Here is a 55,760-nt window from a genome sequence, read left to right on the forward strand (position 1 = left end):
CGAGACCAGGACGTTGATAGGTCAGGTGTGTAAGCGCAGTAATGCGTTCAGCTAACTGATACTAATTGCCCGTAAGGCTTGATCCTATAACAAGTCTGCCTTGTAGATCGGCGCCGTGTGAAAGCACCGGCCGCAAGATCCAGAGCGACAAGTTGGATTCTCGTGTGTGATACACACAACCTAAATTACTGCTTCTTCCAAGATTGGTTGTGCTGCGAAGCCAGCGCAACAACCCTCTTTGCCTGATGACCATAGCGAGTCGGTCCCACCCCTTCCCATCCCGAACAGGACCGTGAAACGACTCTACGCCGATGATAGTGCGGATTCCCGTGTGAAAGTAGGTAATCGTCAGGCTCCCTAAGCCAGAAACCCCCGCCCGACCAGGCGGGGGTTTTTGCATTGGCGCGGCGGAAATGCGTGAGTGATCGGGATCGGTGGCATGGCTGCTGCTCGAGCTGGGGCCGGGGTGCCGATTCTCCAGGATTGCCTTTGCGAGACTGACGCAGATCAGACCGATCGGGTTGGCCTTGCACCGCTCGCTGGCGCCGACCAAGACCCGCCATCCAAACATCCATCCACTTGCTGTTCACGAAGACGACGATCGGATCGAGTCGCGACTCCACCGCATTTCTGACCACGTCTCGTCATGGCCAGGAGTGGCATGGCCAGTTGCACGAATACCCGTTATTGTGCGCAGTTTCTCTGCGTATTGAGCACTTCTCCGCCCAAAACCACCGTTGCCGTATCCGAGGGGCACGCCTGGCGGTTCCCGTTGCGCCATGAGCCATCAGTGTGACCTGGGCAGCGAGTGGCGAAAATCCGCCGTTCGGCGTCCTTATATGCCGAAAGCTCCAGGCGACTACTGCCAATCGAGCGCACGAAGTCAGGTTTTGTCCAGGACGGCATCTTGTAGCGATCTAGGCTTGTTTGTTTCTCAACTCGTCGCATCTTCTCTCAAATCGATCCTTGCAAAGAAGATGGGGCGCTTTCGGCGTGCCACATGGAAGTCGTTGATACATAGCGCGAACCGGACGTACGCGAGTTCCTCAACCAGATGGCATCAAAAATTCGCGCCGTTTCTTTTGATGGGCGCAGGCCGGCCGTCTTGAAACACGCAGACTTCTTCGATGAGCGAATAGCCGGTGCCGCGAAAGCAGTCCCGACTTTCGCCTATCGACGCGAAGGGCGTGCCCCCGCATCGACGCCAGTAGATCGCGCCCTGCCTGGGGTATCCAGATCGCAGAGTGCGGAGCCATTGCCTGGCGCGAACCGGCGCGTCGTATTCAGGCCTTGATCCCCGGTCCGCGCGCGCAAAGTCGGGCAGCTCGCAGCGGTCGAGCGGAAGTTGCAGGCCTGCTTTCTCGCGTCTTCGGATCGATGCCGTGCGGAAAACGCGCAGGCGTCGAATCTTGCACAAGTATCTGCGTTCAGCTGCTCGAGGCGGGCGTCGTACGGGCATGGGGGATGTCTTGTATATGCGGCGGAATCGCCTCGATAGGTCGGCCAGACGCTGATGTTGGTCGGCTTGCGCGGGGGCGAAGTGCAGTCGCCCACGCGCTAAAGAACGTGCGCCGAGATTGCCGCGGCAAACCTGCGCGGCAGCTCCCGGCACGGCCGTATGTCGTCGCTGTCGATGAAGGTTGGGCAGCAGGATTCGTCTGTCGACGCGTCATCACCGGCGCCGGCGGCAATGAAGTACATGGCGGCATCGTTGATCAGCATGCATAGGCGACCGCATCCTGACTCCACGAGGGTGCCTTGGTCGCCCCGGCGTGTACCGAACCGGCGCCCTTGGCATTGCGCGTGAGCTTCAATCTTTCATATGCGACGGCGCGGCTGCTACCGGGCGTCCCGGGGCGTGGCTATCAGCCAGCGCCTCCTGACGGGTCCAGGCGATCGTGCTTGGGCGGCACTGGCGTCTGTCGGCCGGGCGGCGTGTGCGGTCAAAACCATGAAGGACGGAAAAAGATCACGCAGACGCATGAGGATCCGAACCAGGGCGGGCAGGTGGCTCGGGATAGTACGGTTCCCCTGTCTCTGAAGCCGGCAAAGCCCAGCGCCGCCATCGCGATTTCTCGTTGGCAGCGTTGCTCAAACTCATGATGCGATTGCTGGAAAGCGTTCGAAAGTCGTGTCACGTCAATCGCTGGCGGGTCGGGCCAGACAACCCTAGAAACCAGCAATGGACTCCCGGGAGGCATCTAAAAACAGATCATGGCAGCCGCCCGGCACGAAATTTGCGGAAATTTTGCATCTACCCGCTTGGCAGAGTGCTCAAGAGATCGTATGATGGCGGTCTTTCGTTTTCAGCGCAGATGCAGATCGACGCTGAAAGCGGAGTCTGACGAAGATGTGACACTGATCAGTAGCACCCATGCTTGCCTTAGCCGGGCAAGGGCGGGAGATCGGTGGTCAGGCAGGTATCAGGAAGGGGATGAAAATAATCTTCCGGATGTGCTTGACAGGGGTGCGATGTACCCCCATAATCGTCAGTTCTCTACGGAGGGGTGCCCGAGTGGCTAAAGGGGGCAGACTGTAAATCTGTTGGCTTACGCCTACGTTGGTTCGAATCCAACCTCCTCCACCAAGATATCAGCGCAGTGAGCGGTAAGGAATCGTTTGTGGCCCGTGCGGGTGTAGCTCAATGGTAGAGCAGAAGCCTTCCAAGCTTACGACGAGGGTTCGATTCCCTTCACCCGCTCCAGACCGCGAAGTTGAAGCGTAAAGCGCCCATGTGGCTCAGTGGTAGAGCACTCCCTTGGTAAGGGAGAGGTCGGCAGTTCGATCCTGCCCATGGGCACCAGCAGTAAAAAGTCAGTGTCTTGTTGTTTGCGCGCGGCGCAACCTGTGAAATTCCTTTTGGGAGTTGAAAATGGCCAAGGAAAAGTTTGAGCGGACCAAGCCGCACGTGAACGTTGGTACGATTGGTCACGTTGACCACGGCAAGACGACGCTGACGGCAGCGATCACGACGGTTCTGACGAAGAAGTTCGGCGGCGAAGCGAAGGCGTACGACCAGATCGACGCGGCACCGGAAGAAAAGGCACGCGGCATCACGATCAACACGGCACACGTCGAGTACGAAACGGCTAACCGCCACTACGCACACGTCGACTGCCCGGGCCACGCTGACTATGTGAAGAACATGATCACGGGCGCAGCGCAGATGGACGGCGCGATCCTGGTTTGCTCGGCAGCAGACGGCCCGATGCCGCAAACGCGTGAGCACATCCTGCTGGCGCGTCAGGTTGGCGTTCCGTACATCATCGTGTTCCTGAACAAGTGCGACATGGTGGACGACGCTGAACTGCTCGAGCTGGTCGAGATGGAAGTTCGCGAACTCCTGTCGAAGTACGACTTCCCGGGCGACGACACGCCGATCGTGAAGGGTTCGGCCAAGCTGGCGCTGGAAGGCGACACGGGCGAGCTGGGCGAAGTGGCGATCATGAGCCTGGCAGATGCGCTGGACACGTACATCCCGACGCCGGAGCGTGCAGTTGACGGCGCGTTCCTGATGCCGGTGGAAGACGTGTTCTCGATCTCGGGCCGTGGTACGGTGGTGACGGGTCGTGTCGAGCGCGGCATCGTGAAGGTCGGCGAGGAAATCGAAATCGTCGGTATCAAGCCGACGGTGAAGACGACCTGCACGGGCGTTGAAATGTTCCGCAAGCTGCTGGACCAAGGTCAGGCAGGCGACAACGTCGGTATCCTGCTGCGCGGTACGAAGCGTGAAGACGTGGAGCGTGGCCAGGTTCTGGCGAAGCCGGGTTCGATCACGCCGCACACGCACTTCACGGCTGAAGTGTACGTGCTGAGCAAGGACGAAGGCGGCCGTCACACGCCGTTCTTCAACAACTACCGTCCGCAGTTCTACTTCCGTACGACGGACGTGACGGGCTCGATCGAGCTGCCGAAGGACAAGGAAATGGTGATGCCGGGCGACAACGTGTCGATCACGGTGAAGCTGATTGCTCCGATCGCGATGGAAGAAGGTCTGCGCTTCGCAATCCGTGAAGGCGGCCGTACGGTCGGCGCTGGCGTCGTCGCCAAGATCATCGAGTAAGCCAGTTATTCGTTGATCGACAGTTTTGGGGCTGGCAACAGCCAGCCCCAGTATGGTTTAGGGGTATAGCTCAACTGGCAGAGCGTCGGTCTCCAAAACCGAAGGTTGGGGGTTCGATTCCCTCTGCCCCTGCCAAAAAATAGCCACGTGTCCTACGTGGCATTTGTTTTAAGGTGTTATGGCGAATCCATCCGTCGAAACTGTAAATACCTCCGGCGATAAGCTGATGCTGGCCCTGGGCGTATTGCTGGTCTTGGCCGGATTCGTGGGCTTCTTCTGGCTGGCCAATCAGCAGTGGTATGTCCGCGGTGCCGCGTTGGCGGTAGGGATCATCGCCGGCGTGGCCGTCGGGCTGATGTCCGCCCCTGGCAAGAGCCTCATCGCCTTTGCCAAGGATTCGTACAAGGAAGTCCGGAAGGTCGTTTGGCCCACCCGCAAAGAAGCAACGCAAACCACACTCGTCGTGTTCGGTTTCGTGCTCGTGATGGCGATTTTCCTCTGGTTGAGTGACAAATCGATCGAATGGGTGATTTTCTCGGCGATTCTGGGTTGGAAATGATATGAGCGATACTCCGGCATCCCCGAGCGGAAAGCGTTGGTACGTCGTGCACGCCTACTCCGGTATGGAGAAGAGCGTGCAACGTGCGCTTCAGGAGCGCATCGAACGTGCTGGCATGCAGGACAAATTCGGTCAGATCCTGGTTCCGACCGAAGAAGTGGTCGAAGTCAAAGGCGGCCACAAGGCAGTGACCGAGCGTCGATTCTTCCCCGGCTACGTGCTGGTGGAGATGGAAATGACGGACGAAACGTGGCACCTCGTGAAGAACACCGCGAAGGTTACCGGTTTCGTCGGCGGTGCACGTAACCGCCCGACCCCGATTTCCCCGAAGGAAGTCGAGAAGATCATGTCGCAGATGCAGGAAGGCGTCGAGAAGCCGCGCCCGAAGACCCTGTTCGAGGTCGGCGAGATGGTGCGTGTGAAGGAAGGCCCGTTCACGGACTTCAACGGCACCGTCGAAGAAGTCAACTACGAAAAATCGCGCGTGCGTGTGTCGGTCACCATCTTTGGCCGATCCACCCCGGTCGAACTCGAGTTCGGCCAGGTCGAAAAAGTTTGATCCCGATTCGGTGGGCAGCCTCGGCTGCCCACCTTCGCGCTTACGGCCCGCGTCATGGCCGTTGAGGAGCGTCAGTAGCCAGAGGCGAAAGCGCGTTATCACTCACCGAACGCCCTTCCGGCGTTCCAATGAGGTTCACAAATGGCAAAGAAGATTATCGGCTTTATCAAGCTGCAGATCCCTGCAGGTAAAGCCAACCCGTCGCCGCCGGTCGGTCCGGCACTGGGCCAGCGCGGCCTGAACATCATGGAGTTCTGCAAGGCGTTCAACGCGCAGACTCAAGGCATGGAGCCGGGTCTGCCGGTGCCGGTGGTCATCACGGCATTCGCTGACAAGAGCTTCACGTTCGTGATGAAGACGCCGCCGGCGACCGTCCTGATCAAGAAGGCGGCGAAGGTGGACAAGGGCTCGAGCAAGCCGCACACCGACAAGGTCGGTTCGATCACGCGCGCTCAAGCCGAAGAAATCGCGAAGACCAAGATGCCGGACCTTACGGCAGCTGATCTGGACGCAGCCGTTCGCACCATCGCTGGTAGCGCACGCTCGATGGGCATCACTGTGGAGGGCGTGTAAATGGCTAAGATCTCCAAGCGCCGTCAGGCATTTGCCGCCAAGGTCGATCGTCAGAAGCTGTACGCGATCGAAGACGCACTGAGCCTCGTGAAGGAATGCGCGAGCGCGAAGTTCGATGAGTCGATCGACGTCGCAGTCCAGCTCGGCATCGATGCGAAGAAGTCGGACCAGGTCGTTCGTGGTTCGGTCGTTCTGCCGGCAGGTACGGGCAAGTCGGTTCGCGTTGCCGTGTTCGCGCAAGGCGAGAAGGCTGAGCAAGCGCGTGCAGCAGGCGCGGAAATCGTCGGTATGGAAGACCTGGCCGAGCAGATCAAGGCTGGCCAGATGGACTTCGACATCGTGATCGCTTCGCCGGACACGATGCGTATCGTCGGTACGCTGGGTCAGATCCTCGGCCCGCGCGGCCTGATGCCGAACCCGAAGGTCGGTACGGTCACGCCGGACGTCGCAACCGCCGTCAAGAACGCGAAGGCTGGTCAGGTGCAATTCCGTGTCGACAAGGCCGGTATCATCCACGCGACCATCGGCCGTGCATCGTTCGAGCCGACCGCACTGCGTTCGAACCTGTCGGCGCTGATCGAAGCGCTGCAGAAGGCAAAGCCGGCAACGAGCAAGGGCGTCTACCTGCGCAAGATCGCACTGTCGAGCACGATGGGCGTCGGCGTGCGTGTCGACCAGGCTACGCTGGCAGCACAGTAAGCAAGATTTCGGGCCGCTTCGTTCGCGAAGCGGCCTACATGGGCTTTGGGCGGTTGTTCGCGCAGCAGGGCGGGCAACCGGTTATCAAAGACCGTTGGTGGGGCGCAGCAGTCAGGTGATCCCTTAATTCAAGCCAACGCAGATGGCGAACCCGAAAAAGTTTTGCAGTGGTGAAGCCGCAGGCCGTGAAGCGATTCGCGGCATGAGGTGGAAATACTCCTAACGAGGTCGGACGCCGTTGTTGAACGAGGTACGTGAGGTTTCGGCCATGCCGGCCACGCCGAACGTATCGTTTCTGGAGGCTAACCGTGCCGCTTAATAGAGAAGACAAGCAAGCCGTCGTCGCTGAGGTTTCCGCGCAAGTCGCGAAGGCCCAGACCGTTGTGCTGGCTGAGTATCGTGGAATTGCGGTTGGCGATCTGACCAAGCTGCGCGCGAAAGCGCGCGAGCAACAGGTTTACCTGCGCGTGTTGAAGAACACGCTGGCGCGCCGCGCCGTTGAAGGTACGCCGTTTGCTCCGCTGGCAGAGCAGATGACTGGCCCGTTGATCTACGGCATCTCGGAAGATGCAATTGCTGCTGCTAAGGTCGTCAACGACTTCAGCAAGAGCAATGACAAGTTGGTCATCAAGGCTGGTTCGTTCGATGGCAAGGTGATGGACAAGGCTGGCGTGCAAGCGCTGGCAAGCATCCCGAGCCGCGAAGAACTGCTCTCGAAGCTGCTGTTCGTTATGCAATCGCCTGTTTCGGGCTTCGCGCGTGCCCTGGCCGCGCTGGCAGAGAAGAAGCAAGCGGAAGCTGCGTAATCGAACGTGCATCAGCGTCATTGATCGCTGGCTGTATCCGAATTCAATTTAGGAGTATTTCAAATGGCAATCGCAAAAGAAGACATCCTGGCAGCAGTCGAAGGGATGACCGTTCTGGAACTGAACGAACTGGTCAAGGCGTTCGAAGAGAAGTTTGGCGTGTCGGCAGCTGCAGTGGCAGTCGCTGGCCCGGCAGGCGGCGGCGCTGCTGCTGCTGCAGAAGAGAAGACCGAATTCACGGTCGTTCTGGCTGAAGCAGGCAGCAACAAGGTTGCAGTCATCAAGGCAGTTCGCGAACTGACGGGCCTGGGCCTGAAGGAAGCGAAGGACGTCGTTGACGGCGCACCGAAGGCTGTCAAGGAAGGCGTCGACAAGGCTGCTGCTGAAGAAGCCAAGAAGAAGCTGGAAGAAGCAGGCGCGAAGGTCGAAGTCAAGTAAGTTTCGGCGCGCTGTGCGAAGGCTGGCGGTATTTTCACCGCCGGCCTTTTTGTGCTTTGTGGGGACGTTATTCTGGCACTCATTCGGGAGCCCGAATAATCGGCCCCAGAAGCCAAAGAAAACCGCCTGATCGTTGTGATTGGTCACGAATGGCGGTTCTCTTTGTCTTCTGAAGCGACTGCAGAAGGCAAGTTTGGTCGGGTAGCGGGCAACACAGGCATCCGCTGCCGTCAGCCAGCGGTTGGTAGCGGCCAACCACCAAGCTTCTCGGCTCGTTCAAGCCGTCGGACGGCCATCGGGTCTCAGTCGGTGAACACTCGGGTTTGAAACGTCCAGGTATTCCGCCTCGATAGCACCCGCCGTGATTCGGAGATCGTATGCAATATTCCTTCACCGAGAAGAAGCGCATTCGCAAGAGTTTCGCGAAGCGCCCCATCGTTCACCAAGTTCCTTTCTTGCTGGCTACCCAGCTTGAATCATTCAGCACGTTTCTGCAAGCCGATGTGCCGGCCACGCAACGCAAGCCTGAAGGTTTGCAGGCCGCGTTCACATCGGTATTTCCCATTGTTTCGCACAACGGCTTTGCGCGCCTCGAGTTCGTGAGCTACGCGTTGTCCGCGCCGGCATTCAACATCAAGGAATGCCAGCAGCGCGGCCTGACGTACTGCTCCGCGCTGCGCGCGAAGGTCCGCCTTGTCATCCTCGACAAGGAATCGCCGAACAAGCCGGTCGTCAAGGAAGTGAAAGAGCAGGAAGTGTACATGGGCGAAATTCCGCTCATGACGCCGACGGGCTCGTTCGTCATCAACGGCACCGAGCGTGTCATCGTCTCGCAGCTGCACCGTTCGCCGGGCGTGTTCTTCGAACACGACAAGGGCAAGACGCACAGCTCGGGCAAGCTGCTGTTCTCGGCACGGATCATTCCGTACCGCGGCTCGTGGCTCGACTTCGAATTCGATCCGAAGGACATCCTGTACTTCCGCGTCGACCGTCGCCGCAAGATGCCGGTCACGATCCTGCTGAAGGCCATCGGCCTGACGCCGGAACAGATCCTCGCGAACTTCTTCGTGTTCGACAACTTCACGCTGATGGACGAAGGCGCACAACTCGAGTTCGTGCCCGAGCGCCTGCGTGGTGAAGTCGCGCGTTTCGACATCACGGATCGTGATGGCAAGGTCATCGTCCAGAAGGACAAGCGGATCAACGCGAAGCACATTCGCGATCTCGAAGCCGCGAAGACCAAGTTCATCTCGGTGCCGGAAGACTATCTGCTCGGCCGCGTGCTGGCGAAGAACGTCGTCGACGGCGACACCGGCGAAGTGATCGCGAGCGCGAACGACGAAGTCACGGAAAGCGTGCTCGAGAAGCTGCGCGAAGCGGGCATCAAGGACATCCAGACGCTCTACACGAACGACCTGGACCAGGGCCCGTACATCTCGTCGACGCTGCGTGTCGACGAAACGACCGACAAGACGGCCGCGCGCATCGCGATCTACCGCATGATGCGTCCGGGCGAGCCGCCGACCGAAGAAGCGGTCGAGGCGCTGTTCAACCGTCTGTTCTACAGCGAAGAAGCGTACGACCTGTCGAAGGTCGGCCGCATGAAGTTCAACCGCCGCGTCAGCCGTGACGAGATCACCGGCCCGATGACGCTGCAGGACGACGACATCCTCGCGACGATCAAGATCCTCGTCGAGCTGCGCAACGGCAAGGGCGAAGTGGACGACATCGACCACCTCGGCAACCGTCGCGTGCGTTGCGTCGGCGAACTGGCGGAAAACCAGTTCCGCGCCGGTCTCGTGCGTGTCGAGCGCGCGGTCAAGGAACGCCTCGGCCAGGCCGAAAGCGAAAACCTGATGCCGCACGACCTGATCAACTCGAAGCCGATTTCGTCGGCGATCCGCGAGTTCTTCGGTTCGTCGCAGCTGTCGCAGTTCATGGACCAGACCAACCCGCTGTCGGAAATCACGCACAAGCGCCGTGTTTCCGCACTGGGCCCGGGCGGTCTGACGCGCGAACGCGCAGGCTTCGAAGTTCGTGACGTGCACCCGACCCACTATGGCCGCGTGTGCCCGATCGAAACGCCGGAAGGTCCGAACATCGGCCTGATCAACTCGCTCGCACTGTACGCGCACCTGAACGAGTACGGCTTCCTCGAGACGCCGTACCGCAAGGTTGTGGACAGCAAGGTGACCGACCAGATCGACTACCTGTCGGCGATCGAGGAAGGCCGTTACATGATCGCTCAGGCGAACGCCGCGATCGACGAGAACGGCACGCTGATCGACGAACTCGTGTCGTCGCGTGAAGCCGGCGAAACGATGATGGTCACGCCGGACCGTATCCAGTACATGGACGTCGCGCCGTCGCAGATCGTGTCGGTTGCAGCCTCGCTGATTCCGTTCCTCGAGCACGACGATGCGAACCGTGCACTGATGGGTTCGAACATGCAGCGTCAGGCCGTGCCGTGTCTGCGTCCGGAAAAGCCGGTCGTCGGGACGGGCATCGAGCGCACCTGCGCGGTCGACTCGGGTACGACGGTTCAGGCGTTCCGCGGCGGTGTGGTCGACTACGTCGACGCAGGCCGTATCGTGATTCGCGTGAACGACGACGAAGCGGTCGCGGGTGAAGTCGGTGTCGACATCTACAACCTGATCAAGTACACGCGTTCGAACCAGAACACGAACATCAACCAGCGTCCGATCGTGAAGATGGGCGACAAGGTCTCGCGCGGCGACGTGCTGGCCGACGGCGCCTCGACGGACCTGGGCGAGCTCGCGCTCGGCCAGAACATGCTGATCGCGTTCATGCCGTGGAACGGCTACAACTTCGAAGACTCGATCCTGATCTCGGAGAAGGTGGTTGCGGACGATCGCTACACGTCGATCCACATCGAAGAGCTGAACGTCGTTGCACGCGACACGAAGCTCGGGCCGGAAGAAATCACGCGCGACATCTCGAACCTGGCGGAAGTCCAGCTCGGCCGTCTCGACGAATCGGGCATCGTGTACATCGGTGCTGAAGTCGAAGCAGGCGACGTGCTGGTCGGCAAGGTCACGCCGAAGGGCGAGACCCAGCTGACGCCGGAAGAGAAGCTGCTGCGCGCGATCTTCGGCGAGAAGGCTTCGGACGTGAAGGACACGTCGCTGCGCGTGCCGTCGGGCATGAGCGGTACCGTGATCGACGTCCAGGTGTTCACGCGTGAAGGCATCCAGCGCGACAAGCGTGCGCAACAGATCATCGACGACGAACTGAAGCGCTACCGTCTCGACCTGAACGACCAGCTGCGCATCGTGGAAGGCGACGCGTTCCAGCGTCTCGCGCGCATGCTCGTGGGCAAGGTCGCGAACGGCGGTCCGAAGAAGCTCGCGAAGGGCACGAAGATCGACCAGGCTTACCTGGAAGACCTCGACCACTACCACTGGTTCGACATCCGCCTCGCGGACGACGAAGCAGCGGCATCGCTCGAAGCGATCAAGAACTCGATCGAAGAGAAGCGTCACCAGTTCGACCTCGCGTTCGAAGAGAAGCGCAAGAAGCTCACGCAAGGCGACGAACTGCCGCCGGGCGTGCTGAAGATGGTCAAGGTGTACCTCGCGGTGAAGCGCCGTCTGCAGCCTGGCGACAAGATGGCAGGCCGTCACGGTAACAAGGGTGTCGTGTCGAAGATCGTCCCGATCGAAGACATGCCGTACATGGCCGACGGCCGTCCGGCAGACGTCGTGCTGAACCCGCTGGGCGTTCCGTCGCGGATGAACGTGGGTCAGGTTCTGGAAGTGCACCTCGGCTGGGCTGCGAAGGGCCTCGGCTGGCGTATCGGCGAAATGCTGCAGCGTCAGGCGAAGATCGAGGAACTGCGCGTGTTCCTGACGAAGATCTACAACGAGTCGGGCCGCCAGGAAGACCTGGAAAGCTTCACCGACGACGAGATCCTCGAACTCGCGAAGAACCTGCGCGAAGGCGTGCCGTTCGCGACGCCGGTGTTCGACGGTGCGACCGAGGAAGAAATGGGCAAGATGCTCGACCTCGCGTTCCCGGACGACATCGCCGAACAGCTCGGCATGAACCCGTCGAAGAACCAGGTCCGTCTGTACGACGGCCGCACGGGTGAAATGTTCGAGCGTCGCGTGACGCTGGGCTACATGCACTACCTGAAGCTGCACCACTTGGTCGACGACAAGATGCACGCGCGTTCGACCGGCCCGTACTCGCTCGTCACGCAGCAGCCGCTGGGTGGTAAGGCGCAGTTCGGTGGCCAGCGTTTCGGTGAAATGGAAGTGTGGGCACTCGAAGCGTACGGCGCGTCCTACGTGCTGCAGGAAATGCTGACGGTGAAGTCGGATGACGTGACCGGCCGGACGAAGGTGTACGAAAACCTCGTCAAGGGCGACCACGTGATCGATGCAGGCATGCCGGAATCCTTCAACGTGCTCGTGAAGGAAATCCGCTCGCTCGGTATCGACATCGATCTCGACCGCAATTAATCGGACTACGGAGAGAAAGCAATGAAAGCTCTGCTCGATCTATTCAAGCAAGTCCAACAGGAAGAAGTTTTCGACGCGATCAAGATCGGTCTGGCTTCGCCTGACAAGATCCGTTCGTGGTCGTTCGGCGAAGTGAAGAAGCCGGAGACCATCAACTACCGTACGTTCAAGCCGGAACGCGATGGTCTCTTCTGCGCGAAGATCTTCGGGCCGATCAAGGACTACGAGTGCCTGTGCGGCAAGTACAAGCGCCTGAAGCACCGCGGCGTGATCTGTGAGAAGTGCGGCGTCGAAGTGACGCTGGCGAAGGTGCGTCGCGAACGGATGGGCCACATCGAACTGGCCTCGCCGGTCGCGCACATCTGGTTCCTGAAGTCGCTGCCGTCGCGTCTGGGCATGGTGCTCGACATGACGCTGCGCGACATCGAACGCGTGCTGTACTTCGAAGCATACGTGGTGATCGAACCGGGCATGACGCCGCTGAAGGCGCGGCAGATCATGACCGAAGAGGATTACTACAACAAGGTCGAGGAATACGGCGACGAATTCCGTGCCGAAATGGGCGCGGAAGGCGTGCGTGAACTGCTGCGCGCGATCAACATCGACGAGCAGGTCGAGACGCTGCGCACCGAGCTGAAGAACACCGGCTCGGAAGCGAAGATCAAGAAGTACGCGAAGCGCCTGAAGGTCCTCGAGGCATTCCAGCGCTCGGGCATCAAGCCCGAGTGGATGATCCTCGAAGTGCTGCCGGTGCTGCCGCCGGAACTGCGTCCGCTCGTGCCGCTGGACGGCGGCCGTTTCGCGACGTCGGACCTGAACGACCTGTACCGCCGTGTGATCAACCGTAACAACCGGTTGAAGCGTCTGCTCGAGCTGAAGGCACCTGAAATCATCGTCCGCAACGAAAAGCGGATGCTGCAGGAAGCCGTCGACTCGCTGCTCGACAACGGTCGTCGCGGCAAGGCGATGACGGGTGCGAACAAGCGTCCGCTGAAGTCGCTCGCCGACATGATCAAGGGCAAGGGCGGCCGTTTCCGTCAGAACCTGCTGGGCAAGCGCGTCGACTACTCGGGCCGTTCGGTCATCGTGGTCGGCCCGACGCTGAAGCTGCACCAGTGCGGTCTGCCGAAGCTGATGGCGCTCGAGCTGTTCAAGCCGTTCATCTTCAACAAGCTGGAAGTGATGGGCGTCGCGACGACCATCAAGGCTGCGAAGAAGGAAGTCGAGAACCAGACGCCGGTGGTGTGGGACATCCTCGAAGAGGTGATCCGCGAGCACCCGGTGATGCTGAACCGTGCGCCGACGCTGCACCGTCTCGGTATCCAGGCGTTCGAGCCGGTGCTGATCGAAGGCAAGGCAATTCAGCTGCACCCGCTCGTCTGCGCGGCGTTCAACGCCGACTTCGACGGTGACCAGATGGCCGTTCACGTGCCGCTGTCGCTCGAAGCGCAGATGGAAGCGCGTACGCTGATGCTGGCGTCGAACAACGTGCTGTTCCCGGCCAACGGCGATCCGTCGATCGTGCCGTCGCAGGATATCGTGCTGGGTCTGTACTACGCGACCCGCGAAGCGGTCAACGGCAAGGGCGAAGGCCTGTCGTTCACGGGCGTGTCGGAAGTGATCCGCGCGTACGAGAACAAGGAAGTCGAGCTGGCCTCGCGCGTCAACGTGCGGATCACCGAAATGGTCCACAACGAAGACACGTCGGAAGGCGCGCCGCCGTTCGTGCCGAAGATCTCGCTGTATGCGACGACCGTCGGCCGCGCGATCCTGTCGGAGATCCTGCCGCACGGCCTGCCGTTCTCGGTGCTGAACAAGCCGCTGAAGAAGAAGGAAATCTCGCGCCTGATCAACACGGCGTTCCGCAAGTGCGGTCTGCGTGCGACGGTGGTGTTTGCCGACCAGCTGATGCAGTCGGGTTTCCGTCTCGCGACGCGTGCCGGCATTTCGATCTGCGTGGACGACATGCTCGTGCCGCCGCAGAAGGAAACGATCGTCGGCGACGCCGCGAAGAAGGTGAAGGAGTACGACCGCCAGTACATGTCGGGTCTCGTCACCGCGCAGGAACGCTACAACAACGTGGTCGACATCTGGTCGGCAACGTCGGAAGCGGTCGGCAAGGCGATGATGGAGCAGCTGTCGACGGAGCCGGTGACGGACCGCGACGGCAACGAGACGCGCCAGGAGTCGTTCAACTCGATCTACATGATGGCCGACTCGGGCGCCCGGGGTTCGGCGGTTCAGATTCGTCAGCTGGCCGGTATGCGTGGCCTGATGGCGAAGCCGGACGGCTCGATTATCGAGACGCCGATTACCGCGAACTTCCGCGAAGGTCTGAACGTGTTGCAGTACTTCATCTCGACCCACGGTGCACGTAAGGGTCTGGCTGATACGGCACTGAAGACCGCGAACTCGGGTTACCTGACGCGTCGTCTCGTCGACGTCACGCAGGATCTGGTCGTCGTGGAAGACGATTGCGGCACGTCGAACGGCGTGGCGATGAAGGCACTCGTCGAAGGCGGTGAAGTCGTCGAGGCGCTGCGCGACCGTATCCTCGGTCGCGTTGCGGTTGCGGACGTCGTGAACCCGGAAACGCAGGAGACGGTGTACGAATCGGGCACGCTGCTCGACGAAACGGCGGTCGAGGAAATCGAACGCCTCGGCATCGACGAAGTGCGCGTGCGCACGCCGCTGACCTGCGAAACGCGCTACGGTCTGTGTGCATCGTGCTACGGCCGTGACCTCGGCCGCGGCTCGCTCGTGAACGTCGGCGAAGCAGTCGGCGTGATCGCGGCACAGTCGATCGGTGAACCGGGCACGCAGCTGACGATGCGTACGTTCCACATCGGTGGTGCGGCATCGCGTGCGGCAGTCGCTTCGTCGGTCGAAGCGAAGAGCAACGGTATCGTCCGCTTCACGGCGACGATGCGTTACGTCACGAACGCGAAGGGCGAGCAGATCGTCATTTCCCGTTCGGGCGAAGCGATGATCACCGACGATTTCGGTCGCGAGCGCGAGCGTCACAAAGTGCCGTACGGCGCGACGCTGCTGCAACTCGACGGCGCGACGATCAAGGCAGGCACGCAGCTCGCCACGTGGGATCCGCTGACGCGTCCGATCATCACCGAGTACGGTGGCACGGTGAAGTTCGAGAACGTCGAGGAAGGCGTGACCGTCGCGAAGCAGATCGACGACGTGACCGGCCTGTCGACGCTGGTCGTGATCGACGTGAAGCGTCGTGGTTCGCAGGCTTCGAAGAGCGTGCGTCCGCAGGTCAAGCTGCTCGACGCGAACGGCGACGAAGTGAAGATTCCGGGCACGGAGCACGCGGTGCAGATCGGCTTCCAGGTCGGCGCACTGATCACCGTGAAGGATGGCCAGCAGGTGCAGGTCGGTGAAGTGCTCGCACGTATCCCGACGGAAGCGCAGAAGACGCGTGACATTACCGGCGGTCTGCCGCGGGTGGCGGAACTGTTCGAAGCGCGTTCGCCGAAGGATGCCGGCATTCTCGCGGAAGTCACCGGTACGACGTCGTTCGGTAAGGACACGAAGGGCAAGCAGCGTCTCGTCATCACGGATCTCGAGGGCAACCAGCACGAGTTCCTGATCGCGAAGGAAAAGCAGGTTCTGGTTCACGATGCACAGGTCGTCAACAAGGGCGAAATGATCGTGGACGGTCCGGCCGATCCGCACGACATCCTGCGTCTGCAGGGTATCGAGGCGCTGTCGCGCTACATCGTCGACGAAGTGCAGGACGTGTATCGTCTGCAGGGCGTGAAGATCAACGACAAGCACATCGAGGTGATCGTTCGCCAGATGCTGCGTCGTGTGCAGATCACCGACAACGGCGATACGCGCTTCATCCCGGGCGAACAGGTCGAGCGTTCCGACATGCTGGACGAGAACGATCGCATGATCGCCGAGGACAAGCGTCCGGCTTCGTACGACAACGTGCTGCTCGGTATCACGAAGGCATCGCTGTCGACCGACTCGTTCATCTCCGCGGCATCGTTCCAGGAAACGACCCGCGTGCTGACCGAAGCGGCGATCATGGGCAAGCGCGACGATCTGCGCGGCCTGAAGGAAAACGTGATCGTCGGCCGCCTGATTCCGGCCGGTACGGGTCTCGCGTTCCACAAGGCACGCAAGGCGAAGGAATCGTCGGATCGCGAGCGTTTCGACCAGATCGCAGCGGAAGAGGCGTTCGATTTCGGCACGCCGAGCACGCCTGCTGCGGAAGAGCCGCAACAGCACCCGGCAGCCGAGTAAGCGCGGGCGGCGCGAGCCGCCTTGCCTCACCACGCTGTCACCGAGACCGCCCGGTTTTGCCGGGCGGTTTTTTTTCATCTGTCGTTCGCGTGCATGACGCGCCTGTGCCGTGCCGGCCTCGCTTGCTCGCGACGGACGTGCGGCCTGACTGCCAGCGCCGCCGAAGCCGTCGCAATCACTTGCGGCGCGGTCGCTGCAGGCTCGTCATGCACGCGAACGAACCCTGGCCGAATGGCCAAAACCGCACGATTCGCCCCGCGTCCCGCGAGCGGGTTGTTAAAATTGCGGTCATCGTCCAGCCGTCCCCGTCCTCTTCCATGTCCCGCGCCCTCGAAATCCTCGACGAAGTATTTGGTTATCCCGCATTTCGCGGCCAGCAGGGCGAAATCGTCGAACACGTCGCCGGCGGCGGCGATTGTCTCGTGCTGATGCCGACCGGCGGCGGCAAGTCGCTGTGCTATCAGATTCCGGCGCTGCTGCGTCGCGAGGCCGGACAGGGTGCCGGTATTGTCGTGTCGCCGCTGATCGCGCTGATGCAGGACCAGGTCGCCGCACTGAGCGAAGTGGGCGTGCGCGCGGCGTACCTGAATTCGACACTGTCGGGCGCCGAGGCCGCGGCGACCGAGCGGGCGCTGCGTGAAGGCGAAATCGACCTGCTGTATGTCGCGCCCGAACGGCTGATGACGGGGCGCTTCCTCGACCTGCTCGAGCGCGCGAAGATCGGCCTGTTCGCGATCGACGAAGCGCACTGCGTGTCGCAATGGGGGCACGATTTCCGCCCGGAATACATCCAGCTGTCGGTGTTGCACGAGCGATTTCCGTCGGTGCCGCGCATCGCATTGACCGCGACGGCCGATGCGATCACGCGCGACGAGATCATCCACCGTCTCGCGCTCGACGACGCGCGCGTGTTCGTGTCGAGCTTCGACCGTCCGAACATCCGCTACCGGATCGTCGAAAAGGACAACGCGCGATCGCAGCTGCTCGATTTCATCCGCGCCGAACACACGAATGCCGACGGCACGACGGATGCGGGTGTCGTCTATTGCCTGTCGCGTCGCAAGGTCGAGGAAACGGCCGAATGGCTGAAGGCGCAAGGCGTGCGTGCGCTGCCGTATCACGCGGGGATGGAGTTCGAGGTGCGGCAGAAGCACCAGGAAATGTTCCAGCGCGAGGAAGGCATCGTGATGTGCGCGACGATCGCGTTCGGCATGGGCATCGACAAGCCGGATGTGCGCTTCGTCGCGCACCTCGATCTGCCGAAGAGCGTCGAAGGCTACTACCAGGAAACGGGCCGCGCGGGCCGCGACGGGATGCCCGCGAATGCGTGGATGGCTTATGGGCTCGGCGACGTCGTCCAGCAGCGCAAGATGATCGACGAATCGGATGCGGACGACGCGCACAAACGTGTCCAGACGTCGAAGCTCGACGCGCTGCTCGGGCTGTGCGAGACGATCTCGTGCCGCCGCGTGCGGCTGCTGAACTACTTCGGCGAGGAGAGCAAGCCGTGCGGCAACTGCGATACGTGCCTCGAGCCGCCCGCTTCATGGGACGCGACGCGTGAGGCGCAGATGGCGCTGTCGTGCGTGTTCCGCGCGCAGCGCGCGAGCGGCTTCAATTTCGGCTCGAGCCACCTGATCGAGATCCTGCGCGGCGGGCGCACCGAGAAGGTGTTGCAGCGGGGCCACGACCAGCTGACGACGTTCGGGATCGGCGCGTCGCTGTCGGAGCCCGAGTGGCGCGCGATATTTCGGCAGCTCGTCGCGTACGGCTACCTGGCCGTCGATCACGGCGGCTTCGGTGCGCTCGTGCTGACCGAGGCCGCGAAGCCGGTGTTGAAGAACGAGGAGAAGGTCACGCTGCGCCGCTATGTGAAGCCGCAGCGCACGCGCCAGTCGTCGGGCCGCAGCGGCACGCGCGTCGACCCGACCGCCGGCATGGGCACGCGCGAGCGCGCAAGGTGGGATGCGCTGCGCGCGTGGCGCGCGGAAACGGCGAAGACAGACGGCGTGCCGGCCTACGTGATCTTCCACGACGCGACGCTCGCCGAGATCGCACGCAACGCGCCGGAGACGATCGACGACCTGCGCCATATCCCCGGCATGGGGGTGCGCAAGCTGGAGCGCTTCGGCGACGAGATCATCGACGTCGTCGAGTCTGCCTGACACAGGCGTTCCGACCCTTCCGGTAAACCACGCGTCCGGCCGACGAATCACGCAAGCCGTTGACTTAGTTGGTATTTCCGGAATATGATGCTGGGTTCCGGTATTCGGTGGGCCGAGTTGCGTTCGAAAGCTCGCACCCGTTTCGCCGGTTCGGAAGTCAACTGTGCGCCGATTCTCGCTTTGCCCGAAATCGATGTGCAGATTTTGTTCAATTTCAGGAATAAACAATGCCAACCATCAACCAACTGGTTCGCAAAGGCCGTCAGTCGGAAACGACGAAGAGCAAGAGCCCGGCCCTGCAGGACTGCCCCCAGCGTCGCGGCGTGTGCACCCGTGTGTACACGACGACGCCGAAGAAGCCGAACTCGGCACTCCGTAAGGTCGCCAAGGTTCGTCTGACGAACGGCTTCGAAGTGATTTCGTACATCGGCGGTGAAGGCCACAACCTGCAGGAACACTCGGTTGTGCTGATCCGCGGCGGCCGTGTGAAGGACTTGCCGGGTGTGCGTTACCACATGGTTCGCGGCTCGCTGGATACCCAGGGCGTCAAGGACCGTAAGCAAGCGCGCTCGAAGTACGGCGCGAAGCGTGCAAAGGCTGCCAAGTAAGCAGTTTTTGATCAGGGATCGCCGCAGGGCGGTCAAGGCGGGAGTGCCGGATTGCCGGTGCTGTCGAGTAAGTGGTCACCCGGCCAAGCTGGTTAGTCGTGAAGATGTGATCGGGTTTGTTGGTGGCCGCGGAGCTGGAACCAGCTCCAACTGAACAAGTAAAGGAAGAATCATGCCGCGTCGTCGCGAAGTCCCCAAGCGGGAAGTGTTGCCGGATCCGAAGTTCGGTAACGTTGATGTAGCCAAGTTCATGAACATGCTGATGCTGTCCGGCAAGAAGTCGGTCGCAGAGCGCATCGTTTATGGCGCATTCGAACAGATCCAGACCAAGGGTGGCAAGGACCCGCTGGAAGTGTTCACGGTTGCGCTCAACAACGTCAAGCCGGTGGTCGAAGTGAAGAGCCGTCGCGTTGGTGGTGCCAACTATCAAGTTCCGGTCGAAGTGCGCCCGTCGCGTCGTATGGCATTGGCGATGCGCTGGCTGCGTGAGGCTGCGAAGAAGCGCAGCGAGAAGTCGATGGCTCTGCGCCTGGCAGGTGAACTCTCCGAAGCGGCCGAAGGCCGTGGCGGCGCGATGAAGAAGCGCGATGAAGTTCACCGCATGGCAGAAGCCAACCGCGCGTTCTCGCATTTCCGTTTCTAAGCGCCTGGCTGGGCTGTTTGCGGAAATAAATTCCGGGCGGGTGCGCTTTTCAGGCGCCTCGCCCGTTTGTGTTGAAGCATGATGCAGCAGGGCTGCATCGTGTCATCCCAGTAGAGGATCAAAGTGGCTCGCAAGACTCCTATCGAGCGCTACCGCAATATCGGTATTAGCGCTCACATCGACGCCGGCAAAACGACGACGACCGAGCGCATTCTGTTTTACACCGGTGTGAACCACAAGATCGGTGAAGTCCACGACGGCGCAGCCACGATGGACTGGATGGAGCAGGAACAGGAGCGTGGTATCACGATCACGTCCGCTGCTACCACGGCCTTCTGGAAGGGCATGGGCGGCAACTATCCGGAACACCGCATCAACATCATCGACACTCCGGGCCACGTCGACTTCACGATCGAAGTGGAGCGTTCGATGCGCGTGCTCGACGGCGCGTGCATGGTGTACTGCGCAGTGGGCGGCGTGCAGCCGCAGTCGGAAACGGTGTGGCGCCAGGCTAACAAGTACAAGGTGCCGCGTCTTGCGTTCGTCAACAAGATGGACCGTACCGGCGCGAACTTCTTCAAGGTCTACGACCAGCTCCGTCTGCGCCTGAAGGCGAACCCGGTTCCGGTCGTGGTGCCGATCGGCGCGGAAGAAAACTTCAAGGGCGTCGTCGACCTGATCAAGATGAAGGCGATCATTTGGGACGAAGCGTCGCAAGGCACGAAGTTCGACTACGTCGACATCCCGGCCGAGCTCGCAGAGACCTGCAAGGAATGGCGCGAAAAGATGGTCGAAGTGGCTGCTGAAGCCAGCGAAGACCTGATGAACAAGTACCTGGAAGAAGGCGATCTGCCGGAAGCCGACATCGTCAAGGCGCTGCGTGACCGTACGATCGCGTGCGAAATCCAGCCGATGCTGTGCGGTACCGCGTTCAAGAACAAGGGCGTGCAGCGTATGCTCGACGCCGTGATCGACTTCCTGCCGTCGCCGGTCGACATCCCGCCGGTCAAGGGCGAGCTCGAAAACGGTGAAGAAGCTGAGCGCAAGGCGTCGGACGACGAGAAGTTCTCGTCGCTCGCGTTCAAGATCATGACCGACCCGTTCGTCGGCCAGCTGATCTTCTTCCGTGTGTACTCGGGCGTCGTCAACTCGGGCGACACGCTGCTGAACTCGACCAAGGGCAAGAAGGAACGCCTCGGCCGTATTCTGCAGATGCACGCGAACCAGCGTGAAGAAATCAAGGAAGTCCGTGCAGGCGACATCGCTGCTGCGGTCGGCCTGAAGGAAGCGACCACCGGCGACACGCTGTGCGATCCGGCAAACCCGATCGTGCTCGAGCGCATGGTGTTCCCGGAGCCGGTGATTTCGCAGGCTGTCGAGCCGAAGACCAAGGCTGACCAGGAAAAGATGGGCTTGGCGCTGAACCGTCTGGCACAGGAAGATCCGTCGTTCCGCGTGCAGACCGACGAAGAGTCGGGCCAGACCATCATTTCGGGCATGGGCGAGCTCCACCTCGAAATTCTGGTCGACCGGATGAAGCGTGAATTCGGCGTGGAAGCGACCGTCGGCAAGCCGCAGGTTGCATACCGCGAAACGATCCGTTCGACGGCGAAGGACGTCGACGGCAAGTTCGTCAAGCAGTCGGGTGGTCGCGGCCAGTACGGTCACGCGGTCATCACGCTCGAGCCGAACGAACAAGGCAAGGGCTACGAGTTCTTCGACGAGATCAAGGGTGGTGTGATTCCGCGTGAATACATCCCGGCGGTCGACAAGGGTATCCAGGACACGCTGAAGTCGGGCGTGCTGGCCGGCTTCCCGGTCGTCGACGTGAAGGTTCACCTGACGTTCGGTTCGTACCACGACGTTGACTCGAACGAAAACGCGTTCCGCATGGCCGGTTCGATGGCGTTCAAGGAAGCAATGCGCAAGGCGAACCCGGTCGTCCTCGAGCCGATGATGGCTGTCGAAGTCGAGACGCCGGAAGACTACATGGGCAACGTGATGGGCGACCTGTCGGGCCGTCGCGGTATCGTCCAGGGCATGGAAGACATGGTTGGCGGCGGCAAGATCGTGCGCGCCGAAGTACCGCTGTCGGAAATGTTCGGCTATTCGACGTCGCTGCGCTCGCTGACGCAAGGTCGTGCAACGTACACGATGGAGTTCAAGCACTACGCTGAAGCTCCGCGCAACGTTGCTGATGCGATCATCAGCGCGAAGTCGAAGTAATTCGCTATCTCAATCGATAATTTTTGAAAGAAGAGAATCATGGCAAAAGGTAAATTCGAGCGGACCAAGCCGCACGTGAACGTTGGTACGATTGGTCACGTTGACCACGGCAAGACGACGCTGACGGCAGCGATCACGACGGTTCTGACGAAGAAGTTCGGCGGCGAAGCGAAGGCGTACGACCAGATCGACGCGGCACCGGAAGAAAAGGCACGCGGCATCACGATCAACACGGCACACGTCGAGTACGAAACGGCTAACCGCCACTACGCACACGTCGACTGCCCGGGCCACGCTGACTATGTGAAGAACATGATCACGGGCGCAGCGCAGATGGACGGCGCGATCCTGGTTTGCTCGGCAGCAGACGGCCCGATGCCGCAAACGCGTGAGCACATCCTGCTGGCGCGTCAGGTTGGCGTTCCGTACATCATCGTGTTCCTGAACAAGTGCGACATGGTGGACGACGCTGAACTGCTCGAGCTGGTCGAGATGGAAGTTCGCGAACTCCTGTCGAAGTACGACTTCCCGGGCGACGACACGCCGATCGTGAAGGGTTCGGCCAAGCTGGCGCTGGAAGGCGACACGGGCGAGCTGGGCGAAGTGGCGATCATGAGCCTGGCAGATGCGCTGGACACGTACATCCCGACGCCGGAGCGTGCAGTTGACGGCGCGTTCCTGATGCCGGTGGAAGACGTGTTCTCGATCTCGGGCCGTGGTACGGTGGTGACGGGTCGTGTCGAGCGCGGCATCGTGAAGGTCGGCGAGGAAATCGAAATCGTCGGTATCAAGCCGACGGTGAAGACGACCTGCACGGGCGTTGAAATGTTCCGCAAGCTGCTGGACCAAGGTCAGGCAGGCGACAACGTCGGTATCCTGCTGCGCGGTACGAAGCGTGAAGACGTGGAGCGTGGCCAGGTTCTGGCGAAGCCGGGTTCGATCACGCCGCACACGCACTTCACGGCTGAAGTGTACGTGCTGAGCAAGGACGAAGGCGGCCGTCACACGCCGTTCTTCAACAACTACCGTCCGCAGTTCTACTTCCGTACGACGGACGTGACGGGCTCGATCGAGCTGCCGAAGGACAAGGAAATGGTGATGCCGGGCGACAACGTGTCGATCACGGTGAAGCTGATTGCTCCGATCGCGATGGAAGAAGGTCTGCGCTTCGCAATCCGTGAAGGCGGCCGTACGGTCGGCGCTGGCGTCGTCGCCAAGATCCTCGACTAAGATCGACGATCCGCGGGTCCTTCCGGGACCCGCGATCCTGCGGTATGCAGTTGTACCGTCGAAACCGGGTGTTCAGCTTGCGCTGGCACCCGGTTTTTCTTTATGGCGTGCCGTCCGCACATTGACAAACCCGCACCACCTCTCCGATTTTTCGTGTAGAATCGCGGGCTTAGCAGTGGAAGTACCGTTCGGAACCTGTCGCTTCGCTCCCCGCAGGCAGCAGGTTTCGCGTTCTTTTAGTGTCCGGCGGTGCAACATCGCCTCGCTCTTTTCAAGGAATCGTCATGCAGCAACAGAAAATCCGCATTCGCCTGAAGGCTTTCGACTATCGTCTGATCGATCAATCGGCTGCCGAAATCGTCGATACCGCGAAGCGGACTGGCGCAATCGTCCGTGGCCCGGTGCCGCTGCCGACGCGCATTCAGCGTTTTGACATCCTGCGTTCGCCGCACGTCAACAAGACGTCGCGCGATCAGCTCGAAATCCGTACCCACCAGCGCCTGATGGACATCGTCGATCCGACCGACAAGACGGTTGACGCGCTGATGAAGCTCGACCTGCCGGCTGGCGTCGACGTGGAAATCAAGCTGCAGTAAGGCTTTCGGCGCCTTCCGGCTTGCCGGGTGGCGCTAAGTCTTTGTATTGCTTGCGGAAATCGAGAAGTTGGGCTATACTGCTTGGCTTTTCGCGTATTCGCGTAAAAAAGTTGGGCCTTGCGTGCCCGGCATTTTGTAAATCAGCCCCGACCAATCGCAGTCGGGAATGGAGAAAATGATGAGCCTTGGACTCGTAGGTCGCAAGGTTGGCATGACCCGTATCTTCACGGCTGAAGGGGATTCGATTCCTGTCACCGTGCTGGACGTGTCGGACAACCGCGTGACGCAGATCAAGACTGTTGAAACCGACGGCTACACGGCCGTGCAGGTTGCATTCGGCTCCCGTCGTGCATCGCGCGTGACGAAGCCGCTGGCAGGTCATCTCGCCAAAGCCGGTGTCGAAGCCGGTGAAATCCTCAAGGAATTCCGCATTGACGCGGCCAAGGCAGCTGAGCTGTCGAATGGCGCCGTGGTCGGTGCTGATCTTTTCGAAGTGGGCCAGAAGGTCGACGTGCAAGGCGTGTCGATCGGTAAGGGCTACGCCGGTACGATCAAGCGTTACAACTTCTCCTCCGGCCGTGCGACGCACGGTAACTCGCGCTCGCACAACGTGCCGGGCTCGATCGGTATGGCGCAGGATCCGGGTCGTGTTTTCCCGGGTAAACGCATGACGGGTCACATGGGTGACGTGACGGTGACGGTGCAGAACCTCGAAATCGCTCGTATCGACGCAGAGCGCAAGCTGCTGCTCGTGAAGGGTGCGATTCCGGGCGCGAAGGGCGGCAAGGTCTTCGTGACGCCGGCCGTCAAGACCAAGGGGGCGAAATAATGGAACTCAAGCTCCTGAACGAAAATGGTCAGGAAGGTGCAGTGGTCAACGCATCGGACGTCGTGTTCGGTCGTGACTACAACGAAGCGCTGATCCACCAGGTCGTCGTCGCTTACCAGGCGAATGCTCGCCAGGGTAACCGCGCACAGAAGGACCGTGAGCAAGTCAAGCACACGACCAAGAAGCCGTGGCGCCAGAAGGGTACGGGCCGTGCTCGTGCCGGTATGTCGTCGAGCCCGCTGTGGCGTGGCGGTGGTCGTATCTTCCCGAATTCGCCGGAAGAAAACTTCTCGCACAAGGTCAACAAGAAGATGCATCGCGCAGGTCTCTGCTCGATCTTCTCGCAGCTGGCCCGTGAAGGCCGTCTGTCGGTCGTCGAGGACATCATCCTCGAAGCGCCGAAGACCAAGCTGCTGGCCGACAAATTCAAGACCATGGGTCTCGACTCCGTGCTGATCATCACCGACACGGTTGACGAAAACCTGTACCTGGCATCGCGCAACCTGCCGCACGTGGCAATTGTCGAGCCGCGCTACGCTGACCCGCTGTCGCTGATCTACTTCAAGAAAGTGCTGGTCACGAAGGCTGCGGTCGCCCAGATCGAGGAGTTGCTGTCATGAGCGAGATTCGCAAGAACGATCATCGTTTGATGCAGGTCCTGCTCGCACCGGTGATCTCGGAAAAGGCGACGCTGGTTGCCGACAAGAACGAGCAAGTCGTGTTCGAAGTCGCACCGGATGCCACGAAGCAGGAAGTGAAGGCGGCTGTCGAGCTGCTGTTCAAGGTTGAAGTTGATTCCGTCAACGTGCTGGTTCAGAAGGGCAAGCAAAAGCGCTTTGGCCGTTCGATGGGCCGCCGCAAGGACGTGAAGAAGGCGTACGTTTGCCTGAAGCCCGGCCAGGAAATCAACTTTGAAGCGGAGGCCAAGTAATCATGGCAATCGTTAAAGTTAAGCCGACATCGCCGGGTCGCCGCGCGATGGTCAAGGTGGTCAACAAGAACCTGCACCAGGGCAAGCCGTTCGCGGCACTGCTCGACTCGCAGAGCTCGACCGCCGGCCGTAACAACAATGGCCGTATCACCACGCGTCACAAGGGTGGTGGTCACAAGCAACACTATCGTATCGTCGATTTCCGTCGCACGAAGGATGGCATCCCGGCAAAGGTCGAGCGTCTCGAGTACGACCCGAACCGTAGCGCGAACATCGCGCTGGTGCTCTACGCAGACGGCGAACGTCGCTACATCATCGCCCCGAAGGGCCTGACCGTCGGCCAACAGCTGATGTCGGGTTCGGAAGCGCCGATCCGCGCAGGCAACACGCTGCCGATCCGCAACATTCCGGTCGGTACGACGATCCACTGCATCGAGATGCTGCCGGGCAAGGGCGCGCAAATGGCGCGTTCGGCTGGTACGTCGGCCATGCTGCTCGCACGTGAAGGCGTCTACGCGCAGGTTCGTCTGCGTTCGGGCGAAATCCGCCGCGTGCACATCGAGTGCCGTGCAACGATCGGTGAAGTCGGCAACGAAGAGCATAGCCTGCGCCAGATCGGCAAGGCTGGCGCGAACCGCTGGCGCGGTATCCGCCCGACGGTGCGTGGCGTTGCGATGAACCCGGTTGATCACCCGCACGGTGGTGGTGAGGGCAAGACGGCTGCAGGTCGCGACCCGGTGAGCCCGTGGGGTACGCCGGCTAAGGGTTACCGCACCCGCAGCAACAAGCGCACGACGACGATGATCGTCCAGCGCCGTCACAAGCGTTAAGGAGTAGGCAATGGCACGTTCTGTTAAAAAAGGTCCGTTCTGCGACGCCCATTTGCTGAAGAAAGTTGAGGCGGCTGCAGCTTCGCGCGACAAAAAGCCGATCAAGACCTGGTCGCGTCGCTCGACGATTCTGCCGGATTTCATCGGCCTGACGATCGCTGTTCACAACGGCCGTCAACACGTTCCGGTGTACATCTCGGAAAACATGGTCGGCCACAAGCTTGGCGAGTTCGCACTGACCCGTACGTTCAAGGGTCACGCAGCCGACAAGAAGGCCAAGAAATAAGGGGCAATCAAGATGGAAGTGAAAGCAATTCATCGCGGTGCCCGCATCTCGGCGCAGAAAACGCGCCTTGTGGCTGACCAGATCCGCGGTTTGCCGGTCGACAAGGCGCTGAACGTTCTGACGTTCTCGCCGAAGAAGGCGGCTGGCATCGTGAAGAAGGTTGTGCTGTCGGCAATCGCGAATGCGGAGCACAACGAAGGCGCTGATATCGACGAGCTCAAGATCAAGAGCATCTACGTCGACAAGGCTGCATCGCTCAAGCGTTTCACCGCGCGCGCCAAGGGCCGCGGTAACCGCATCGAGAAGCAATCCTGTCACATCACTGTGACGGTCGGGAATTAAGGAGCCATACGATGGGACAGAAAATTCATCCGACTGGCTTCCGCCTGGCTGTCAGCCGCAATTGGGCTTCGCGTTGGTACGCGAACAACAACAATTTCGCGGCGATGCTGCAGGAAGACATCGGTGTTCGTGAATACCTGAAGAAGAAGCTGAAGAACGCTTCGGTCGGTCGGGTGGTCATCGAGCGTCCGGCGAAGAACGCGCGCATCACGATTTACAGCTCGCGTCCGGGCGTGGTCATCGGCAAGAAGGGCGAGGATATCGAACAGCTGAAGACGGAACTGCAACGCCGCATGGGCGTGCCGGTTCACGTCAACATCGAAGAAATCCGCAAGCCGGAAACCGATGCTCAGCTGATCGCTGACTCGATCACGCAACAGCTCGAGCGCCGGATCATGTTCCGTCGCGCGATGAAGCGTGCGATGCAGAACGCGATGCGTCTGGGTGCCCAAGGCATCAAGATCATGAGCGCAGGCCGTCTGAACGGTATCGAAATCGCTCGTACGGAGTGGTATCGCGAAGGTCGCGTGCCGCTTCACACGCTGCGTGCTGATATCGACTACGCGACTTCGGAAGCGAAGACGACTTACGGGATCATCGGCGTCAAGGTGTGGGTCTACAAGGGCGACACGCTCGGCCGCAACGACGCACCGGTGGTGGAAGAAGTAGCCGAAGACAAGCGTCCGCGTCGCAATGCGCGTCCGGGCGACCGTCGTCCGCGCCGTGACGGCGAAGGCGGCGCTCCGGGTGCTCGTCGTGGCGCACCGCGCCGTGGCGCCGGCAAGCCCGAAGACGGCAAGACTGGAGAATAACGATGCTGCAACCGAAACGCAGAAAGTATCGTAAAGAGCAGAAGGGTCGTAACACCGGCAAGGCGACGCGCGGCAACGCAGTGTCGTTCGGTGAATTCGGCCTGAAGGCGATCGGTCGCGGTCGTTTGACCGCACGCCAGATTGAAGCGGCGCGTCGTGCAATGACGCGTCACATCAAGCGTGGCGGCCGCATCTGGATCCGGATCTTCCCGGACAAGCCGATTTCGCAGAAGCCGGCCGAAGTGCGTATGGGTAACGGTAAGGGTAACCCGGAGTACTACGTCGCCGAGATTCAGCCGGGCAAGATGCTCTATGAAATGGACGGCGTAACCGAAGAACTGGCACGCGAAGCGTTCCGTCTGGCTGCAGCCAAGCTGCCGCTCAAGACGGCATTCATCGTGCGCCAGCTCGGCGCCTAAGGAGAAAACATGAAGGCTTCCGAACTTCTCCAGAAAGACCAGGCCGCGCTCAACAAGGAGCTGGCGGACCTGCTGAAGGCGCAATTCGGCCTGCGCATGCAACTCGCGACTCAGCAGCTCACGAACACGAGCCAGCTGAAGAAGGTTCGTCGCGACATCGCACGTGTGCGGACCGTCATGACTCAGAAGGCGAACCAGAAATGAACGATAGCGTGAAAACCTCGCTGAAGCGGACGCTGGTCGGTCGGGTCGTCAGCAACAAGATGGACAAGACCGTCACCGTGCTGATCGAGCACCGCGTCAAGCATCCGATCTACGGCAAGTATGTCGTGCGCTCGAAGAAGTACCACGCGCACGATGAAGCGAACACCTACAACGAAGGCGATCTCGTCGAAATCCAGGAAACTCGTCCTGTTTCGAAGACGAAGGCCTGGACGGTGTCGCGCCTCGTCGAAGCAGCTCGCGTCATCTAAGCGGGCAGCGCAGTAGGCAGTAACGGGCACTTCTCCACGAAGTGCTTGAAATCGCAAAGTTTTTGCTTGCGTGACCAGGGTTATTTGTTATAATCCTGGTCTTCCCTCTTTATGGGAGCCCCGTCGCGGGCGAAGTTGGTGGGGGAAGCGGACTGGCGCCTGCCTGTCCGAAAGATTCACCGAATTGCGATGGCGGGTTTCGTTTGCCGTCGCTGCTGTTCCAACCCAAGCAGCCGATTGGCTGACGGGACCAAGACTGACCGAATGCATCATGGTGGTGCATCCGGATTAAGTTGGGAAAGACAAACCATGATCCAGACCGAATCTCGGCTCGAAGTAGCCGACAACACGGGTGCACGTGAAGTCCTGTGCATCAAGGTGCTCGGCGGCTCGAAGCGTCGTTATGCCGGCATTGGCGACATCATCAAGGTGAGCGTCAAAGAGGCAACGCCGCGCGGGCGCGTGAAGAAAGGCGAAATTTACAACGCCGTGGTGGTCCGCACCGCCAAGGGCGTGCGCCGTCAAGACGGCTCGCTGATCAAGTTCGACGGCAACGCCGCTGTGCTTTTGAATAACAAGCTCGAGCCGATCGGCACCCGTATCTTCGGGCCGGTGACGCGTGAGCTGCGTAGCGAACGATTCATGAAGATCGTTTCGCTGGCGCCGGAAGTGCTGTAAGGAGTCGCGATGAACAAGATTCGCAAAGGTGACGAAGTCATCGTCGTCACTGGCAAGGACAAGGGCAAGCGCGGCGTCGTGCTGGCTGTCGGTGCAGAGCATGTGACGGTTGAAGGTATCAACCTCGTCAAGAAGCATGTGAAGCCGAACCCGATGAAGGGTACGACGGGTGGCGTGGAAGCGAAGACGATGCCCCTGCATATTTCGAACGTCGCACTGGTCGACGCGAATGGCAAGGCGTCGCGTGTTGGCATCAAGGTCGAGGAAGGCAAGAAGGTTCGCTTCCTGAAGACGACCGGTGCCGTACTGAGCGCCTGACGCAGCGGAGTAAAAAATGGCTCGTTTTCAAGAGTTTTACAAAGAAAAGGTTGTGCCCGGCCTGATCGAGAAGTTCGGTTACAAGTCGGTCATGGAAGTGCCGCGCATCACCAAGATCACGCTGAACATGGGTCTTGGCGAAGCGATCGCTGACAAGAAGATCATCGAGAACGCCGTTGGCGACCTCACGAAGATCGCTGGTCAGAAGCCGGTCGTGACGAAGGCACGCAAGGCAATCGCAGGCTTCAAGATCCGCCAGGGTTACCCGATCGGCGCGATGGTGACGCTGCGTGGCCGTGCAATGTACGAATTCCTCGACCGTTTCGTGACGGTTGCCCTGCCCCGCGTGCGTGACTTCCGCGGCGTGTCGGGTCGTGCTTTCGATGGCCGTGGCAACTACAACATCGGTGTGAAAGAGCAGATCATTTTCCCCGAAATCGACTACGACAAGATCGACGCACTGCGTGGGCTGAACATCAGCATCACGACGACTGCGAAGACCGACGACGAAGCAAAGGCTCTGCTCGCCAGCTTCAAGTTCCCGTTCAGAAACTGAGGTTACCGTGGCTAAACTGGCACTGATCGAACGTGAAAAGAAGCGCGCCCGCCTGGTCGCGAAGTTCGCAGCAAAGCGCGATGCGCTGAAGGCGATCGTCGAAGACCAAAGCAAGTCGGAAGAAGAGCGCTACGAAGCACGCCTTGAGCTGCAGCAATTGCCCCGCAACGCAAACCCGACCCGCCAGCGTAACCGCTGCGCGATCACGGGCCGTCCGCGTGGCACGTTCCGTAAATTCGGCCTCGCGCGTAACAAGATTCGTGAAATCGCATTCCGTGGCGAGATTCCTGGCCTGACCAAGGCGAGCTGGTAATAGGAGAAACGTAAATGAGCATGAGTGATCCTATCGCCGATATGCTGACTCGCATCCGCAACGCGCAGATGGTCGAGAAGGTATCGGTTGCGATGCCCTCGTCGAAGGTCAAGGTTGCAATCGCACAAGTCCTGAAGGACGAAGGTTACATCGACGATTTCGCCGTCAAGGCGGAAGGTGCGAAGTCCGAACTGAATATCGCGCTGAAGTACTACGCAGGTCGCCCGGTCATCGAACGCCTCGAGCGCGTGTCGAAGCCTGGTCTGCGCGTGTACCGCGGCCGTAACGACATTCCGCAGGTCATGAACGGCCTGGGCGTGGCAATCGTGTCGACGCCGAAGGGCGTGATGACCGACCGCAAGGCGCGCGCTACCGGCGTCGGCGGCGAAGTCATCTGCTACGTCGCTTAAAGCCGAGGAGAGAGAAACATGTCTCGAGTAGGTAAGAGCCCGATCGCGCTGCAAGGCGCGGAAGTCAAGCTGGCCGACGGTGCGATCACCGTCAAGGGCCCGCTGGGCACCATCACGCAAGCGATCAATCCGCTCGTGAACGTGGCGAACAACGACGGCACGCTGAACCTGTCGCCGGTGGACGAAAGCCGCGAAGCAAATGCACTGTCGGGCACGATGCGCGCGATCATCGCGAATGCCGTGCACGGCGTGACCAAGGGTTTCGAGCGCAAGCTGACGCTGGTTGGCGTCGGTTATCGTGCGCAAGCGCAAGGCGACAAGCTGAACCTGTCGCTGGGTTTCTCGCACCCGGTGGTGCACCAGATGCCGGAAGGCGTCAAGGCAGAAACCCCGACGCAAACCGAAATCGTGATCAAGGGGATCAACAAGCAACAAGTCGGTCAAGTAGCTGCGGAAGTTCGCGGTTACCGTCCGCCGGAGCCGTACAAGGGCAAGGGCGTGCGCTATTCCGACGAGGTTGTGATCCTCAAAGAAACGAAGAAGAAGTAAGGGTGCGCAATCATGGATAAGACTCAATCTCGCCTGCGCCGCGCTCGCCAGACGCGTATCAAGATCGCTGAGCTGCAGGTCGCGCGTCTCGCCGTGCATCGCACGAACACGCACATCTACGCTCAAGTGTTCTCGCCCTGCGGCACCAAGGTGCTCGCCAGCGCGTCGACGCTCGAAGCAGAAGTGCGCGCTGAACTGGCCGACAAGTCGGGCAAGGGCGGCAACGTTAATGCCGCGACGCTGATCGGCAAGCGTATTGCCGAGAAGGCAAAGGCTGCCGGCATCGAATCCGTCGCCTTCGACCGCTCGGGCTTCCGCTACCACGGCCGCGTCAAGGCGCTGGCTGAGGCAGCTCGCGAAGCTGGGCTCAAGTTCTAAGGAAGGAATTCGTCATGGCAAAGATGCAAGCGAAAGTTCAGGCTGACGAGCGCGACGACGGCCTTCGCGAAAAGATGATTTCGGTCAACCGCGTGACCAAGGTCGTGAAGGGTGGCCGTATTCTCGGCTTCGCCGCACTGACCGTGGTTGGCGACGGCGATGGCCGCATCGGTATGGGCAAGGGCAAGGCGAAGGAAGTGCCGGTCGCTGTCCAGAAGGCAATGGAACAAGCTCGCCGCAACATGTTCAAGGTGCCGCTCAAGAACGGCACGCTGCAACACGAAGTGCACGGCAAGCATGGCGCATCCGCTGTCCTCCTCGCTCCGGCGAAGGCAGGTACGGGCGTGATCGCCGGCGGCCCGATGCGCGCAGTGTTCGACGTGATGGGCGTTCAGAACGTCGTGGCAAAGAGCCACGGTTCGACGAACCCGTACAACCTCGTTCGCGCCACGCTGGACGGTCTGCGCAAGCAGTCCACCCCGGCAGACATCGCGGCGAAGCGCGGCAAGTCCGTCGAAGAAATTTTGGGCTAAGCCCGGGTGGTCACCATGTCTGAAAAAACTGTCAAGGTTCAGCTCGTTAAGAGCCTGATCGGGACCCGCGAATCGCACCGCGCGACCGTGCGTGGCCTGGGCCTGCGCCGACTCAACTCGGTCAGCGAGCTTCAGGACACGCCGGCGGTCCGCGGCATGATCAACAAGGTCTCGTACCTCGTTAAGGTCATCGCGTAAGCGGCCCTACGGATCAAGGAGTTGATATGGAATTGAATAACCTGAAGCCGGCAGCTGGCGCCAAGCACGCCAAGCGTCGCGTCGGCCGTGGCATCGGTTCGGGCCTCGGCAAGACGGCTGGCCGTGGTCACAAGGGTCAGAAATCGCGTTCGGGCGGCTTCCACAAAGTCGGTTTCGAAGGCGGTCAGATGCCGCTGCAACGTCGTCTGCCGAAGCGCGGCTTCACGTCGCTGACGAAGGAATTCGTCGGTGAAGTGCGCCTGGGCGACCTCGAGAAGCTGCCGGTCGATGAGATCGATCTGCTCGCACTGAAGCAAGCCGGCCTGGTCGGCGAGCTGACGAAGAGCGCAAAGATCATCGCGACGGGCGAACTGAAGCGCAAGATCGTCGTGAAGGGTCTCGGTGCCACCAAGGGTGCGCGTGCTGCGATCGAAGCGGCTGGCGGTTCGTTCGCCGAGTGACACGCTAGCGCGTCGTCATTTGCATTCATCGGAGAAGGTACTTGGCTAACAGCCCGAGTCTTGCAAAACCCGGTCGAAGCACGGCGAAATTCGGCGATCTGCGCCGGCGAGCGATGTTCCTGCTCCTGGCGCTGATCGTCTATCGCATCGGCGCGCACATTCCCGTGCCGGGCATCGATCCGGATCAACTGGCTAAGCTGTTCCAGAGCCAGGCGGGCGGCATCCTGGGCATGTTCAACATGTTCTCGGGTGGCGCGCTTTCCCGCTTCACGATCTTTGCGCTGGGGATCATGCCGTACATTTCGGCGTCGATCATCATGCAGTTGCTGGCGATCGTATCGCCGCAGCTCGAGGCGCTGAAGAAGGAAGGGCAGGCAGGGCAACGGAAGATCACGCAGTACACACGGTATTTCACCGTCGTGCTCGCGACCTTCCAGGCGTTCGGTATCGCGGCTGCGCTGGAAAACCAGCCGGGCCTCGTCACCGATCCCGGCATGCTGTTCCGTCTGACGACGGTCGTGACGCTGGTTACCGGCACGATGTTCCTGATGTGGCTCGGCGAGCAGATTACCGAGCGTGGTCTGGGCAACGGTATCTCGATCATCATCTTCGGCGGGATCGCAGCAGGGTTCCCGAATGCCGTCGGTGGGTTGTTCGAGCTGGTGCGTACGGGTTCGATGAGCATCATTTCGGCGATCATCATCGTCGTCCTGATTGCCGCGGTGACTTACCTGGTCGTGTTCATCGAACGCGGGCAGCGCAAGATCCTCGTGAACTACGCGAAGCGCCAGGTCGGCAACAAGATCTACGGTGGGCAGTCGTCGCATCTGCCGCTGAAGCTGAACATGTCGGGTGTGATTCCGCCGATCTTCGCATCGTCGATCATTCTGTTCCCGGCAACGATTCTCGGCTGGTTCAGTACCGGTCAGCCGACGGGAAGCTGGATTTCCAACACGTTGCATAACGTTGCGGAAGCGCTGAAGCCGGGCCAGCCGGTCTATGTGTTGCTGTACACGCTGGCGATCGTGTTTTTCTGCTTCTTCTACACCGCACTGGTGTTCAACAGCAGGGAAACCGCAGACAACCTGAAGAAGAGCGGCGCGTTTGTTCCGGGTATCCGTCCGGGCGATCAGACCGCACGATATATCGACCGCATCCTCACGCGTCTGACGCTGGCCGGTGCGATCTACATCGTCTTCGTGTGTCTGCTGCCGGAATTCCTGGTGCTGCGCTGGAACGTGCCGTTTTATTTTGGTGGAACGTCGCTGCTGATCATTGTCGTCGTCACGATGGACTTTATGGCGCAGGTGCAGTCGTACGTTATGTCGCAACAGTATGAGTCACTGCTCAAGAAGGCTAACTTCAAGGGCGGCAACATCCCAATGCGTTAATAAGGACTATGGCCAAAGACGATGTAATCCAGATGCAGGGCGAGGTGATCGAAAACCTCCCGAATGCGACCTTCCGCGTGAAGCTGGAAAACGGCCATGTCGTGTTGGGGCATATCTCCGGAAAGATGCGGATGCACTACATCCGCATTCTCCCGGGCGACAAGGTGACGGTTGAATTGACGCCTTACGATCTGTCTCGTGCGCGGATCGTGTTCCGGGCGAAGTGATTTGAAAAAAGGGTATTATCATGAAAGTGATGGCATCGGTTAAGCGCATTTGCCGCAATTGCAAGATCATCAAGCGCAAAGGCGTCGTTCGCGTGATCTGCAGCTCGGATCCGCGCCACAAGCAGCGCCAAGGCTGACCGCGCGTTTGTTTGCGCTTTTTGTTTGAGGAAAAACAATGGCTCGTATCGCAGGGGTTAACATCCCGAATCACCAGCATACCGAGATTGGCCTGACGGCTATCTTCGGTATCGGCCGCACCCGTTCGCGCAGCATCTGCGTGGCAGCTGGCGTCGATTTTTCGAAGAAGGTCAAGGACTTGACCGACGCAGACTTGGAAAAGCTGCGTGAAGAAGTGGGCAAGTTTGTCGTCGAAGGCGATCTGCGCCGTGAAGTGACGATGAACATCAAGCGCCTGATGGACCTCGGTTGCTACCGTGGTGTTCGTCATCGCAAGGGCCTGCCGATGCGCGGTCAGCGTACGCGTACGAACGCACGTACTCGCAAGGGTCCGCGTCGTGCAGCGCAAGCGCTGAAGAAGTAAGCGGAACTGACAGTTACAGGAAAACGTAATGGCTAAGGCTTCGAACACCGCGGCGCAACGCGTTCGCAAGAAGGTTAAGAAGAACGTCGCTGAAGGCGTGGTTCACGTTCACGCGTCGTTCAACAACACGATCATCACGATCACCGATCGCCAAGGCAACGCACTGGCATGGGCGACGTCGGGCGGTCAGGGCTTCAAGGGCTCGCGCAAATCGACGCCGTTCGCTGCCCAGGTCGCAGCCGAGTCGGCTGGCCGCGTCGCGATGGAATACGGCGTGAAGAATCTGGAAGTGCGGATCAAGGGCCCGGGCCCGGGTCGTGAGTCGGCAGTGCGCGCACTGCACGGCCTCGGCATCAAGATCACCGCGATTTCGGATGTCACCCCGATTCCGCACAACGGCTGCCGTCCGCCGAAGCGTCGTCGTATCTAAAGATGTGCTGGCACGTTCGTGCTGGCACATTGCCTGTCGCCGCGTAGCGTCGACGGGCGTTGCTTTTTTGATTGACTAAGCCCACCGTTCGCCCCAAAGGGAGCGAACTAGCGCGGATTTCGATCCGCGTGACTGATTGATAAAGGAATGCAAAGTGGCACGTTATATCGGCCCTAAGGCCAAGCTGTCCCGCCGTGAAGGCACCGACCTGTTCCTGAAGAGCGCGCGCCGCTCGCTCGCCGACAAGTGCAAGCTCGACAGCAAGCCGGGCCAGCACGGCCGTACCTCGGGCGCACGTACGTCCGACTACGGTACGCAGCTGCGTGAAAAGCAGAAGGTCAAGCGCATTTACGGCGTGCTGGAGCGTCAGTTCCGTCGCTACTTCGCTGAAGCCGACCGCCGCAAGGGCAACACGGGTGAAAACCTGCTGCAACTGCTCGAGTCGCGCCTCGACAACGTCGTGTATCGCATGGGCTTCGGCTCGACCCGCGCTGAAGCGCGTCAGCTGGTGAGCCACAAGTCGATCACCGTGAACGGCGTCGTCGCAAACGTCCCGTCGCAGCAAGTGAAGGCGGGTGACATCGTCGCGATCCGCGAAAAGGCGAAGAAGCAAGCGCGTATCGTCGAAGCGCTGTCGCTGGCCGAGCAAGGCGGCATGCCGAGCTGGGTTGCAGTCGATGCGAAGAAGTTCGAAGGCACGTTCAAGCAAATGCCGGAACGCGCTGAAATCGCAGGCGACATCAACGAAAGCCTGATCGTCGAATTGTATTCGCGTTAATCCGATTGACGGCCGAGGTACCCCGATTGCGTTGCGCAAGGAGGGGCCTCGGCTGTTTATTTTCTGGTTGTTACCGGTCAGCCTTATCGGTGTAACGAGCCGAGGGTATTGAAAAGGAAAGCCCATGCAAACCAGTTTGCTGAAACCCAAGATCATCGCCGTGGAATCGCTGGGCGAGAACCACGCGAGGGTGGTCATGGAACCGTTCGAACGCGGTTACGGCCATACCTTGGGCAATGCGCTTCGCCGCGTGCTGCTGTCGTCGATGGTTGGCTACGCGCCGACCGAAGTGACGATCGCGGGCGTGGTGCACGAGTACTCGACGCTGGATGGCGTGCAGGAAGACGTCGTCAACCTGCTGCTGAACCTGAAGGGCGTGGTGTTCAAGCTGCATAACCGTGACGAAGTGACGGTTACGCTGCGCAAGGAAGGTGAAGGCGTTGTCACGGCCGGCGATATCGAGCTGGCTCACGACTGCGAAGTCATCAACCCGAATCACGTGATTGCGCACCTGTCGAAGGGTGGCAAGCTCGACGTTCAGATCAAGATCGAAAAGGGTCGCGGCTATGTGCCCGGCAACGTCCGTCGCTACGGCGAAGACACGGCCAAGATCATCGGCCGCATCGTCCTCGACGCATCGTTCTCGCCGGTTCGCCGCGTGAGCTATGCGGTCGAAAGCGCACGTGTCGAGCAGCGTACCGACCTCGACAAGCTCGTGATGAACATCGAAACGAGCGGTGTGATCACGCCGGAAGAAGCGATCCGTCAATCGGCCCGCATCCTGGTCGACCAGCTGTCCGTGTTCGCGGCGCTGGAAGGCACGGAAACGGCAGCCGAAGCGCCGTCGCGTGCACCGCAGATCGATCCGATCCTGCTGCGTCCGGTGGACGATCTCGAGCTGACGGTTCGTTCGGCGAACTGCCTGAAGGCCGAGAACATCTACTACATCGGCGATCTCATCCAGCGCACGGAAAACGAGCTGCTGAAGACGCCGAACCTCGGTCGCAAGTCGCTCAACGAGATCAAGGAAGTGCTCGCTTCGCGCGGTCTCACGCTGGGCATGAAGCTCGAAAACTGGCCGCCGGCTGGTCTCGACAAGTAAGCCCGCTTGTAGCGCTGCTGTTGCTGTAGTTGGCAAAGATGCGGATTTTCCTTTAAAATCCGCATCTTGCTTTTTTCGTTACCGGCCCGTGCACCCATCGAGGTGCGATAGAAGAGCTGGATCAAAACTTTGAATCAAGGAAACTGAAATGCGCCATCGTCATGGTCTGCGGAAACTGAACCGCACGAGCAGCCACCGTCTGGCTATGCTCCGTAACATGTCCAACTCGCTGATCGAGCACGAAGTCATCAAGACGACGCTGCCGAAGGCGAAGGAACTCCGTAAAGTCGTCGAGCCGCTGATCACGCTCGGCAAGAAGCCGTCGCTGGCAAACCGTCGCCTGGCGTTCAACCGCCTGCGCGATCGTGACTCGGTGGCGAAGCTGTTCGACGTGCTCGGTCCGCGTTTCGCGAACCGTCCGGGCGGCTACCTGCGCGTGCTGAAGTTCGGCTTCCGCGTGGGCGACAACGCACCGATGGCACTGGTCGAACTGCTCGATCGTCCGGAAGTCGACGAAACGGAAAACGTGCAAGAAGCTGAATAAGCTTCCGGTACGCAGCAGTATCTGAAAGGGGCCGAGCAATTGCTTGGCCCTTTTTGTTTTTGAAGCGGCGGCTGCGATCGATTGTCGCAGGGTGGTGCCGGCAGCGTTGCGCGGGCTGCGCTACGATACGGGGCAGCCGGTGCGCTCCCGGGTGGGCAATGTGCGTCGGCAGGAGTCAGGTGCCGATAGACCAGCCAGGAGGGCGCGGATGATAGTGGTGCTGATGCTGACGACGGTGCCCGATGCCGCGACCGCCGAAGCGCTTTCCGCCGGTGCGCTCGATGCGCGGCTTGCCGCGTGTGTGTCGGAGCTCGGTGCGATCAGGTCGCGCTATCACTGGCAGGGCAAGGTCGAAACGGCCGACGAGATCCAGTTGCTGTTCAAGACGAGCCCCGTGCGGGCGCTCGAACTGGAACGATTTATTCTCGAGCATCATCCATACGAGACACCTGAAATCGTCTCGTGGCAGGCGACGGCCTCGGCCGCTTACGGCCAGTGGGTGACCAGCGAAACTCAACGTCTATTTCATGTTTAACGGTATGGCGCTTTCCGTGCGCGTGCGCGCGCTGCGGTTCCTCGCAGTCCTGTTGTCGTTCATGCTCGCGCTGGGCGGCGGCCTGTCGGTCGCGCGTGCGGCCGACGATTTCCTCGATCCGTCGGTGGCGTTCAAGTTCAGCGCGAGCGAATCGCCGGGGCAGGTGGACGTTCGCTTCAAGGTCGCCAACGGCTATTACCTGTACCGCGAGCGGTTCGCGTTCGCGGTGAAGCGCGGGCAGGCGACGCTCGGCGAGCCGCAGTTCCCCGCCGGCCATGTGAAGTTCGACCAGACGTTCCAGAAGAACGTCGAGACCTACCGCGACGAAGTCGTCGTTCACGTGCCCGTTAAGCAGGCGTCGGGGCCGTTCGAGCTCGCGGTGACGTCGCAGGGCTGCGCCGACGAAGGGATCTGCTATCCGCCCGCCGAGCACGTCGTGAAGGTCGACGGCGCCGCACTGGGTGCGGCCTCGTCTTCCGGCGATGCGGCTGCCGAGGGCAGTTGGTTCGACAAGGTCACGAGCGCCGATTTCGCGCAGTCGCTGCTCGAGGGGCACGGCTTCTTCACGATCGTCGCGCTGTATTTCGTCGCGGGCGTCGTGCTGAGCCTCCTGCCGTGTTCGTACCCGATGATCCCGATCGTGTCGGCGATCATCATCGGCCAGGGCACGCGCGCGACGCATGCGCGTGGCTTTGCGCTGTCGCTGACGTACGTGGTCGGCATGGCGCTCGTCTATACGGTGCTAGGCATTGCCGCGGCGCTGGTCGGCCAGAGCCTCGGCGCGTGGCTGCAGAACCCTTGGGTGCTCGGCGCGTTCGGCGTGCTGCTCACCGCGTTCGCGGTGTCGCTGATTTCGGGCAAGGACATCGCGCTGCCCGCGCGCTGGCAGAACGGTGCAGCCGAAGTGTCGAGCGCGCGACAGGGCGGTCACTTCGTTGCGGTTGCCGCGATGGGCGCGTTGTCCGCGCTGGTGGTCGGCGCATGCATGACGGCGCCGCTGTTCGCGGTGCTCGCTTTCATCGCACACACGGGCAATGCGCTGCTCGGCGGTGCCGCGCTGTTCGCGATGGGGCTGGGGCTCGGCGTGCCGTTGCTCGTGGTCGGCATCGGTGCGGGTACGGTGCTGCCGCGCGCAGGTGCATGGATGGACGGCGTGAAGGTGTTCTTCGGCATCGTGCTGCTCGCGGCCGCGCTGTGGATCGTGTGGCCGGTGCTGGCCGGCGGCCTGAAGATGGTGCTCGCCGCGTTGTGGCTGCTCATCGCGGCCGCGGCGCTTGGCCTGTTCACGCCGCATGCCGGCGCCGCGTCGATCTGGCGCCGCCTCGGCCGTGGCCTCGGCGCCGCGCTCGCGATCTGGGCGGCGACGCTGCTGGTCGGTCTTGCAGCGGGCTCCAACGACCCCGTGAAGCCGCTGGCTGTCCTTGCTGCGCGCACGGTCGCGTCGGGCGATGTGTCGGCAGCCGGTGCGGCTGCCGGGCAGCAGGGGCCGGCGTTCGCTTCGGTGCGCTCCAGCGGCGAACTCGACACGCTGCTGAAGACGTCGGGCCAGCCCGTGATGCTCGACTTCTACGCCGACTGGTGCGTGAGCTGCAAGGAGATGGAGCATCTGACGTTCACGGATTCACGCGTGCAGACGCGGCTCGCGCAGCTTCATCTGGTACGTGCGGACGTCACCGCGAACAATCCGGACGACCAGGCGCTGCTCAAGCGCTTCAACCTGTTCGGGCCGCCCGGCATCATCTTCTTCGATCGCAACGGCAACGAAATCGGCCGTGTGGTCGGCTATCAGGCGGCCGAGACGTTTCTGCGCAGTCTCGATCGCGCGGCGGTACCAACGGTGTAGCGCACGCTTGTCGGTGGCTTGTCCACCGACTGCAAACGAAAACGGCGGGACACTGAAGTGTCCCGCCGTTTTTCGTCGCGCTGCCGGCGCGTGGTTCAGCGCTGCGCTTTCAGGAGGCGTGCGGCGTCGAGTGCGAAGTACGTGAGCACGCCGTCGGCGCCCGCACGCTTGAACGCGAGCAGCGATTCGAGCACGACCTTGTCGTGGTCGAGCCACCCGTTCATCGCTGCGGCCTTCAGCATCGCGTATTCGCCGCTCACCTGGTACACGTAGGTCGGGAAGCGGAACTCGTCCTTCACCCGGCGCACGATGTCGAGATACGGCATGCCGGGCTTGACCATCACCATGTCGGCGCCCTCGTCGATGTCGAGGCGCACTTCGCGCAACGCTTCGTCGCTGTTCGCCGGATCCATCTGGTAGGTCATCTTGTTGCCCTTGCCCAGGTTGGACGCCGAGCCGACCGCGTCGCGGAACGGGCCATAGAACGCCGATGCGAACTTGGCCGAATAGGCCATGATGCGCGTATGGATATGGCCGTCGCTTTCCAGCATCTCGCGGATTGCGCCGATGCGGCCGTCCATCATGTCCGACGGCGCGACGATGTCGACGCCGGCTTCCGCCTGTGCGCGTGCCTGATCGATCAGGATCTCGATCGTGTCGTCGTTGATCACGTAGCCGTTCTCGTCGAGCACGCCGTCCTGGCCGTGGCTCGTGTACGGATCGAGTGCGACGTCGGTCAGCACGCCGAGTTCGGGGAAGCGCTTCTTCAGCTCGCGCACCGCACGCGGGATCAGGCCTTCCGGGTTGGCTGCCTCGCGGCCGTCAGGCGTTTTCACCGACGGCTCGATGGCCGGGAACAGCGACAGCACAGGCACGCCGAGTTCGACGCATTGCTCGGCGACATGCATCAGCAGATCGACGGACACGCGTTCGACGCCGGGCATCGACGGCACCGGCTGCCGTTCGTTGGTGCCTTCGACGACGAATACCGGATAGATCAGGTCGTCGGTGGTCAGGCGGTTTTCGCGCATCAGGCGCCGGGAGAAGTCGTCGCGGCGCATCCGGCGCGGACGATGAAGCGGATGAAAGCTCATGGCGATTGGGTAGAAATCAGGGCAAGAAGGACCTTACGGAACCCTTCGGTCATTTTCGGGAGCGTTGGTATATGATAGCGATCGAGCGGCACGCGTCGCGTGCAGCTCCCCGCTTCTCCTCCCTGAGCGGGTGCCTGTCGTTTTTCGATTAGGCTGTTTGACCCGCCGTTCAACGGCGGGTTTTTTTATGAGCCGGCCGAATCCGCAGGCGCCGTCAGGTGCGCGCCGCCGATCCCGGCCGCGCGTTGCCCGATCATTGTGCTACAGGCTCGCTTTTTTCGTCGGCGGCGGACGGCCGCACCCAGCTCTCGATCAGTTCGTGCGCCTCGTCGAGCCCCGTGCGCTTCATCGCGGAGAACAGCTGGACCGTCAGCTTGCCCTGGACGCCCTGGTCACGATACGCATCGAGCCCCTTTTGCGTGGTCCGCAGCGCATTGATGCTTTCTTGCCGCGTCAATTTGTCGCACTTCGTCAGCAGCGTGTGGATCGGCTTGCCGGTCGGTACGAACCACTCGATCATGCGGCGATCGAGGTCGGTCAGCGGGCGGCGCGAATCCATCATCAGAATCAGGCCGCAAAGCTGCGAGCGGGTTGCCAGGTAGGACGACAGCAGCATTTCCCAGTGGGCCTTGGCGGCGCCGGGCACTTCCGCGTAGCCGTAGCCGGGCAGGTCGACGAGATTCGCGACGGGCTCGGCGGCCGGGCCGACGGAGAAGTAGTTGATATGCTGCGTGCGGCCGGGCGTCTTCGACGCGAAGGCCAGCCGCTTCTGGTTGCACAGCACGTTGATCGCCGTCGACTTGCCGGCATTCGAGCGGCCCGCGAACGCGATTTCCGGCTGGACCGTCGGCGGCAGGTCGCGCAGATGGTTGACGGTCGTGTAGAAGCGGGCTTGATGGAGCAGAAAGGCCATGGGAACCGGAAGGACGGGCGGCGCGAGCCGCTTGGTGGAGGCGGGGTAGCCCCGATAGGCGCGGGAGCTTTCAACACGATATTGTACAATACGGCGGTTTTACCGAAGGCCACAGGGCGCCTGCCTCGCGCTTTTATGTGGCTTCTGCGGTAGACTGAACGCCGTCGTTTTTTGCAGAACCTCAAATTCCCACAAGACGAAACAGGGTGTGCGAATGAATCGACTGTGCAAGTCTCTGATGGTGCTTCAGGTTGCAGCAGGGTTCGTAGGTTTCGTAGCGGAGGCAAACGCGGCGGAGGCGGCAAAGCCGGATCTCGACCGCGGCAAGGCGATTGCCGGGCAGGTGTGCGCATCGTGTCACGGTGCCGATGGCAATAGCGCGTCGGGCAGTTTCCCGAAGCTTGCCGGCCAGCATCCCGAATATCTGGTCAAGCAGTTGAACGACTTCAAGACGCAGCCGGGCGCGAAGGGGCCGGTGCGGACCAGCGCGGTGATGGTCGGATTCGCGAGCGCGCTGAGCGCGGACGACATGCGCAACGTCGCCGCGTACTACGGGTCGCAGACGACGAAGCTCGGCACCGCACGCGATGCGGCGACTGTGCCGATCGGCCAGAAGATCTATCGAGGCGGCATCGCGGAGAAGGGCGTACCCGCCTGCGCGAGCTGCCACGGGCCGACAGGGCAGGGTCTCCCGGTCCAGTACCCGCGTCTGTCGGGGCAGTGGGCCGATTACACGGTCGCGCAGTTGACCGCGTTCCAGCAGGGTGCCGGCGCGCGCAACAACAACGAGGCGATGCATCAGATCGCGACGCGGCTGTCGGACAACGAGATCAAGGCCGTCGCGGATTACATCGCGGGCCTGCGTTGAGCGGTCAGCCGCGAATGAAATGACCGGACGCCCGAAGGGCGGCCGGAGTCAGAACAAGAAAAGGGTGGGGCGCCGCGCAGTCGCGGCCGCCTTGCCCTTTTTTGTTGTCAGTCGGAGTTTGAATGAGCGTTACCACGTCGGGGTTGCAGTCGAAGTCGGGTCAGGGTGCGTCGAAGCGCGCGGTCGAGCTGCTGAGCTCGATGCGCTTCGCGATTGCGTTGCTGGTGGTGCTGTCGATTGCGAGCATCATCGGCACGGTCCTGACCCAGGACGATCCGTATCCGAACTACGTGAACCAGTTCGGGCCGTTCTGGGCGGACATCTTCCGCTCGCTCGGCCTGTACAACGTGTACAGCGCGTGGTGGTTCATGCTGATCCTGATCTTCCTCGTCGTGTCGATCTCGCTGTGCGTGATCCGCAACGCACCGAAGATGCTCGCCGATGCAAAGAGCTGGAAGGACAAGGTTCGCGAAGGCAGCCTGCGGGCTTTCCACCACAAGGCCGAGTACACGGCGTCGGGCACGCGCGCGACCGTCACGGCAACGCTCGCCACTTTCGTCACCAAGGCCGGCTACAAGCACGTCGTGCGTGAAAACGACGGCGCGACGCTGATCTCCGCGAAGCGCGGCGCGATGACCAAGTGGGGCTACATCTCCGCGCACCTCGCGATCGTCGTGATCTGTATCGGCGGCCTGCTCGACAGCAACCTGCCGATCAAATTCCAGATGTGGATGTTCGGCAAGAGCCCGGTCAACACGAGCGCGACGATCAGCGAGATCTCGCCCGACCATCGCCTGTCCGCGTCGAACCCGACGTTCCGCGGCTACGCGTGGGTGCCCGAGGGCCAGTTCGTGTCGACCGCGATCCTGAACCAGCCGAGCGGCTCGCTGATCCAGGACCTGCCGTTCTCGATCCAGCTCAACAAGTTCATCGTCGACTACTACACGACGGGCATGCCGAAACTGTTCGCGAGCGACATCGTCGTGATCGATCGCGAGACCGGCCGGAAAATCCCGGCGCGCGTCGAGGTCAACAAGCCGTTCACGTACAAGGGTGTGTCGATCTACCAGTCGAGCTTCCAGGACGGCGGCTCGCAGATGCAGATGACGGCCTATCCGATGACGGGCGGCAACGCGAAGACCTTCCCCGTGCAGGGCACGATCGGCAGTTCGGCGCCGCTGCAGATGCCGGGCGCCGACGGTGACACGATCGAGTTCGCCGATTTCCGCGCGATCAACGTCGAGAACATGGCCGACGCGAACGGCAAGCCGGACGTGCGTGGTGTGGCGACGACGAGCTCGCTGAAGGAAGTGTTCGACGAACGGCTCGGCTCCGGCGCGAAGACGTCGAAGCCGACGCAGCTCCACAACATCGGCCCGTCCGTGCAGTACAAGATTCGCGGCAAGGACGGCCAGGCGCGCGAATTCAACAACTACATGCTGCCCGTCGACATGAACGGCGAGCGCGTGTTCCTCGCCGGCGTGCGCACGAGCCCGAACGACCCGTTCCGCTACATGCGGATTCCGGCCGACAGCCAGGATTCGATCGGCGAATGGATGCACCTGCGCGCCGCGCTCGAGGATCCCTCCGTGCGCGCCGAAGCCGCCGCGCGCTTCGCGCAGCGTTCGCTGCCGGGCACCGACGCATCGCTGCGCGGCCGCCTGCAGGACAGCGCGTTGAAGGTGCTGACCCTGTTTGCGGCGAGCGACGACAGCGTCGGCCGCGGCGCCGACGGCCAGCCGATCGGCGGCTTCCAGGCCGTGGCGACGTTCATCGATCGCTCGGTGCCCAAGGCCGAGCAGGAGAAGGCCGCGAGCCTGCTGCTGCGGATGCTCGAAGGCTCGATGTGGGAGGTGTGGCAGATCTCGCGCGAGCGTGCGGGGGAGCCGGCGGCACAGCAGGGCACCGACACGATCCGTTTCGTACAGAACGCGATCAACGCGCTATCCGACAGCTTTTTGTATGGATCGCCGGTCTATTTGCAGCTTGACTCATTCAAGCAGGTGCAAGCTTCGGTATTTCAGTTGACGCGCGCACCCGGCAAGAATCTGGTGTATCTTGGCAGCCTGCTGCTGGTCGCCGGCATCTTCTCGATGTTCTACGTGCGCGAGCGGCGCCTCTGGTTCTGGCTGAAGGACGCCGGTTCGGGCGTCGATGTGGTGATGGCAATGTCCACGGCCCGCAAGACCTTCGATTTCGAGAAAGAATACGTGCAGACGCGCGACGCGGCCGGTGCCGCCTTGCACGCCGCACCTCGCGATGCCGCGCCGGCCGGTGCGGCATCGACGGCCCGTTCGCCTGCCGGCGGCGGTTCCGATTCCGAGAATTCCACCCGGTAACATCATGGATCTCACGCAAGTTTCCTCTTCCCATCGGGCGTCGGCCCAGGCGCCGGTCACGGCACCGCTGTTCGACGATCGTCCGTTCCTCGCGCGCCTGTCGTTGCTCGACTGGCTGTTCGCACTGGCGCTCGTGGTGGGCGCGGGCTATGCGCTCGTGCACTACAACGCGCACATGGATTACTACGACAAGGCGGTGATGATCGGCACCGTGCCGGCGCTCATCGCGCTCGGCTGGCGCTGGAAGCCCGCGCGGCTGATGATGGCGTCGATCGCCGTGCTGGCGCTGCTGTCGATCCAGATCTACCAGGGCGATCTCGCGCGCGCCGATTCGGCGTTCCTCCTCAAGTACTTCCTGTCGAGCCAGTCGGCCATCCTGTGGATGAGCGCGCTGTTCGTGCTCGCGACGATCTTCTACTGGATCGGCCTGCTCGCGCGTTCGGAATCGGGCTCCGCGATCGGCCAGAAGCTCACGTGGGTTGCCGTGCTGATGGGCTTCACCGGCCTGATGGTGCGCTGGTACGAGTCCTACCTGATCGGTGCGGATGTCGGGCACATTCCGGTGTCGAACCTCTATGAAGTGTTCGTGCTGTTCAGCCTGATCACCGCGCTGCTCTATCTGTATTACGAAGGCCACTACGGGACGCGTTCGCTCGGCGCGTTCGTGCTGCTGGTGATCAGCGCGGCGGTGGGCTTCCTGATGTGGTATTCGGTCGCGCGCGATGCGCAGCAGATCCAGCCGCTCGTGCCGGCGCTGCAGAGCTGGTGGATGAAGATCCACGTGCCGGCGAACTTCATCGGCTACGGCAGCTTCGCGCTGTCGGCGATGGTGTCGGTCGCGTACCTGATGAAGGAGCGCGGCGTGCTCGCCGATCGTCTGCCGACGCTCGACGTGCTCGACGACGTGATGTACAAGTCGATCGCGGTCGGTTTCGCGTTCTTCACGATCGCGACGATCCTCGGCGCGCTGTGGGCGGCCGAGGCATGGGGCGGCTACTGGAGCTGGGACCCGAAGGAAACCTGGGCGCTGATCGTGTGGCTCAACTATGCGGCGTGGCTGCACATGCGCCTGATGAAGGGCCTGCGCGGAACGGTGGCCGCGTGGTGGGCGCTGACGGGCCTGCTCGTGACCACCTTCGCGTTCCTCGGCGTCAACATGTTCCTGTCCGGGCTGCACAGCTACGGCAAGCTGTAAGATTCCCGCTGCTCGTCCGACTATGAGACCGCCGGTGCACTGCGTGCCCGGCGGTTTTCTTTTGTAACGGACGGGCGATCCGGCCATCGAACGGCGCAAGATGAGGCGGGTCGAACGCCCATGAAGCTGCGCGTGGCGCAGGCAGGAGGAGCAGCACGATGTGGATCAAACGCCCTTTGCTGAACGTACTGACCGGTGGCGATATCGCGCCCGGCGAAATCACGCCGCGCGCGGTCTTCGAGAACCGGCGGCGCGTGTTGCAGGCGGCCGGCCTAACTGCGGCGGGCGGGCTGCTCGGCGGCAGCGGCGCGGCATTTGCCGCCTATGCGTCGCCCGACGCGCGGGCGGCGAAGCTCGCGGCGAAAACGAACCCGAAGTTCGTCGCGGCCGACAAGGTGACGCCGTTCAAGGACATCACGTCCTACAACAACTTCTACGAATTCGGCACCGACAAGAGCGACCCCGCGCAGAATGCGGGCACGCTGCGGCCGCGCCCGTGGCGCGTGAGCGTCGAGGGCGAGGTGCTGCATCCGAAGGTGTTCGATCTCGACGAACTGCTGAAGCTCGCGCCGCTCGAGGAGCGCGTGTACCGGTTGCGCTGCGTCGAGGGATGGTCGATGGTGATCCCGTGGATCGGCGTGCCGCTGTCCGAGCTGATCAAGCGGGTGCAGCCGACCGGCAATGCGAAATACGTGCAGTTCATCACGCTGGCCGACCCGTCGCAGATGCCCGGCCTGTCGACACCCGTGCTCGACTGGCCGTACTCGGAAGGGCTGCGGATGGACGAGGCGATGAATCCGCTGACGCTGCTGACGATGGGCGTATACGGGCAGGTGCTGCCGAACCAGAACGGCGCGCCGGTGCGTATCGTCGTGCCGTGGAAGTACGGCTTCAAGAGCGCGAAGTCGCTCGTGAAGATTCGCTTCGTCGACAAGCAGCCGAAGACGAGCTGGAACACGTATGCGTCGAACGAGTACGGCTTTTATTCGAACGTGAACCCGAACGTCGATCATCCGCGCTGGAGCCAGGCGACCGAGCGGCGCATCGGCGAGGACGGTTTTTTCACGCCGAAGCGCAAGACGCTGATGTTCAACGGCTACGGCGACCTGGTCGCGTCGATGTATCAGGGCATGGACCTGAAGAAGAATTTCTGAGGGCGAAGGTGAGAAACGACATGCCTCCTTCGACGCTGACGCCCGCGCGTGCAGCGGGCGCCGGCCCGGCTGCACGTGCCGTGCGGGCCGGTGCGACTCGCCCTGCCGCGCCGCGCTGGCTCGCACCGGCCAAGGTGCTGGTATTCGCGGCGGGCCTTTATCCGCTCACGCGTCTCGTGCTGTTCGGGCTGACCGACCGGCTCGGCGCGAATCCGATCGAGTTCATCACGCGCTCGACGGGCCTCTGGACGCTCGTGATGCTGTGCGTCACGCTCGCCGTCACGCCGCTTCGGCGCATGACGGGGTTCGCCACGCTGCTGCGCTTTCGCCGGATGATCGGGCTGTTCGCGTTCTTCTACGCGACGCTGCACTTCACGACTTACCTGTGGTTCGACAAGTGGTTCGACGTCGTCGCGATCCTGAAGGACGTCGGCAAGCGCCCGTTCATCACGGTCGGTTTCGCCGCGTTCGTGCTGCTGATTCCGCTCGCGGCAACGTCGCCGCGCGCGATGGTGCGCCGGCTCGGCCGCCACTGGGCGACGCTGCACAGCGCGGTCTACGCGATCGCGCTGTTCGGTGTGCTGCACTTCTGGTGGATGAGGGCCGGCAAGCACGATCTCGCGCAGCCGAAGCTGTATGCGGCGATCGTCGTCGCGCTGCTCGGCTGGCGGCTGGTTGCATGGGGATCGCGGCGCGTGCGCGCGTGATGGCGCAGCCAAAAACAAAAGGCGATGACCGGGAAGTCATCGCCTCGTTTCGCGAGCCTGCGCAGGCGGCGCGTCGTTACTTCGCGACAGCCGGGCTCGATGCCGGTGCAGCCGTGGCGGATGCCCCGCTCGACAATTCGGGCGACAGCATGAGCGGCGTGCCGGACGAATCGGGCACACTGTCGGACGATGCGTTTTCATCGGTCGGCTTCACGTCCGACGGCGGTGTGTCCTGCTGCTGGAGTGGCTTGGGCAGCGGAGGCACGGTGGGCAGATAGAGCGCGCCGCTTTGACCGCAGCCGGCAAGAATCGCCAAAGCCGCTACAATCGCGCTCATCCGGAAAACGACTCGCATGATCGTCCCTGAACAATTGAACCGATAGAGTTTAGCATGTCCGATACCGAATACCTGACCCGTGCCGAGGCCGTGCTGGCGGCCGTCGAGCGTACCGTCGACGACGCCAACGACGGCGATCACGACATCGATCTGGAGCGCAACGGCAGCGTCCTGACGCTGACGTTCGAGAACGGCTCGAAGATCATCGTCAACCTGCAGCCGCCGATGAAGGAGGTGTGGATTGCCGCGAAGGCCGGCGGTTTCCATTACCGGTTCATCGACGGCGCATGGCGCGATACGCGCACGGGCACCGAGTTCTTCTCGGCGCTCACCGAATACGCGACGCAGCAGGCCGGCCTGCCGATCACGTTCAGCGCATGACGATCGGGGCCCGCCCCGACGCATGACCCAACGAAAAAAGCGCCCCGCGGGGCGCTTTTTTCATGTCCGGGCCGACGGTCAGTGCGCCTGGAACAGGTTCATGATGTCCTGCTTTTCCTGCTCGTCGACGTGCGGCACGGTCGCGTCGACGTTCTGCGCGGCCGGTGCCTGCGGCACGCCGACCGTCGACACGAAGCCGTGACCCGGTGCGAACTCGGTGAAGTACAACTCGCCGCCGAGCGATTCGACGCCGTCCGGCATCGTCGGCTTGAACTCGGGCACACCCTTCAGCGCGGCACCCATGTAGTCGATCCAGACGGGCAGCGACAGGCCGCCGCCCGTTTCGCGATCGCCGAGGCTGCGCGGATTGTCGTAGCCGATCCACGCGATCGCGGCGAGCGTGTGCTGGTAGCCGGCGAACCACGCGTCGTGCGAGTCGTTCGTCGTGCCGGTCTTGCCCGCGAGGTCGGTGCGCTTCAGCACGTTGGTCCGTGCACCCGTGCCGCGTTGCGCGACGCTCTGCAGCAGGCTGTTCATCACGTACGCGTTACGCGCGTCGATGGCGCGCGGCGCATTCTGTTCGGCGACGAGCGGCTGCGCGCGCACGACGATCGCGCCGCTCGGATCGGTGACTTCGGCGATCAGGTACGGATTGACGCGGTAGCCGCCGTTCGCGAATACCGAATACGCGCCCGCCATCTGCAGCGGCGTGACCTGGCCCGCGCCGAGTGCCATCGGCAGGTACGCCGGATGGCGTTCCGCGTCGAAGCCGAAGCGCGTGATGTACTGCTGCGCGTACTTCGTGCCGATATGGTTCAGGATCCGGATCGACACGAGGTTGCGCGAGCGCTGCAGCGCGGTGCGCATCGACATCGGGCCTTCGAAGCCGCCGCCGTAGTTCTTCGGCTCCCACGGCTGGCCGCCCGTTTCGGCCGCGCTGAAATACAGCGGACCGTCGTTGATCACCGTCGCCGGCCCGAGGCCCTTGTCGAGCGACGCCGAATAGATGAACGGCTTGAACGACGAACCCGGCTGCCGCCACGCCTGCGTGACGTGGTTGAACTTGTTCTTGTTGTAGTCGAAGCCGCCGACGAGCGAGCGGATCGCGCCGTCCTGCGGGACGATCGACAGGAACGCCCCCTCGACCTGCGGCAACTGCGTGATCGACCATTTGCCGGCGTCGTTCTTCACGACGCGGACGATCGCGCCCGGGCGGATGCGGCGATTCGGCTGCGCATTGGCCGACAGCGCGCCCGACGCGAAGCGCAGGTTGTCGCCTTCGATCGTCGCATTGCTGCCGTCGATGAACGCGACCGTGATCTGGCGCGGGTTTGCGGCCGTGACGACCGCTGCAATCAGTTCGCCGTTGTCGGGGTGTTCAAGCAGCGCATCGTCGATCGCCTGTTCGCGGTCGTCGGCGCCGGCCGGCAGCTCGATGAAGCCTTCCGGCCCCCGATAGCCGTGCCGGCGTTCGTAATCCATGATGCCCTTGCGCAGCGCGGTATAGGCGACCTGCTGATCCGCGGAGTCGATCGTCGTGACGACGTTGAAGCCGCGCGTGTAGGTTTCCTCGTGGTATTGCGCGTACATCATTTGTCGGACCATTTCCGCGACGTACTCGGCGTGCACGCTGAAATCGCGGCCCGGCCCCTTGACGACGAGCGGCTGTGCGACGGCCTCGTCGTACTGCTCGCGCGAGATGAAGTTCAGCTCGAGCATCCGTTGCAGGATGTATTCCTGGCGCACCTTCGCGCGCTTCGGGTTCACGACCGGGTTGTACGCGGACGGCGCCTTCGGCAGCCCCGCGAGCATCGCCGCTTCCGCGAGCGTGATGTCCTTCAGGTCCTTGCCGAAGTAGACCCGCGCGGCGCTCGCGAAGCCGTATGCGCGCTGGCCGAGATAGATCTGATTCATGTAGACCTCGAGAATCTGATCCTTCGTCAGCGCACGCTCGATCCGGTACGCGAGCAGCATCTCGTAGATCTTGCGCGTGTAGGTCTTCTCGCTCGACAGGAAGAAGTTGCGCGCAACCTGCATCGTGATCGTGCTCGCCCCCTGCGACGCATGGCCGTTCGTCAGCGCGACGAAGCCGGCGCGCACGATGCCGGTGAGGTCGACACCGCCGTGATCGTAGAACCGCGCGTCCTCGATCGCGAGGATCGCCTTCTTCAGCGAGTCGGGCACGTCCTTGAAATGGACGACGTCGCGGCGCTCTTCGCCGAATTCGCCGATCAGCACGTGATCGGACGTATAGATGCGCAGCGGCACCTTCGGGCGATAGTCGGTCAGCGCGTCGAGCGACGGCATGTTCGGCCACGCGACGACGAGCGCGTAGCCGAGCACGAGGCCGCCGGCCACGACGAGCGCCACGCACATCGTGGCGAATCCGAGCAGGACTTTTTGCCACCAGGGCCGCTTCTTCGGCTCCGGGGCGGGAGGCGGGGACGTAGGAGTCGTGGATTGCATAGGCATACCGGAAAACAGTCCCGCGATTATAGCTGCCCGGTAAGACCGGTCCTGACGCGGGGGCCGCCCGCCCTGAAGCCGCGGGCCGGCGCACTTCCAGCATAGCCCGCGCGCGGCCGTCGCGAGCGGATGCTGGCCGTTAGGCCGACTGTCGGCCCGACGCGCCGTTTTGCAGAATCAGTCTCGGAAACGCGGCGTGGGCCGCGACGAGCTCGGGAGGCTGGGATGGCGGGAAGATGGCGGGCGCGGTTTGCGCAGGGTGGGCATCGGTCGACGGGAATCGACGTCGGTGCGGACGAGGTGAGGGTGGTCGTGCTGAGCCGGCGTGGCCGGGGCGCCGAGGTGTGCGTCGAGGGGCTGGAGCGGGAGCCGGTCGGGTTGGCGGGCGGACCGGAGGATGCGCGTTGGGCGGCGGTTGCGCGGGCGCTGGCCGCGGCCGTGTCGAGACTGTCGGCGGCCGACGTGCGGTGTAGCGCGCGCGGCGTGATGGCGTTGCACGATGACGAGATGCGCACCGCGATGCTGGACCTGGCCGGGCGGGACGACATCGAGGACGCCGCGCGGCAGGCGGCCGAACGCATTTCGGGGCTCGCGCCGGACAGTCTCGCGTTCGACTGGCGGCAGGACGGCGGTGCGGGGGAGATCGAGGTTGCCGTGGCCTCGCTGGCGCTGCTCGAACGGCGGGTCGATGTGGCCGCGCAGGCCGGTATCGATCTGACGGTGGTCGACGGCGAGTCGGCCGCGGCGCTGCGTGCGTTGCGCTATGCGGCGCAATGCGAACTCGACGCGCAGGCGGGCCCCTGCGCGGCGCTCTGGTTCCATGACTCGGGCGTGCAAGGCTGGCGAATCGACGGTTCGTCGGCCGTACCGGTGCTGACGCTGTCCGGCGCGGCGCCGGGGGCGTTTTCCGATGCATTGCGCCGGCGCGCGCTCGGGGCCGTGTGCTGTGTCCTCGTGGCCGGGGACGAGCGCTGTATCGCCCGCTTCGATACGTCCGTCGCCGAGATCGGCGACGTGGTCGGCGCGGTTGCGGTGCCGTTCGACTGCACGGGCTGGAGCGCGCAATCGTGCCTGTCCACCGGCATGCCGGGCGGCCCGGCATTGGCTGTTGCATTCGGGCTGGCATTGCGCGGAGTGTGGGAATGACGGCCCTCCGTGCGGAGCCGGGCGGCTTCAACCTGTTGCCGTACCGTGAGCGGCTGGCGCGGGCGTTGTGACGTCGTCGGGCCGCGCAGTGCGGTACGGCGATTCTGCTCGGCGTACTCGGCGCCGGCCTGTGGACGGGCGCCGCCAGCGGGGCGCGGTGGCGTGTGGATGCGGAGCGCGCAATCGTGGAGGCGCGGCTGCGGCAGTTGCAGCCACAGGTGGGTGCCGCGACACGCGCCGCCAATGCGGCGGCCGTCGTCGCGCAGCGTGACGCGGAGGCGGCCGCGCGTGCCGCACCTTACCGGCACGTCGCGGGGCTGCTGGCGACGCTGGCGCAGGTGCACGACGGCACGGTTCGGCTCGATGCGCTGCGCACGACGTCGGCGGGTGCCGTGCTCGATGTCCGCGCCGTGAGCTACCGGGCGGCCGCGCGATGGCTCGCGGGGATGGCGCGCGAGCAGCGTGGCTGGCGGATCGATATCGATGCGTTGAAGCCAGCCCCGGATGCACCGGTCGCCGCCGGCGGGATGCCGTTCCGGTTTTCGGTCCAGTTGCGCTGGCACGACGCGATGCCGTCCCGGAAAGCATCGGGAGGCGGCGCATGACGGCGCTCGCGCATCGGCCCGCACCGCATCGCGGCGGATGGCGGAGCGGCGTGCGGCGCGTGTCGCCGGCGACTGCGCATGTCGCAGGCTGCGTGCTCGCGTTCGCGGCCGCGCTGACGGGCGGCATTCATCTGGCGAATGCCGCGGACTGGGGCGGGCTCGCGCACAGCCGCGCGTTGCTGGCGGCGGCGCAGAAACGAGAGGCCGACGCGCAGCGTGTTCTCGTGGCCGCTGCACGGCAACACGACGCGCATCCGGCGGCGGCCGACGGCGATCGCTCGTCGCGTGCGCCGGAATGGGCCGCGTTGATGCTGGAACTGGCCGATCGCGCCGCGTTGAGCGGGCTGCGCGGCGTATCGATCGAACCACTGCGCGCCGAGGGGGGATTGCCGGAAGGGCAGCGCTCGGTGCGCATCGTCGCGGACGGCGGGTTTCGCGCGTTGCTGCAGACGGTCGGATGGCTGGCGCGTTTCCCGGTGCTGGCGGTGCCGACCACGCTGCGTGTCGAACGAGGAAGGGAGGCCGTGCGTGTGGAAATGGCGGTCGACGTGTTTCCGGGGTTACCGGCGACGACGTCCAAGGGCGGGGAGACGCCGGTTCTGGCCGACTCGCCCGGCGCCGATCCGTTCGGCGAGGCCGGCTCGCCTGAAACGGAGGGGGCGGCTGCCCGCCTGGCCGGCACGATTCGCGACAGGCATGCCGGTCTCGCGTTGTTCGACGACAGTGACGGCGCATTCGCGGCCTTGGTGCCCGGCGAAGCCCTCGGGGCCGCGCGGGTGGTGCGAGTCGATCCCGTCGCCGTGACGCTCGCGACGGCGGATGGCGCGTACCGAGTCGCCCTGGACGACGGGAGGCGCCCATGATGAAGCAGGGATGTCGGGTGCTCGCCGTCTGGGCCGGATTGACGGCGGCCGGTGCAAGCGCCTCGTTGCCGCCGCTGCCGGCCGTCTGGCCTGCAGCATCGACGGAGATGCAGGTGCCGGGCCTGCCGTTGCCCCAACGCGCGGTGGACGGGGCGGACGGCCCAGCATCTGCGGAGGCCGGCCTGCCGCCGTTCGACCAGGCGGCTCGCACGGCGCTTCGGGCGGAGGCCGCCGCCCCGGCACCCGGGCTGGAGGGGCCGCCGATCCCGTTGGCGCCGCCGGCCCGGATGGGCGACGCCGCGGCGCGGCAACCAGGCGATGCGGACGACGCACGGCGGATTTCGCTGAATCTGCAGGGAGCGGGGCTTGCGGCCGCGTTCGACGCGTTCGCGCGGTTCACCGGGCTCAATATCGTCGTCGGCGAGCAGGTGCGCGGCACCGTCACGTTACGTCTGAACAATGTCCGCTGGCGCGACGCCTTCGACACGCTGCTCGACACGCACGGGCTCGCGATGTCGCGGCGGGGTAACGTGATATGGGTCACGCCGGCGGCCGAGCTGGCGGCGCGCGAACGCGAGCGCTTCGAAATGCACGCGCGGGCCGCGGATCTGGAGCCGCTTGCGAGCCGGACGTTCGCGCTGCGCTACCCACGCGCGCAGGACGTGCAACGGCTGCTGGCCGGCGCGACCGGCCAGCGCCTGCTGTCGAAGCGCGGCGCCGCGGCGGCGGATCCGCGGACGAACCTGCTGTTCGTCACCGATCTCGCGCCGCGCCTCGACCAGATCGCAAGCCTGATCGAGGCGATCGACCGGCCGTCGCGGCAGGTCAGGATCGAGGCCCGCATCGTCGAGGGCGAGCAAGGCTTTTCGCGCAATCTCGGCGCACGGGTCGCGCTGAGGGCGCAGGCGCGGCCGCCGTCGGGCGAGAGTGCGAGCGAAAGCGCCTCGTTCACGACCGGCGCGCGCAACGCGCTCGACCTTGCTGGGCGGCCGCTCGGCGGCTTCGAAGCGGCGACCGCCGGCTTCACGCTGTTTGCCGCGCCGCTCAGCCGAGTGCTCGACGTCGAA

59 protein-coding genes, 4 tRNA genes, 2 rRNA genes and 1 pseudogene (1 of these 66 running past the window's edge) are annotated in these 55,760 nt (G+C 62.5%); 61 read left to right on the forward strand and 5 right to left on the reverse strand.

Annotation, left to right across the window (positions count from 1 at the left end):
• Together DPV79_RS22900 and rrf are read left to right on the forward strand one after the other, a co-directional pair.
• A 23S ribosomal RNA gene (locus DPV79_RS22900) occupies nt 1-86 on the forward strand; the annotation flags it as partial.
• Nucleotides 87-241: 155 nt separating this feature from the next.
• A 5S ribosomal RNA gene (rrf, locus tag DPV79_RS22905) occupies nt 242-354 on the forward strand.
• 1,203 nt (nt 355-1,557) lie between these two features.
• On the opposite strand, the gene DPV79_RS42745 is transcribed toward rrf, so the two are convergent.
• Nucleotides 1,558-1,722 (reverse strand): hypothetical protein, encoded by a 165-nt coding sequence (locus DPV79_RS42745; protein WP_165843556.1) that lies wholly within the window; start codon nt 1,720-1,722, stop codon nt 1,558-1,560.
• A 779-nt stretch (nt 1,723-2,501) separates the two neighbouring features.
• Between DPV79_RS42745 and DPV79_RS22910 the strand changes: the two genes are divergently transcribed.
• The 49 genes from DPV79_RS22910 to dsbD all read left to right on the forward strand — a co-directional run bounded on the left by DPV79_RS22910 (nt 2,502) and on the right by dsbD (nt 40,625).
• Nucleotides 2,502-2,587: transfer RNA gene (locus tag DPV79_RS22910), tRNA-Tyr, on the forward strand.
• A 43-nt stretch (nt 2,588-2,630) separates the two neighbouring features.
• A tRNA-Gly gene (locus DPV79_RS22915) sits at nt 2,631-2,704 on the forward strand.
• A gap of 24 nt (nt 2,705-2,728) precedes the next feature.
• Nucleotides 2,729-2,803 (forward strand) — tRNA-Thr (locus DPV79_RS22920).
• 69 nt (nt 2,804-2,872) lie between these two features.
• Nucleotides 2,873-4,063, forward strand: a complete 1,191-nt coding sequence (tuf, locus tag DPV79_RS22925; RefSeq protein ID WP_006482910.1) for an elongation factor Tu — start codon at nt 2,873-2,875, stop codon at nt 4,061-4,063.
• A gap of 59 nt (nt 4,064-4,122) precedes the next feature.
• Nucleotides 4,123-4,198, forward strand: a tRNA-Trp gene (locus DPV79_RS22930).
• Between the two features lie 43 nt (nt 4,199-4,241).
• A complete protein-coding gene (secE, locus tag DPV79_RS22935) occupies nt 4,242-4,622 on the forward strand; it encodes a preprotein translocase subunit SecE (RefSeq protein ID WP_006482892.1) in 381 nt (126 codons plus the stop codon).
• A gap of 1 nt (nt 4,623) precedes the next feature.
• A complete protein-coding gene (nusG, locus tag DPV79_RS22940) occupies nt 4,624-5,181 on the forward strand; it encodes a transcription termination/antitermination protein NusG (protein ID WP_006400672.1) in 558 nt (185 codons plus the stop codon).
• 141 nt (nt 5,182-5,322) lie between these two features.
• Nucleotides 5,323-5,754, forward strand: a complete 432-nt coding sequence (gene rplK / locus DPV79_RS22945; RefSeq protein ID WP_006477201.1) for a 50S ribosomal protein L11 — start codon at nt 5,323-5,325, stop codon at nt 5,752-5,754.
• Complete coding sequence (rplA, locus tag DPV79_RS22950) at nt 5,755-6,453, forward strand: 50S ribosomal protein L1 (protein ID WP_006482906.1); 699 nt, start codon at nt 5,755-5,757, stop codon at nt 6,451-6,453.
• Between the two features lie 308 nt (nt 6,454-6,761).
• On the forward strand, nt 6,762-7,259 hold the full coding sequence (gene rplJ / locus DPV79_RS22955; protein WP_021161756.1) for a 50S ribosomal protein L10: 498 nt from the start codon (nt 6,762-6,764) through the stop codon (nt 7,257-7,259).
• A gap of 63 nt (nt 7,260-7,322) precedes the next feature.
• Nucleotides 7,323-7,697 (forward strand): 50S ribosomal protein L7/L12, encoded by a 375-nt coding sequence (gene rplL / locus DPV79_RS22960; protein WP_021161757.1) that lies wholly within the window; start codon nt 7,323-7,325, stop codon nt 7,695-7,697.
• A gap of 377 nt (nt 7,698-8,074) precedes the next feature.
• Nucleotides 8,075-12,181, forward strand: a complete 4,107-nt coding sequence (rpoB, locus tag DPV79_RS22965) for a DNA-directed RNA polymerase subunit beta (protein ID WP_027788581.1) — start codon at nt 8,075-8,077, stop codon at nt 12,179-12,181.
• Nucleotides 12,182-12,202: 21 nt separating this feature from the next.
• Nucleotides 12,203-16,450, forward strand: coding sequence for a DNA-directed RNA polymerase subunit beta' (gene rpoC, locus DPV79_RS22970; protein ID WP_021161759.1), 4,248 nt, complete (start codon nt 12,203-12,205; stop codon nt 16,448-16,450).
• Nucleotides 16,451-16,767: 317 nt separating this feature from the next.
• Nucleotides 16,768-18,615, forward strand: coding sequence for a DNA helicase RecQ (gene recQ, locus DPV79_RS22975; protein WP_021161761.1), 1,848 nt, complete (start codon nt 16,768-16,770; stop codon nt 18,613-18,615).
• 227 nt (nt 18,616-18,842) lie between these two features.
• Nucleotides 18,843-19,223: a 30S ribosomal protein S12 gene (gene rpsL, locus DPV79_RS22985; protein ID WP_006400662.1), complete on the forward strand. Its 381-nt coding sequence runs from the start codon at nt 18,843-18,845 to the stop codon at nt 19,221-19,223.
• A 172-nt stretch (nt 19,224-19,395) separates the two neighbouring features.
• Nucleotides 19,396-19,866, forward strand: coding sequence for a 30S ribosomal protein S7 (gene rpsG / locus DPV79_RS22990; protein ID WP_006477195.1), 471 nt, complete (start codon nt 19,396-19,398; stop codon nt 19,864-19,866).
• 123 nt (nt 19,867-19,989) lie between these two features.
• Nucleotides 19,990-22,092: an elongation factor G gene (gene fusA / locus DPV79_RS22995; RefSeq protein ID WP_021161762.1), complete on the forward strand. Its 2,103-nt coding sequence runs from the start codon at nt 19,990-19,992 to the stop codon at nt 22,090-22,092.
• Between the two features lie 39 nt (nt 22,093-22,131).
• A complete protein-coding gene (gene tuf, locus DPV79_RS23000) occupies nt 22,132-23,322 on the forward strand; it encodes an elongation factor Tu (RefSeq protein ID WP_057056448.1) in 1,191 nt (396 codons plus the stop codon).
• Between the two features lie 284 nt (nt 23,323-23,606).
• On the forward strand, nt 23,607-23,918 hold the full coding sequence (gene rpsJ, locus DPV79_RS23005; protein ID WP_004199280.1) for a 30S ribosomal protein S10: 312 nt from the start codon (nt 23,607-23,609) through the stop codon (nt 23,916-23,918).
• A 178-nt stretch (nt 23,919-24,096) separates the two neighbouring features.
• A complete protein-coding gene (gene rplC, locus DPV79_RS23010; RefSeq protein WP_006482922.1) occupies nt 24,097-24,747 on the forward strand; it encodes a 50S ribosomal protein L3 in 651 nt (216 codons plus the stop codon).
• Complete coding sequence (gene rplD, locus DPV79_RS23015; protein WP_006477192.1) at nt 24,747-25,367, forward strand: 50S ribosomal protein L4; 621 nt, start codon at nt 24,747-24,749, stop codon at nt 25,365-25,367. Before rplC ends, rplD begins: the two co-directional genes overlap by 1 nt.
• A complete protein-coding gene (gene rplW / locus DPV79_RS23020) occupies nt 25,364-25,678 on the forward strand; it encodes a 50S ribosomal protein L23 (RefSeq protein WP_004199275.1) in 315 nt (104 codons plus the stop codon). Before rplD ends, rplW begins: the two co-directional genes overlap by 4 nt.
• 2 nt (nt 25,679-25,680) lie before the next feature.
• Entirely contained in the window at nt 25,681-26,508 is an 828-nt protein-coding gene (gene rplB / locus DPV79_RS23025) for a 50S ribosomal protein L2 (RefSeq protein WP_006482900.1), read from the forward strand.
• Between the two features lie 10 nt (nt 26,509-26,518).
• A complete protein-coding gene (rpsS, locus tag DPV79_RS23030; RefSeq protein WP_004199273.1) occupies nt 26,519-26,794 on the forward strand; it encodes a 30S ribosomal protein S19 in 276 nt (91 codons plus the stop codon).
• A 12-nt stretch (nt 26,795-26,806) separates the two neighbouring features.
• Nucleotides 26,807-27,136, forward strand: coding sequence for a 50S ribosomal protein L22 (gene rplV / locus DPV79_RS23035; protein WP_004199272.1), 330 nt, complete (start codon nt 26,807-26,809; stop codon nt 27,134-27,136).
• A gap of 11 nt (nt 27,137-27,147) precedes the next feature.
• A complete protein-coding gene (rpsC, locus tag DPV79_RS23040) occupies nt 27,148-27,948 on the forward strand; it encodes a 30S ribosomal protein S3 (protein ID WP_006482899.1) in 801 nt (266 codons plus the stop codon).
• A 2-nt stretch (nt 27,949-27,950) separates the two neighbouring features.
• Entirely contained in the window at nt 27,951-28,367 is a 417-nt protein-coding gene (gene rplP, locus DPV79_RS23045) for a 50S ribosomal protein L16 (RefSeq protein WP_006482873.1), read from the forward strand.
• 9 nt (nt 28,368-28,376) lie between these two features.
• The gene (gene rpmC, locus DPV79_RS23050; protein WP_006400652.1) at nt 28,377-28,571 is read left to right on the forward strand and encodes a 50S ribosomal protein L29; all 195 of its coding nucleotides are present in this window, start codon (nt 28,377-28,379) and stop codon (nt 28,569-28,571) included.
• Nucleotides 28,568-28,840 (forward strand): 30S ribosomal protein S17, encoded by a 273-nt coding sequence (gene rpsQ / locus DPV79_RS23055; RefSeq protein ID WP_006477189.1) that lies wholly within the window; start codon nt 28,568-28,570, stop codon nt 28,838-28,840. The genes rpmC and rpsQ overlap by 4 nt, the downstream gene beginning before the upstream one ends.
• A 309-nt stretch (nt 28,841-29,149) precedes the next feature.
• Entirely contained in the window at nt 29,150-29,518 is a 369-nt protein-coding gene (rplN, locus tag DPV79_RS23060; protein ID WP_006482918.1) for a 50S ribosomal protein L14, read from the forward strand.
• A 9-nt stretch (nt 29,519-29,527) separates the two neighbouring features.
• The gene (gene rplX, locus DPV79_RS23065; protein ID WP_006477187.1) at nt 29,528-29,836 is read left to right on the forward strand and encodes a 50S ribosomal protein L24; all 309 of its coding nucleotides are present in this window, start codon (nt 29,528-29,530) and stop codon (nt 29,834-29,836) included.
• Between the two features lie 16 nt (nt 29,837-29,852).
• Entirely contained in the window at nt 29,853-30,392 is a 540-nt protein-coding gene (gene rplE, locus DPV79_RS23070; protein ID WP_006482882.1) for a 50S ribosomal protein L5, read from the forward strand.
• A 7-nt stretch (nt 30,393-30,399) separates the two neighbouring features.
• A complete protein-coding gene (gene rpsN / locus DPV79_RS23075; RefSeq protein WP_011350676.1) occupies nt 30,400-30,705 on the forward strand; it encodes a 30S ribosomal protein S14 in 306 nt (101 codons plus the stop codon).
• 14 nt (nt 30,706-30,719) lie between these two features.
• Nucleotides 30,720-31,115 carry a 30S ribosomal protein S8 gene (gene rpsH, locus DPV79_RS23080; RefSeq protein ID WP_006477185.1) on the forward strand — a complete coding sequence of 132 codons (396 nt, stop codon included), beginning with the start codon at nt 30,720-30,722 and terminating at the stop codon, nt 31,113-31,115.
• An 18-nt stretch (nt 31,116-31,133) separates the two neighbouring features.
• Entirely contained in the window at nt 31,134-31,664 is a 531-nt protein-coding gene (rplF, locus tag DPV79_RS23085; RefSeq protein WP_006758786.1) for a 50S ribosomal protein L6, read from the forward strand.
• Between the two features lie 12 nt (nt 31,665-31,676).
• A complete protein-coding gene (rplR, locus tag DPV79_RS23090; protein ID WP_006477183.1) occupies nt 31,677-32,042 on the forward strand; it encodes a 50S ribosomal protein L18 in 366 nt (121 codons plus the stop codon).
• Nucleotides 32,043-32,056: 14 nt separating this feature from the next.
• The gene (gene rpsE / locus DPV79_RS23095; RefSeq protein WP_006482895.1) at nt 32,057-32,575 is read left to right on the forward strand and encodes a 30S ribosomal protein S5; all 519 of its coding nucleotides are present in this window, start codon (nt 32,057-32,059) and stop codon (nt 32,573-32,575) included.
• A gap of 15 nt (nt 32,576-32,590) precedes the next feature.
• On the forward strand, nt 32,591-32,773 hold the full coding sequence (gene rpmD, locus DPV79_RS23100) for a 50S ribosomal protein L30 (RefSeq protein WP_006400644.1): 183 nt from the start codon (nt 32,591-32,593) through the stop codon (nt 32,771-32,773).
• A 26-nt stretch (nt 32,774-32,799) separates the two neighbouring features.
• A complete protein-coding gene (gene rplO, locus DPV79_RS23105; RefSeq protein ID WP_006482880.1) occupies nt 32,800-33,234 on the forward strand; it encodes a 50S ribosomal protein L15 in 435 nt (144 codons plus the stop codon).
• A 41-nt stretch (nt 33,235-33,275) separates the two neighbouring features.
• Nucleotides 33,276-34,625 (forward strand): preprotein translocase subunit SecY, encoded by a 1,350-nt coding sequence (gene secY / locus DPV79_RS23110; RefSeq protein WP_006482915.1) that lies wholly within the window; start codon nt 33,276-33,278, stop codon nt 34,623-34,625.
• Nucleotides 34,626-34,633: 8 nt separating this feature from the next.
• Complete coding sequence (gene infA, locus DPV79_RS23115) at nt 34,634-34,852, forward strand: translation initiation factor IF-1 (protein WP_004521905.1); 219 nt, start codon at nt 34,634-34,636, stop codon at nt 34,850-34,852.
• 20 nt (nt 34,853-34,872) lie between these two features.
• Nucleotides 34,873-34,989 carry a 50S ribosomal protein L36 gene (gene rpmJ, locus DPV79_RS23120; RefSeq protein ID WP_004199844.1) on the forward strand — a complete coding sequence of 39 codons (117 nt, stop codon included), beginning with the start codon at nt 34,873-34,875 and terminating at the stop codon, nt 34,987-34,989.
• A gap of 38 nt (nt 34,990-35,027) precedes the next feature.
• Nucleotides 35,028-35,393: a 30S ribosomal protein S13 gene (gene rpsM, locus DPV79_RS23125; RefSeq protein ID WP_006400641.1), complete on the forward strand. Its 366-nt coding sequence runs from the start codon at nt 35,028-35,030 to the stop codon at nt 35,391-35,393.
• A gap of 28 nt (nt 35,394-35,421) precedes the next feature.
• Nucleotides 35,422-35,823 (forward strand): 30S ribosomal protein S11, encoded by a 402-nt coding sequence (gene rpsK / locus DPV79_RS23130; RefSeq protein WP_004197937.1) that lies wholly within the window; start codon nt 35,422-35,424, stop codon nt 35,821-35,823.
• 154 nt (nt 35,824-35,977) lie between these two features.
• A complete protein-coding gene (gene rpsD, locus DPV79_RS23135; protein ID WP_021161733.1) occupies nt 35,978-36,601 on the forward strand; it encodes a 30S ribosomal protein S4 in 624 nt (207 codons plus the stop codon).
• Nucleotides 36,602-36,725: 124 nt separating this feature from the next.
• A complete protein-coding gene (locus tag DPV79_RS23140) occupies nt 36,726-37,703 on the forward strand; it encodes a DNA-directed RNA polymerase subunit alpha (RefSeq protein ID WP_006477176.1) in 978 nt (325 codons plus the stop codon).
• A gap of 148 nt (nt 37,704-37,851) precedes the next feature.
• Entirely contained in the window at nt 37,852-38,247 is a 396-nt protein-coding gene (rplQ, locus tag DPV79_RS23145) for a 50S ribosomal protein L17 (RefSeq protein ID WP_006477175.1), read from the forward strand.
• Nucleotides 38,248-38,455: 208 nt separating this feature from the next.
• Entirely contained in the window at nt 38,456-38,782 is a 327-nt protein-coding gene (gene cutA, locus DPV79_RS23150) for a divalent-cation tolerance protein CutA (protein WP_113046556.1), read from the forward strand.
• Nucleotides 38,775-40,625: a protein-disulfide reductase DsbD gene (gene dsbD / locus DPV79_RS23155; RefSeq protein ID WP_113046557.1), complete on the forward strand. Its 1,851-nt coding sequence runs from the start codon at nt 38,775-38,777 to the stop codon at nt 40,623-40,625. Before cutA ends, dsbD begins: the two co-directional genes overlap by 8 nt.
• 95 nt (nt 40,626-40,720) lie before the next feature.
• Here dsbD and hemB read toward each other — a convergent pair whose 3' ends face one another.
• Nucleotides 40,721-41,719, reverse strand: coding sequence for a porphobilinogen synthase (hemB, locus tag DPV79_RS23160; RefSeq protein WP_021161736.1), 999 nt, complete (start codon nt 41,717-41,719; stop codon nt 40,721-40,723).
• 253 nt (nt 41,720-41,972) lie between these two features.
• Entirely contained in the window at nt 41,973-42,632 is a 660-nt protein-coding gene (gene yihA, locus DPV79_RS23165) for a ribosome biogenesis GTP-binding protein YihA/YsxC (RefSeq protein ID WP_021161737.1), read from the reverse strand.
• Nucleotides 42,633-42,846: 214 nt separating this feature from the next.
• Here yihA and DPV79_RS23170 point away from each other — a divergent pair, with 214 nt between their 5' ends.
• The 5 genes from DPV79_RS23170 to msrQ all read left to right on the forward strand — a co-directional run bounded on the left by DPV79_RS23170 (nt 42,847) and on the right by msrQ (nt 48,895).
• On the forward strand, nt 42,847-43,500 hold the full coding sequence (locus DPV79_RS23170) for a c-type cytochrome (protein ID WP_113046559.1): 654 nt from the start codon (nt 42,847-42,849) through the stop codon (nt 43,498-43,500).
• A 122-nt stretch (nt 43,501-43,622) separates the two neighbouring features.
• Nucleotides 43,623-45,839, forward strand: coding sequence for a cytochrome c biogenesis protein ResB (locus DPV79_RS23175; protein ID WP_113046560.1), 2,217 nt, complete (start codon nt 43,623-43,625; stop codon nt 45,837-45,839).
• A gap of 4 nt (nt 45,840-45,843) precedes the next feature.
• On the forward strand, nt 45,844-47,034 hold the full coding sequence (gene ccsB, locus DPV79_RS23180; protein ID WP_021161740.1) for a c-type cytochrome biogenesis protein CcsB: 1,191 nt from the start codon (nt 45,844-45,846) through the stop codon (nt 47,032-47,034).
• Between the two features lie 158 nt (nt 47,035-47,192).
• Nucleotides 47,193-48,188 (forward strand): protein-methionine-sulfoxide reductase catalytic subunit MsrP, encoded by a 996-nt coding sequence (gene msrP, locus DPV79_RS23185; RefSeq protein ID WP_113046561.1) that lies wholly within the window; start codon nt 47,193-47,195, stop codon nt 48,186-48,188.
• A 20-nt stretch (nt 48,189-48,208) separates the two neighbouring features.
• Nucleotides 48,209-48,895 (forward strand): protein-methionine-sulfoxide reductase heme-binding subunit MsrQ, encoded by a 687-nt coding sequence (gene msrQ / locus DPV79_RS23190; protein ID WP_113046563.1) that lies wholly within the window; start codon nt 48,209-48,211, stop codon nt 48,893-48,895.
• A gap of 76 nt (nt 48,896-48,971) precedes the next feature.
• On the opposite strand, the gene lptM is transcribed toward msrQ, so the two are convergent.
• Nucleotides 48,972-49,250, reverse strand: coding sequence for an LPS translocon maturation chaperone LptM (gene lptM, locus DPV79_RS23195; protein WP_021161743.1), 279 nt, complete (start codon nt 49,248-49,250; stop codon nt 48,972-48,974).
• 36 nt (nt 49,251-49,286) lie between these two features.
• Here lptM and cyaY point away from each other — a divergent pair, with 36 nt between their 5' ends.
• Nucleotides 49,287-49,613, forward strand: a complete 327-nt coding sequence (gene cyaY, locus DPV79_RS23200; RefSeq protein WP_021161744.1) for an iron donor protein CyaY — start codon at nt 49,287-49,289, stop codon at nt 49,611-49,613.
• Nucleotides 49,614-49,691: 78 nt separating this feature from the next.
• Here the strand turns inward: cyaY and DPV79_RS23205 are convergent, their stop codons facing one another.
• Nucleotides 49,692-52,079: a penicillin-binding protein 1A gene (locus tag DPV79_RS23205; protein WP_042978180.1), complete on the reverse strand. Its 2,388-nt coding sequence runs from the start codon at nt 52,077-52,079 to the stop codon at nt 49,692-49,694.
• Between the two features lie 225 nt (nt 52,080-52,304).
• Here DPV79_RS23205 and DPV79_RS23210 point away from each other — a divergent pair, with 225 nt between their 5' ends.
• The 4 genes and pseudogenes from DPV79_RS23210 to DPV79_RS23225 form a co-directional block, all read left to right on the forward strand.
• A complete protein-coding gene (locus tag DPV79_RS23210; protein WP_113046564.1) occupies nt 52,305-53,225 on the forward strand; it encodes a type IV pilus biogenesis protein PilM in 921 nt (306 codons plus the stop codon).
• Nucleotides 53,222-53,830 (forward strand): annotated as a pseudogene (locus DPV79_RS23215) (fimbrial protein). Before DPV79_RS23210 ends, DPV79_RS23215 begins: the two are co-directional and overlap by 4 nt.
• Nucleotides 53,827-54,693, forward strand: coding sequence for a pilus assembly protein (locus DPV79_RS23220; protein WP_113046566.1), 867 nt, complete (start codon nt 53,827-53,829; stop codon nt 54,691-54,693). The pseudogene DPV79_RS23215 and the gene DPV79_RS23220 overlap by 4 nt, the downstream one beginning before the upstream one ends.
• Nucleotides 54,690-55,760, forward strand: the 5' portion of a protein-coding gene (locus DPV79_RS23225; RefSeq protein ID WP_113046568.1) for a type IV pilus secretin PilQ. The gene runs 573 nt beyond the window's last position; only the first 1,071 of its 1,644 coding nucleotides appear in the window; it begins with the start codon at nt 54,690-54,692; the stop codon falls past the right edge of the window. Before DPV79_RS23220 ends, DPV79_RS23225 begins: the two co-directional genes overlap by 4 nt.

Source organism: Burkholderia reimsis (genome assembly GCF_003294055.1).
GTDB classification, from domain to species: domain Bacteria; phylum Pseudomonadota; class Gammaproteobacteria; order Burkholderiales; family Burkholderiaceae; genus Burkholderia; species Burkholderia cepacia.

Coding starts and splice junctions, on each gene's coding strand:
- DPV79_RS42745 (WP_165843556.1), bottom strand. CDS start 1,722: ATGCTGATCAACGATGCCGCCATGTACTTCATTGCCGCCGGCGCCGGT.
- tuf (WP_006482910.1), top strand. CDS start 2,873: ATGGCCAAGGAAAAGTTTGAGCGGACCAAGCCGCACGTGAACGTTGGT.
- secE (WP_006482892.1), top strand. CDS start 4,242: ATGGCGAATCCATCCGTCGAAACTGTAAATACCTCCGGCGATAAGCTG.
- nusG (WP_006400672.1), top strand. CDS start 4,624: ATGAGCGATACTCCGGCATCCCCGAGCGGAAAGCGTTGGTACGTCGTG.
- rplK (WP_006477201.1), top strand. CDS start 5,323: ATGGCAAAGAAGATTATCGGCTTTATCAAGCTGCAGATCCCTGCAGGT.
- rplA (WP_006482906.1), top strand. CDS start 5,755: ATGGCTAAGATCTCCAAGCGCCGTCAGGCATTTGCCGCCAAGGTCGAT.
- rplL (WP_021161757.1), top strand. CDS start 7,323: ATGGCAATCGCAAAAGAAGACATCCTGGCAGCAGTCGAAGGGATGACC.
- rpoB (WP_027788581.1), top strand. CDS start 8,075: ATGCAATATTCCTTCACCGAGAAGAAGCGCATTCGCAAGAGTTTCGCG.
- rpoC (WP_021161759.1), top strand. CDS start 12,203: ATGAAAGCTCTGCTCGATCTATTCAAGCAAGTCCAACAGGAAGAAGTT.
- recQ (WP_021161761.1), top strand. CDS start 16,768: ATGTCCCGCGCCCTCGAAATCCTCGACGAAGTATTTGGTTATCCCGCA.
- rpsL (WP_006400662.1), top strand. CDS start 18,843: ATGCCAACCATCAACCAACTGGTTCGCAAAGGCCGTCAGTCGGAAACG.
- rpsG (WP_006477195.1), top strand. CDS start 19,396: ATGCCGCGTCGTCGCGAAGTCCCCAAGCGGGAAGTGTTGCCGGATCCG.
- tuf (WP_057056448.1), top strand. CDS start 22,132: ATGGCAAAAGGTAAATTCGAGCGGACCAAGCCGCACGTGAACGTTGGT.
- rpsJ (WP_004199280.1), top strand. CDS start 23,607: ATGCAGCAACAGAAAATCCGCATTCGCCTGAAGGCTTTCGACTATCGT.
- rplC (WP_006482922.1), top strand. CDS start 24,097: ATGAGCCTTGGACTCGTAGGTCGCAAGGTTGGCATGACCCGTATCTTC.
- rplD (WP_006477192.1), top strand. CDS start 24,747: ATGGAACTCAAGCTCCTGAACGAAAATGGTCAGGAAGGTGCAGTGGTC.
- rplW (WP_004199275.1), top strand. CDS start 25,364: ATGAGCGAGATTCGCAAGAACGATCATCGTTTGATGCAGGTCCTGCTC.
- rplB (WP_006482900.1), top strand. CDS start 25,681: ATGGCAATCGTTAAAGTTAAGCCGACATCGCCGGGTCGCCGCGCGATG.
- rpsS (WP_004199273.1), top strand. CDS start 26,519: ATGGCACGTTCTGTTAAAAAAGGTCCGTTCTGCGACGCCCATTTGCTG.
- rplV (WP_004199272.1), top strand. CDS start 26,807: ATGGAAGTGAAAGCAATTCATCGCGGTGCCCGCATCTCGGCGCAGAAA.
- rpsC (WP_006482899.1), top strand. CDS start 27,148: ATGGGACAGAAAATTCATCCGACTGGCTTCCGCCTGGCTGTCAGCCGC.
- rplP (WP_006482873.1), top strand. CDS start 27,951: ATGCTGCAACCGAAACGCAGAAAGTATCGTAAAGAGCAGAAGGGTCGT.
- rpmC (WP_006400652.1), top strand. CDS start 28,377: ATGAAGGCTTCCGAACTTCTCCAGAAAGACCAGGCCGCGCTCAACAAG.
- rpsQ (WP_006477189.1), top strand. CDS start 28,568: ATGAACGATAGCGTGAAAACCTCGCTGAAGCGGACGCTGGTCGGTCGG.
- rplN (WP_006482918.1), top strand. CDS start 29,150: ATGATCCAGACCGAATCTCGGCTCGAAGTAGCCGACAACACGGGTGCA.
- rplX (WP_006477187.1), top strand. CDS start 29,528: ATGAACAAGATTCGCAAAGGTGACGAAGTCATCGTCGTCACTGGCAAG.
- rplE (WP_006482882.1), top strand. CDS start 29,853: ATGGCTCGTTTTCAAGAGTTTTACAAAGAAAAGGTTGTGCCCGGCCTG.
- rpsH (WP_006477185.1), top strand. CDS start 30,720: ATGAGCATGAGTGATCCTATCGCCGATATGCTGACTCGCATCCGCAAC.
- rplF (WP_006758786.1), top strand. CDS start 31,134: ATGTCTCGAGTAGGTAAGAGCCCGATCGCGCTGCAAGGCGCGGAAGTC.
- rplR (WP_006477183.1), top strand. CDS start 31,677: ATGGATAAGACTCAATCTCGCCTGCGCCGCGCTCGCCAGACGCGTATC.
- rpsE (WP_006482895.1), top strand. CDS start 32,057: ATGGCAAAGATGCAAGCGAAAGTTCAGGCTGACGAGCGCGACGACGGC.
- rpmD (WP_006400644.1), top strand. CDS start 32,591: ATGTCTGAAAAAACTGTCAAGGTTCAGCTCGTTAAGAGCCTGATCGGG.
- rplO (WP_006482880.1), top strand. CDS start 32,800: ATGGAATTGAATAACCTGAAGCCGGCAGCTGGCGCCAAGCACGCCAAG.
- infA (WP_004521905.1), top strand. CDS start 34,634: ATGGCCAAAGACGATGTAATCCAGATGCAGGGCGAGGTGATCGAAAAC.
- rpmJ (WP_004199844.1), top strand. CDS start 34,873: ATGAAAGTGATGGCATCGGTTAAGCGCATTTGCCGCAATTGCAAGATC.
- rpsM (WP_006400641.1), top strand. CDS start 35,028: ATGGCTCGTATCGCAGGGGTTAACATCCCGAATCACCAGCATACCGAG.
- rpsK (WP_004197937.1), top strand. CDS start 35,422: ATGGCTAAGGCTTCGAACACCGCGGCGCAACGCGTTCGCAAGAAGGTT.
- DPV79_RS23140 (WP_006477176.1), top strand. CDS start 36,726: ATGCAAACCAGTTTGCTGAAACCCAAGATCATCGCCGTGGAATCGCTG.
- rplQ (WP_006477175.1), top strand. CDS start 37,852: ATGCGCCATCGTCATGGTCTGCGGAAACTGAACCGCACGAGCAGCCAC.
- cutA (WP_113046556.1), top strand. CDS start 38,456: ATGATAGTGGTGCTGATGCTGACGACGGTGCCCGATGCCGCGACCGCC.
- dsbD (WP_113046557.1), top strand. CDS start 38,775: ATGTTTAACGGTATGGCGCTTTCCGTGCGCGTGCGCGCGCTGCGGTTC.
- hemB (WP_021161736.1), bottom strand. CDS start 41,719: ATGAGCTTTCATCCGCTTCATCGTCCGCGCCGGATGCGCCGCGACGAC.
- yihA (WP_021161737.1), bottom strand. CDS start 42,632: ATGGCCTTTCTGCTCCATCAAGCCCGCTTCTACACGACCGTCAACCAT.
- DPV79_RS23170 (WP_113046559.1), top strand. CDS start 42,847: ATGAATCGACTGTGCAAGTCTCTGATGGTGCTTCAGGTTGCAGCAGGG.
- DPV79_RS23175 (WP_113046560.1), top strand. CDS start 43,623: ATGAGCGTTACCACGTCGGGGTTGCAGTCGAAGTCGGGTCAGGGTGCG.
- ccsB (WP_021161740.1), top strand. CDS start 45,844: ATGGATCTCACGCAAGTTTCCTCTTCCCATCGGGCGTCGGCCCAGGCG.
- msrP (WP_113046561.1), top strand. CDS start 47,193: ATGTGGATCAAACGCCCTTTGCTGAACGTACTGACCGGTGGCGATATC.
- msrQ (WP_113046563.1), top strand. CDS start 48,209: ATGCCTCCTTCGACGCTGACGCCCGCGCGTGCAGCGGGCGCCGGCCCG.
- lptM (WP_021161743.1), bottom strand. CDS start 49,250: ATGCGAGTCGTTTTCCGGATGAGCGCGATTGTAGCGGCTTTGGCGATT.
- cyaY (WP_021161744.1), top strand. CDS start 49,287: ATGTCCGATACCGAATACCTGACCCGTGCCGAGGCCGTGCTGGCGGCC.
- DPV79_RS23205 (WP_042978180.1), bottom strand. CDS start 52,079: ATGCAATCCACGACTCCTACGTCCCCGCCTCCCGCCCCGGAGCCGAAG.
- DPV79_RS23210 (WP_113046564.1), top strand. CDS start 52,305: ATGGCGGGAAGATGGCGGGCGCGGTTTGCGCAGGGTGGGCATCGGTCG.
- DPV79_RS23220 (WP_113046566.1), top strand. CDS start 53,827: ATGACGGCGCTCGCGCATCGGCCCGCACCGCATCGCGGCGGATGGCGG.